This window comes from Micromonospora sp. NPDC050417 (assembly GCF_044458865.1).
GTDB lineage: Bacteria > Actinomycetota > Actinomycetes > Mycobacteriales > Micromonosporaceae > Micromonospora_G.
This window is the reverse complement of sequence record NZ_JBITIH010000012.1, coordinates 171,412-226,033: the sequence shown is the minus strand read 5'-3', so window position 1 is coordinate 226,033 and position 54,622 is coordinate 171,412. Positions and strand designations below refer to the sequence as shown.

General features: G+C 69.8%; 64 protein-coding genes and 1 pseudogene (2 of these 65 running past the window's edge). 30 read left to right on the top strand and 35 right to left on the bottom strand.

Translation table 11 applies throughout. The features are described 5' to 3' along the window. From ACIBF5_RS17895 to ACIBF5_RS17845, 11 genes are all read right to left on the bottom strand, one after another. Positions 1-240, bottom strand: the beginning of a protein-coding gene (locus ACIBF5_RS17895; RefSeq protein ID WP_396812844.1) for a vancomycin high temperature exclusion protein. The gene continues 318 nt to the left of window position 1, outside the view; 240 of the gene's 558 nt are visible here — the first part of the coding sequence; the start codon lies at positions 238-240; its stop codon lies beyond the left edge, outside the window. A 240-nt stretch (positions 241-480) separates the two neighbouring features. Next, on the bottom strand, positions 481-1,089 hold the full coding sequence (locus ACIBF5_RS17890; RefSeq protein ID WP_396812842.1) for a MerR family transcriptional regulator: 609 nt from the start codon (positions 1,087-1,089) through the stop codon (positions 481-483). Between the two features lie 185 nt (positions 1,090-1,274). Continuing rightward, on the bottom strand, positions 1,275-1,739 hold the full coding sequence (locus ACIBF5_RS17885) for a bifunctional nuclease family protein (protein WP_121161317.1): 465 nt from the start codon (positions 1,737-1,739) through the stop codon (positions 1,275-1,277). A gap of 217 nt (positions 1,740-1,956) precedes the next feature. Continuing rightward, the gene (locus tag ACIBF5_RS17880) at positions 1,957-2,664 is read right to left on the bottom strand and encodes a MerR family transcriptional regulator (RefSeq protein WP_396812868.1); all 708 of its coding nucleotides are present in this window, start codon (positions 2,662-2,664) and stop codon (positions 1,957-1,959) included. A 56-nt stretch (positions 2,665-2,720) separates the two neighbouring features. Then, positions 2,721-3,173 (bottom strand): FHA domain-containing protein, encoded by a 453-nt coding sequence (locus ACIBF5_RS17875; RefSeq protein ID WP_396812840.1) that lies wholly within the window; start codon positions 3,171-3,173, stop codon positions 2,721-2,723. 213 nt (positions 3,174-3,386) lie between these two features. After that, positions 3,387-3,767: a glycine cleavage system protein GcvH gene (gene gcvH / locus ACIBF5_RS17870; protein WP_121161323.1), complete on the bottom strand. Its 381-nt coding sequence runs from the start codon at positions 3,765-3,767 to the stop codon at positions 3,387-3,389. A 60-nt stretch (positions 3,768-3,827) separates the two neighbouring features. Next, the gene (locus ACIBF5_RS17865) at positions 3,828-4,781 is read right to left on the bottom strand and encodes a DUF881 domain-containing protein (protein WP_396812837.1); all 954 of its coding nucleotides are present in this window, start codon (positions 4,779-4,781) and stop codon (positions 3,828-3,830) included. 10 nt (positions 4,782-4,791) lie between these two features. After that, positions 4,792-5,124 (bottom strand): small basic family protein, encoded by a 333-nt coding sequence (locus tag ACIBF5_RS17860; RefSeq protein ID WP_121161327.1) that lies wholly within the window; start codon positions 5,122-5,124, stop codon positions 4,792-4,794. Beyond that, a complete protein-coding gene (locus ACIBF5_RS17855) occupies positions 5,121-6,065 on the bottom strand; it encodes a DUF881 domain-containing protein (protein ID WP_396812835.1) in 945 nt (314 codons plus the stop codon). The genes ACIBF5_RS17860 and ACIBF5_RS17855 overlap by 4 nt, the downstream gene beginning before the upstream one ends. Beyond that, positions 6,062-6,703 (bottom strand): CDP-alcohol phosphatidyltransferase family protein, encoded by a 642-nt coding sequence (locus tag ACIBF5_RS17850; protein WP_396812833.1) that lies wholly within the window; start codon positions 6,701-6,703, stop codon positions 6,062-6,064. Before ACIBF5_RS17850 ends, ACIBF5_RS17855 begins: the two co-directional genes overlap by 4 nt. Positions 6,704-7,102: 399 nt before the next feature. Further along, positions 7,103-8,266: an LLM class flavin-dependent oxidoreductase gene (locus tag ACIBF5_RS17845; protein ID WP_396812832.1), complete on the bottom strand. Its 1,164-nt coding sequence runs from the start codon at positions 8,264-8,266 to the stop codon at positions 7,103-7,105. 220 nt (positions 8,267-8,486) lie between these two features. Here ACIBF5_RS17845 and ACIBF5_RS17840 point away from each other — a divergent pair. Further along, positions 8,487-8,627: pseudogene (locus ACIBF5_RS17840) on the top strand (ATP-binding cassette domain-containing protein); the annotation flags it as partial. A 60-nt stretch (positions 8,628-8,687) separates the two neighbouring features. Here the strand turns inward: ACIBF5_RS17840 and ACIBF5_RS17835 are convergent. Continuing rightward, positions 8,688-9,428, bottom strand: coding sequence for an SAM-dependent methyltransferase (locus tag ACIBF5_RS17835; RefSeq protein ID WP_396812831.1), 741 nt, complete (start codon positions 9,426-9,428; stop codon positions 8,688-8,690). Between the two features lie 141 nt (positions 9,429-9,569). Between ACIBF5_RS17835 and ACIBF5_RS17830 the strand changes: the two genes are divergently transcribed. Continuing rightward, positions 9,570-10,082 carry a GNAT family N-acetyltransferase gene (locus tag ACIBF5_RS17830; RefSeq protein WP_396812829.1) on the top strand — a complete coding sequence of 171 codons (513 nt, stop codon included), beginning with the start codon at positions 9,570-9,572 and terminating at the stop codon, positions 10,080-10,082. A 23-nt stretch (positions 10,083-10,105) separates the two neighbouring features. On the opposite strand, the gene ACIBF5_RS17825 is transcribed toward ACIBF5_RS17830, so the two are convergent. Then, a complete protein-coding gene (locus ACIBF5_RS17825) occupies positions 10,106-10,405 on the bottom strand; it encodes an antibiotic biosynthesis monooxygenase (protein ID WP_396812828.1) in 300 nt (99 codons plus the stop codon). Positions 10,406-10,675: 270 nt separating this feature from the next. On the opposite strand from ACIBF5_RS17825, the gene ACIBF5_RS17820 reads away from it, so the two are divergent. The 3 genes from ACIBF5_RS17820 to ACIBF5_RS17810 all read left to right on the top strand — a co-directional run bounded on the left by ACIBF5_RS17820 (position 10,676) and on the right by ACIBF5_RS17810 (position 12,430). After that, positions 10,676-11,620, top strand: a complete 945-nt coding sequence (locus tag ACIBF5_RS17820; protein ID WP_396812826.1) for a universal stress protein — start codon at positions 10,676-10,678, stop codon at positions 11,618-11,620. A 97-nt stretch (positions 11,621-11,717) separates the two neighbouring features. Continuing rightward, positions 11,718-11,927, top strand: a complete 210-nt coding sequence (locus ACIBF5_RS17815; RefSeq protein WP_396812825.1) for a phosphatidylethanolamine-binding protein — start codon at positions 11,718-11,720, stop codon at positions 11,925-11,927. Beyond that, the gene (locus ACIBF5_RS17810) at positions 11,924-12,430 is read left to right on the top strand and encodes a hypothetical protein (RefSeq protein ID WP_396812823.1); all 507 of its coding nucleotides are present in this window, start codon (positions 11,924-11,926) and stop codon (positions 12,428-12,430) included. The genes ACIBF5_RS17815 and ACIBF5_RS17810 overlap by 4 nt, the downstream gene beginning before the upstream one ends. A 95-nt stretch (positions 12,431-12,525) precedes the next feature. Here the strand turns inward: ACIBF5_RS17810 and ACIBF5_RS17805 are convergent, their stop codons facing one another. Then, entirely contained in the window at positions 12,526-12,720 is a 195-nt protein-coding gene (locus ACIBF5_RS17805) for a hypothetical protein (protein WP_396812821.1), read from the bottom strand. 134 nt (positions 12,721-12,854) lie between these two features. Here ACIBF5_RS17805 and ACIBF5_RS17800 point away from each other — a divergent pair, with 134 nt between their 5' ends. Further along, entirely contained in the window at positions 12,855-13,526 is a 672-nt protein-coding gene (locus ACIBF5_RS17800) for a hypothetical protein (RefSeq protein WP_396812819.1), read from the top strand. Positions 13,527-13,555: 29 nt separating this feature from the next. On the opposite strand, the gene ACIBF5_RS17795 is transcribed toward ACIBF5_RS17800, so the two are convergent. Continuing rightward, on the bottom strand, positions 13,556-13,735 hold the full coding sequence (locus ACIBF5_RS17795; protein ID WP_396812874.1) for a hypothetical protein: 180 nt from the start codon (positions 13,733-13,735) through the stop codon (positions 13,556-13,558). Between the two features lie 156 nt (positions 13,736-13,891). Beyond that, positions 13,892-15,205 (bottom strand): hemolysin family protein, encoded by a 1,314-nt coding sequence (locus ACIBF5_RS17790; protein ID WP_396812817.1) that lies wholly within the window; start codon positions 15,203-15,205, stop codon positions 13,892-13,894. A 97-nt stretch (positions 15,206-15,302) separates the two neighbouring features. Here ACIBF5_RS17790 and ACIBF5_RS17785 point away from each other — a divergent pair, with 97 nt between their 5' ends. Continuing rightward, on the top strand, positions 15,303-16,451 hold the full coding sequence (locus ACIBF5_RS17785) for an SRPBCC domain-containing protein (protein WP_396812815.1): 1,149 nt from the start codon (positions 15,303-15,305) through the stop codon (positions 16,449-16,451). Between the two features lie 21 nt (positions 16,452-16,472). Here the strand turns inward: ACIBF5_RS17785 and ACIBF5_RS17780 are convergent, their stop codons facing one another. The 3 genes from ACIBF5_RS17780 to ACIBF5_RS17770 form a co-directional block, all read right to left on the bottom strand. Next, positions 16,473-16,670 carry a hypothetical protein gene (locus tag ACIBF5_RS17780; protein WP_396812813.1) on the bottom strand — a complete coding sequence of 66 codons (198 nt, stop codon included), beginning with the start codon at positions 16,668-16,670 and terminating at the stop codon, positions 16,473-16,475. Positions 16,671-16,676: 6 nt separating this feature from the next. Next, the gene (locus ACIBF5_RS17775; protein ID WP_396812811.1) at positions 16,677-17,303 is read right to left on the bottom strand and encodes a carbonic anhydrase; all 627 of its coding nucleotides are present in this window, start codon (positions 17,301-17,303) and stop codon (positions 16,677-16,679) included. Between the two features lie 164 nt (positions 17,304-17,467). After that, a complete protein-coding gene (locus ACIBF5_RS17770) occupies positions 17,468-18,853 on the bottom strand; it encodes a hypothetical protein (protein ID WP_396812809.1) in 1,386 nt (461 codons plus the stop codon). Between the two features lie 180 nt (positions 18,854-19,033). On the opposite strand from ACIBF5_RS17770, the gene ACIBF5_RS17765 reads away from it, so the two are divergent. Genes ACIBF5_RS17765 through ACIBF5_RS17745 form a run of 5 tightly spaced genes read left to right on the top strand, consistent with a single transcriptional unit; the run spans position 19,034 to position 22,940 of the window. Continuing rightward, a complete protein-coding gene (locus tag ACIBF5_RS17765; protein ID WP_396812807.1) occupies positions 19,034-19,696 on the top strand; it encodes a glycosyltransferase family 2 protein in 663 nt (220 codons plus the stop codon). Then, entirely contained in the window at positions 19,693-20,394 is a 702-nt protein-coding gene (locus ACIBF5_RS17760) for a DUF2064 domain-containing protein (RefSeq protein ID WP_396812805.1), read from the top strand. Before ACIBF5_RS17765 ends, ACIBF5_RS17760 begins: the two co-directional genes overlap by 4 nt. A 4-nt stretch (positions 20,395-20,398) precedes the next feature. Continuing rightward, positions 20,399-21,511 (top strand): molybdopterin-dependent oxidoreductase, encoded by a 1,113-nt coding sequence (locus tag ACIBF5_RS17755; RefSeq protein WP_396812803.1) that lies wholly within the window; start codon positions 20,399-20,401, stop codon positions 21,509-21,511. Further along, on the top strand, positions 21,511-21,966 hold the full coding sequence (locus ACIBF5_RS17750; RefSeq protein WP_396812801.1) for a hypothetical protein: 456 nt from the start codon (positions 21,511-21,513) through the stop codon (positions 21,964-21,966). The genes ACIBF5_RS17755 and ACIBF5_RS17750 overlap by 1 nt, the downstream gene beginning before the upstream one ends. Beyond that, the gene (locus ACIBF5_RS17745) at positions 21,963-22,940 is read left to right on the top strand and encodes a magnesium transporter CorA family protein (RefSeq protein WP_396812799.1); all 978 of its coding nucleotides are present in this window, start codon (positions 21,963-21,965) and stop codon (positions 22,938-22,940) included. The genes ACIBF5_RS17750 and ACIBF5_RS17745 overlap by 4 nt, the downstream gene beginning before the upstream one ends. A 76-nt stretch (positions 22,941-23,016) precedes the next feature. Here ACIBF5_RS17745 and ACIBF5_RS17740 read toward each other — a convergent pair whose 3' ends face one another. After that, positions 23,017-23,925 (bottom strand): hypothetical protein, encoded by a 909-nt coding sequence (locus ACIBF5_RS17740; RefSeq protein WP_396812797.1) that lies wholly within the window; start codon positions 23,923-23,925, stop codon positions 23,017-23,019. 273 nt (positions 23,926-24,198) lie between these two features. On the opposite strand from ACIBF5_RS17740, the gene ACIBF5_RS17735 reads away from it, so the two are divergent. Both ACIBF5_RS17735 and ACIBF5_RS17730 read left to right on the top strand, forming a co-directional pair. Further along, on the top strand, positions 24,199-24,543 hold the full coding sequence (locus ACIBF5_RS17735) for a hypothetical protein (protein ID WP_396812795.1): 345 nt from the start codon (positions 24,199-24,201) through the stop codon (positions 24,541-24,543). Beyond that, positions 24,540-25,199 (top strand): nucleotidyl transferase AbiEii/AbiGii toxin family protein, encoded by a 660-nt coding sequence (locus ACIBF5_RS17730; RefSeq protein ID WP_396812793.1) that lies wholly within the window; start codon positions 24,540-24,542, stop codon positions 25,197-25,199. Before ACIBF5_RS17735 ends, ACIBF5_RS17730 begins: the two co-directional genes overlap by 4 nt. A 91-nt stretch (positions 25,200-25,290) precedes the next feature. On the opposite strand, the gene ACIBF5_RS17725 is transcribed toward ACIBF5_RS17730, so the two are convergent. After that, a complete protein-coding gene (locus ACIBF5_RS17725) occupies positions 25,291-25,917 on the bottom strand; it encodes a hypothetical protein (protein WP_396812791.1) in 627 nt (208 codons plus the stop codon). Positions 25,918-26,215: 298 nt separating this feature from the next. Between ACIBF5_RS17725 and ACIBF5_RS17720 the strand changes: the two genes are divergently transcribed. Further along, the gene (locus ACIBF5_RS17720) at positions 26,216-26,731 is read left to right on the top strand and encodes an LURP-one-related/scramblase family protein (protein WP_396812789.1); all 516 of its coding nucleotides are present in this window, start codon (positions 26,216-26,218) and stop codon (positions 26,729-26,731) included. A gap of 44 nt (positions 26,732-26,775) precedes the next feature. Here ACIBF5_RS17720 and ACIBF5_RS17715 read toward each other — a convergent pair whose 3' ends face one another. Together ACIBF5_RS17715 and ACIBF5_RS17710 are read right to left on the bottom strand one after the other, a co-directional pair. Next, on the bottom strand, positions 26,776-27,477 hold the full coding sequence (locus ACIBF5_RS17715; protein WP_396812787.1) for a VOC family protein: 702 nt from the start codon (positions 27,475-27,477) through the stop codon (positions 26,776-26,778). A 200-nt stretch (positions 27,478-27,677) separates the two neighbouring features. Continuing rightward, positions 27,678-28,304, bottom strand: a complete 627-nt coding sequence (locus ACIBF5_RS17710; RefSeq protein ID WP_396812785.1) for a hypothetical protein — start codon at positions 28,302-28,304, stop codon at positions 27,678-27,680. A 353-nt stretch (positions 28,305-28,657) separates the two neighbouring features. Here ACIBF5_RS17710 and ACIBF5_RS17705 point away from each other — a divergent pair, with 353 nt between their 5' ends. The 3 genes from ACIBF5_RS17705 (at position 28,658) to ACIBF5_RS17695 (ending at position 31,791) form a co-directional block, all read left to right on the top strand. Further along, positions 28,658-28,930 carry a hypothetical protein gene (locus ACIBF5_RS17705; protein ID WP_396812783.1) on the top strand — a complete coding sequence of 91 codons (273 nt, stop codon included), beginning with the start codon at positions 28,658-28,660 and terminating at the stop codon, positions 28,928-28,930. Positions 28,931-29,111: 181 nt separating this feature from the next. Next, positions 29,112-30,914, top strand: a complete 1,803-nt coding sequence (locus ACIBF5_RS17700; RefSeq protein WP_396812781.1) for a bifunctional metallophosphatase/5'-nucleotidase — start codon at positions 29,112-29,114, stop codon at positions 30,912-30,914. Between the two features lie 121 nt (positions 30,915-31,035). Further along, positions 31,036-31,791, top strand: a complete 756-nt coding sequence (locus ACIBF5_RS17695; protein ID WP_396812779.1) for an alpha/beta fold hydrolase — start codon at positions 31,036-31,038, stop codon at positions 31,789-31,791. Positions 31,792-31,820: 29 nt separating this feature from the next. Here the strand turns inward: ACIBF5_RS17695 and ACIBF5_RS17690 are convergent, their stop codons facing one another. From ACIBF5_RS17690 to ACIBF5_RS17680, 3 genes are all read right to left on the bottom strand, one after another. Next, the gene (locus ACIBF5_RS17690) at positions 31,821-32,771 is read right to left on the bottom strand and encodes an endonuclease/exonuclease/phosphatase family protein (RefSeq protein WP_396812866.1); all 951 of its coding nucleotides are present in this window, start codon (positions 32,769-32,771) and stop codon (positions 31,821-31,823) included. Positions 32,772-32,884: 113 nt separating this feature from the next. Then, on the bottom strand, positions 32,885-33,325 hold the full coding sequence (locus ACIBF5_RS17685; RefSeq protein WP_396812777.1) for a hypothetical protein: 441 nt from the start codon (positions 33,323-33,325) through the stop codon (positions 32,885-32,887). Positions 33,326-33,512: 187 nt separating this feature from the next. After that, positions 33,513-34,628: a geranylgeranyl reductase family protein gene (locus tag ACIBF5_RS17680; RefSeq protein ID WP_396812775.1), complete on the bottom strand. Its 1,116-nt coding sequence runs from the start codon at positions 34,626-34,628 to the stop codon at positions 33,513-33,515. Between the two features lie 440 nt (positions 34,629-35,068). Between ACIBF5_RS17680 and ACIBF5_RS17675 the strand changes: the two genes are divergently transcribed. From ACIBF5_RS17675 to ACIBF5_RS17640, 8 genes are all read left to right on the top strand, one after another. Beyond that, on the top strand, positions 35,069-36,943 hold the full coding sequence (locus ACIBF5_RS17675; protein WP_396812773.1) for a S8 family peptidase: 1,875 nt from the start codon (positions 35,069-35,071) through the stop codon (positions 36,941-36,943). Positions 36,944-37,159: 216 nt separating this feature from the next. Then, positions 37,160-37,396 carry a hypothetical protein gene (locus ACIBF5_RS17670; protein WP_121153411.1) on the top strand — a complete coding sequence of 79 codons (237 nt, stop codon included), beginning with the start codon at positions 37,160-37,162 and terminating at the stop codon, positions 37,394-37,396. A 31-nt stretch (positions 37,397-37,427) separates the two neighbouring features. After that, positions 37,428-38,870 carry an MFS transporter gene (locus ACIBF5_RS17665; protein WP_396812771.1) on the top strand — a complete coding sequence of 481 codons (1,443 nt, stop codon included), beginning with the start codon at positions 37,428-37,430 and terminating at the stop codon, positions 38,868-38,870. Between the two features lie 132 nt (positions 38,871-39,002). After that, the gene (locus tag ACIBF5_RS17660) at positions 39,003-39,203 is read left to right on the top strand and encodes a hypothetical protein (RefSeq protein WP_396812769.1); all 201 of its coding nucleotides are present in this window, start codon (positions 39,003-39,005) and stop codon (positions 39,201-39,203) included. Between the two features lie 68 nt (positions 39,204-39,271). Then, positions 39,272-39,778, top strand: a complete 507-nt coding sequence (locus ACIBF5_RS17655; protein ID WP_396812767.1) for an Asp23/Gls24 family envelope stress response protein — start codon at positions 39,272-39,274, stop codon at positions 39,776-39,778. Continuing rightward, the gene (locus tag ACIBF5_RS17650) at positions 39,775-40,161 is read left to right on the top strand and encodes a hypothetical protein (protein ID WP_396812765.1); all 387 of its coding nucleotides are present in this window, start codon (positions 39,775-39,777) and stop codon (positions 40,159-40,161) included. Before ACIBF5_RS17655 ends, ACIBF5_RS17650 begins: the two co-directional genes overlap by 4 nt. Positions 40,162-40,165: 4 nt before the next feature. Further along, positions 40,166-40,690: a DUF6286 domain-containing protein gene (locus tag ACIBF5_RS17645; RefSeq protein WP_396812763.1), complete on the top strand. Its 525-nt coding sequence runs from the start codon at positions 40,166-40,168 to the stop codon at positions 40,688-40,690. Next, positions 40,687-41,289 carry a hypothetical protein gene (locus ACIBF5_RS17640; protein WP_396812761.1) on the top strand — a complete coding sequence of 201 codons (603 nt, stop codon included), beginning with the start codon at positions 40,687-40,689 and terminating at the stop codon, positions 41,287-41,289. The genes ACIBF5_RS17645 and ACIBF5_RS17640 overlap by 4 nt, the downstream gene beginning before the upstream one ends. A gap of 53 nt (positions 41,290-41,342) precedes the next feature. On the opposite strand, the gene ACIBF5_RS17635 is transcribed toward ACIBF5_RS17640, so the two are convergent. From ACIBF5_RS17635 to ACIBF5_RS17600, 8 genes are all read right to left on the bottom strand, one after another. Then, positions 41,343-42,026, bottom strand: coding sequence for a response regulator (locus ACIBF5_RS17635; RefSeq protein ID WP_396812759.1), 684 nt, complete (start codon positions 42,024-42,026; stop codon positions 41,343-41,345). A gap of 49 nt (positions 42,027-42,075) precedes the next feature. Continuing rightward, complete coding sequence (locus ACIBF5_RS17630) at positions 42,076-44,619, bottom strand: DUF4118 domain-containing protein (protein ID WP_396812757.1); 2,544 nt, start codon at positions 44,617-44,619, stop codon at positions 42,076-42,078. Between the two features lie 46 nt (positions 44,620-44,665). After that, positions 44,666-45,547 (bottom strand): potassium-transporting ATPase subunit C, encoded by an 882-nt coding sequence (locus tag ACIBF5_RS17625; RefSeq protein WP_396812755.1) that lies wholly within the window; start codon positions 45,545-45,547, stop codon positions 44,666-44,668. Next, positions 45,547-47,742, bottom strand: a complete 2,196-nt coding sequence (gene kdpB, locus ACIBF5_RS17620; RefSeq protein WP_396812754.1) for a potassium-transporting ATPase subunit KdpB — start codon at positions 47,740-47,742, stop codon at positions 45,547-45,549. The genes ACIBF5_RS17625 and kdpB overlap by 1 nt, the downstream gene beginning before the upstream one ends. 23 nt (positions 47,743-47,765) lie before the next feature. Beyond that, the gene (kdpA, locus tag ACIBF5_RS17615) at positions 47,766-49,421 is read right to left on the bottom strand and encodes a potassium-transporting ATPase subunit KdpA (protein WP_396812753.1); all 1,656 of its coding nucleotides are present in this window, start codon (positions 49,419-49,421) and stop codon (positions 47,766-47,768) included. Further along, complete coding sequence (gene kdpF / locus ACIBF5_RS17610; protein WP_121153428.1) at positions 49,422-49,511, bottom strand: K(+)-transporting ATPase subunit F; 90 nt, start codon at positions 49,509-49,511, stop codon at positions 49,422-49,424. Continuing rightward, positions 49,508-49,639 carry a hypothetical protein gene (locus ACIBF5_RS17605; protein ID WP_396812751.1) on the bottom strand — a complete coding sequence of 44 codons (132 nt, stop codon included), beginning with the start codon at positions 49,637-49,639 and terminating at the stop codon, positions 49,508-49,510. The genes kdpF and ACIBF5_RS17605 overlap by 4 nt, the downstream gene beginning before the upstream one ends. Before the next feature lie 238 nt (positions 49,640-49,877). After that, entirely contained in the window at positions 49,878-50,585 is a 708-nt protein-coding gene (locus tag ACIBF5_RS17600) for a copper resistance CopC family protein (protein WP_396812749.1), read from the bottom strand. A gap of 176 nt (positions 50,586-50,761) precedes the next feature. Between ACIBF5_RS17600 and ACIBF5_RS17595 the strand changes: the two genes are divergently transcribed. Further along, entirely contained in the window at positions 50,762-51,181 is a 420-nt protein-coding gene (locus ACIBF5_RS17595; RefSeq protein ID WP_396812747.1) for an OsmC family protein, read from the top strand. A gap of 40 nt (positions 51,182-51,221) precedes the next feature. On the opposite strand, the gene ACIBF5_RS17590 is transcribed toward ACIBF5_RS17595, so the two are convergent. After that, complete coding sequence (locus ACIBF5_RS17590) at positions 51,222-52,166, bottom strand: endonuclease/exonuclease/phosphatase family protein (protein ID WP_396812745.1); 945 nt, start codon at positions 52,164-52,166, stop codon at positions 51,222-51,224. Positions 52,167-52,269: 103 nt separating this feature from the next. Between ACIBF5_RS17590 and ACIBF5_RS17585 the strand changes: the two genes are divergently transcribed. The 3 genes from ACIBF5_RS17585 to ACIBF5_RS17575 form a co-directional block, all read left to right on the top strand. Then, positions 52,270-52,995: a Clp protease N-terminal domain-containing protein gene (locus ACIBF5_RS17585; protein ID WP_396812744.1), complete on the top strand. Its 726-nt coding sequence runs from the start codon at positions 52,270-52,272 to the stop codon at positions 52,993-52,995. After that, positions 52,992-54,308: an MFS transporter gene (locus tag ACIBF5_RS17580; RefSeq protein WP_396812742.1), complete on the top strand. Its 1,317-nt coding sequence runs from the start codon at positions 52,992-52,994 to the stop codon at positions 54,306-54,308. Before ACIBF5_RS17585 ends, ACIBF5_RS17580 begins: the two co-directional genes overlap by 4 nt. 281 nt (positions 54,309-54,589) lie before the next feature. Further along, positions 54,590-54,622: the 5' portion of a hypothetical protein gene (locus tag ACIBF5_RS17575; protein ID WP_396812740.1), read on the top strand. 888 nt of this gene lie beyond the right edge of the window; the window shows 33 of its 921 coding nt (coding positions 1-33); it begins with the start codon at positions 54,590-54,592; the stop codon falls past the right edge of the window.

Genomic DNA, 54,622 nt, shown 5'->3' with positions numbered 1-54,622 from the left:
CACACGCTCAGCAGGAACACCCCGGTCGACCAGCCACCGCCGCATCGCCCCCGGCTCGTCGTACTCCCACCGACGATGATCCCCCGACACCAGCACCACCCGGGCCTTGCCCGCGTCGTACAGCTCCTTCGCCAACCCCAACCGAGCCGCCAGAAACGGCGCCGGAGTGCCATCCGCGGACACCTGCGCCCCCAACACCAGCACCACCGGCGCCGCCGGAACCCCGGCCACGTCGTACACGTGCGCCCGCGCCGAACGCTTGACCCAGACCACACTGCCGAACACCACCAACGGCCCCAGCAACACGGCCACCAACCCCGCCACGAACAACCGACGCCGCCACACACGCCAACGACGCCGCCGGGTCACCGACCGCAACGGACCAACAGCCAGCGAATCAACAGCCAGCGAATCAACAGAACAGGAAGAATCCGGGACAGCCGACATCCTCACATTGTGACCGGCACACCCGACAAACGATCAGCCAGCCCGGCGCCGCGCCCGACGGGCCGCCAACTCGTCACCAGCGGACTCCGACGCCCCCGGCTCCACGGCCACACCGACCGGCTGCACACCCCCCGCCGGCTCCGCCGGCAGGTGCGACAACGACCCCTGGATCTCCTTGAACGCCCCACCGATCGCAATCCCGAAGACACCCTGCCCACCCTGGAGCAGATCCACGACCTCCTCCGGCGACCGGCACTCGTACACCGTCGTCCCGTCCGAGATCAACGTGATCCCCGCAAGATCCCCGACACCACGCGACCGCAGCGCCTCAATCGCCTTACGGATGTTCTGCAACGACACCCCGGCGTCAAGCAACCGCTTGACCACCTTCAGGACCACCAGATCCCGAAACGAGTACAACCGCTGCGTCCCCGACCCCGAAGCATCCCGGATACTCGGCACCACCAGCGTCGTACGCGCCCAATAGTCCAACTGCCGGTAACTGATACCCACCGCGTGGCACGCCGTCACCCCGCGATACCCCACCGCACCGTCCTCCTCCAAGGAAGGATCAACCGGCGCGACGCCGTCAGTGTGGCGATGATCTGATGTCCCCGGATCAGGGTCCTGTGGCTCGTGCATCCGGACAACCTCCCCGCCAGTGCGGTGACACGTCGTTTCCGGGACGTGCACCCCTCGACAAGGCAACCCTATAGCGACCCAGGAGCGATAAGCCGCAGGAATCATCGCGACACGCCGTGCGAAGACGACACGCGCCGCACCGGACACATCACGCTACGACCGCACCCCACCGGCACAGCCGACCCTCAACCGGCGAAATCCTCCGGCTGCACCTGCTCCAGGAACTCCCGGAACTTCTCGACCTCGTCCTCCTGCTCATCAGGAATAACGATCCCGGCCTCGGTCAGCACCTGCTCCGCACACCGAATCGGCGCACCAACCCGCAACGCCAACGCGATCGAGTCAGACGGCCGCGCAGACACCCGCAACCCATCCCCGATCAGCAGGTCAGCGTAGAAGACGTTCTCCTTCAGCTCGGTGATCTCCACCGCGCGCAACGGCGCCTCCAGCGCCGCCAGAATGTCCCGCAACAAATCATGGGTCAACGGCCGTGACGGCTTGACCCCCTGCTGCTCGTACGCGATCGCGGTCGCCTCCACCGCACCGATCCAAATCGGCAGGTAACGGTCGCCCTCGACCTCCCTGAGCAGGACGATCGGCTGGTTGCTGGGCAGCTCCACCCGAACCCCGACCACGCTCAGCTCGCGCACCGCCGCCTCCGTGTCGTTGTGTACTTCCCCAGCGCCGACGCGCCGCGACCAAACCCCTCAGCCACCGCGACACCGGCCCTTTCCCTGCACGGTACACGGGCCGCGAGACGGTCGTCCCACGCGCGCCGCCCGTACCAATTCCACCGGGACAGGGTTACCCCGCGAAGCCTACGGCACGCCCGCGACAGCAGATCTTTCCCACCGCGCCACCGCCACCTCAGCGCCCCAGGACCGACCGCAACCCCACCCGCACCAACGCCGCATGCAACCGCTGCGACAACCCCACCAACTCCCGCGCGACCTCCGCCGCCCGAGCCCGCGCCGCCGGATCGTTCTGCCGGGCCAACGGCGCGATCAACTGCTCGAACAAGCCCACCTCACGGTCCGCGGCCGTCCGGAACGCCCGCAGATGACGCGGCTCCAACCCGTACGCGGCCAACCCCGCCACCGCCTGCGCGATCACCACCGCGTCAAGGTCATACCAACCCGGCGGACGAGAAACGATCAACCCGAGCCGCTCCAACTCGGTCAACGTCACATCATCGATGCCCGTACGCGCAACCAGATCAGCCCGATTCAACCGCGAATCCGCCGACTCGACCGGCCCGGCCGAGCCACCGTCCCGCCCCGGAACCTCACCCGCCGGCCCCACCGCGACCAACGCCGGCCGCTGCCGCCCAGGACTCTCCGGCTCCTGCTCCAGACCCGCCAACTGCTCCCGGATCACACGCAACGGCAAATACTGATCCCGCTGCGCAGTCAGCACAAACCGCAGCCGGGCCACATCCTCCCAGCTGTACTTCCGGTAACCGGCCGGCGTACGTTGCGGCTCAACCAGACCCTCGGCCTCCAGAAACCGCAACTTCGAGATCGTGGTGTCCGGAAACTCGACCCGTAGTTGAGCCAGCACCTCACCGATGCTCATCAGCGGCTGGGCCCGACCGGCCGCAGCCGTGGGCGCAGCCGCTGCCGCACGCTCATTCACCCCCGGCCGGCCTCCTCCTCCGGGCGCGGACCGGCGATGAAGACCAACCGGAACTTACCGACCTGCACCTCGTCACCATTGCTCAAGGTGGCCGCCTCGACCCGCTCACGATTGACGTAGGTCCCGTTCAAACTCCCCACGTCCCGGACGGTGAACGTACCCCCGTCCCGGTGGAACTCGGCGTGCCGCCGAGACACGGTCACGTCGTCAAGGAAAATGTCACTGTCGGGGTGCCGGCCACTCGTCGTCACGTCGTGATCCAACAGGAACCGGGCACCGGCGTTCGGGCCACGCCGAACAACCAGCAACGCCATGCCCGGAGGCAACGAGCCCGACATGCGACTCGGAACGACATCGGCATCCGGCCCCTCCAGCACTTCGTCGAGCGCGCCGAGGTTGAGCGTCGATGTGACGTCGAGTGGGGGGAACTCGTCGTCTGGCCGCGTCATGGGACCACCTCACGGATCTGTTCGGTCGGCGTCGGGGTGTGGCGGGTCTGGCCGCCGGGCTGCTAAAAGCCCAGCGGCTGGCTCTCCCGTGCCTGGGAAGGCACATCCACAACGCGCAACTATTGATTCTCGGTCGACTGAGCGAGCCTAGCCAGCGCCGAAATACAGGGCAACCAGACGCGCGGGCCGAGATCCGCCCGCACGAAACCACACTCAGCTCTCGGTCAATTCCCGGTACGCCGCCGCAGAGAGCAGACCCTCGACCGCAGCCGGCCCACCAGGAGCGATCTCCACCAACCAACCCGCACCGTACGGATCAGTGTTGATCAACTCAGGGGTGTCCGTGAGCTCACCGTTACGCGCCACCACCGTGCCACTCACCGGGGCGTAGATCTCCGAAACACTCTTCGTCGACTCGATCTCACCCAGAGACTCGCCCGCCTCGACCACGGCACCCTCCTCCGGAAGCTGCACGTAGACGATGTCACCCAACGCGTCCTGCGCGAAATGGGTGATGCCCACCCGCACCGAACCGCTGCCGTCGCCCGCCACCCACTCGTGCTCGGCCGTGTAACGCAGGTCCTCAGGAATCACCAGCCGCGTCCTTCATCATCCTCGATCGGTACCGCACCCGAAAGGTACGGCCGCGCCCGGTCAGGAGACCGGGCGCGCGTGCTTCAGATCCAACGGAGCACTCAGGGTCGACACGTCGACCACCTCCCGCTCCTGGACCGTCACGTTACCGCCGTCCCCGGTGACCGACGCGACCACCCCGCCCGGAATGTTCAACGCGGTCCGCATCGTCGATGGATCACCAATCACCGTGATCGTGTACGGCCCGGTCAACCGCTTCCCACTGACCACAACCCCCGCACCGTCATCCAGGAAAAAAGTGCTCGCCACGATCCGTACCGCGCCTCCACCACCGGAAATCTGCAACGCCTCCGCACCCGCACCACGCAACTCCTGCACCGCGTCGAGCAACGTCGCCGCCTCGACCGGCTTCGCACCCGCCGAGAACGTCACCGTCAACCCCGGCCCCCGGGCCGGCAACCTCCCCGCCAGGATGCCCAACTCATCCGCCCGCCGCGTCGCCTCGTCCAACGCCGCCTGCCGCCCCTGCGCACCCGACGCGAGCTGCCGCTGACTCTCCTCCAACCCAGCAATGTCCTGACGCAACCGCTCCTCCTGCGACTCCAGATCCGACAGGATCCGCACCAGGTCCTCCTGCCGCGTCGCCGCCAGCTCCGGATCCGCCGAATTGCTCTTCAACTGGACCACCAGCGTGAACCCGAGCAGAGCCAACAACACCGCGATGATCACACTGGCACCGCTCCAGCGAGACCGCCCCGCCACCGGCTCCCCCACCGGACCAGCCGACTCGCCCACCCCCGCCACGTCAACGTCCGAATCGAGCCTCGCAGCCGGCAGATCATCCACCCCAGCAGCGTCCTTCGTCGGCCCGACCACGTCGGAATCACCCGGACCCGACCGCCCAACCCCCTCGGCCCCCGCACCCGAGCCCCCCGGTACGGAGTCGACCGGCAACGCACCACCCACCGGCGTCGCCTCGGCATCAGACCCGCTCTGTCGCTGCTCGTCGCTCATCGCCAGAAACCTACGCCCGGAACAGGTGCCGGCGGATCGCCGCCACGTTGCCGAAAATCCGGACACCGAGGACCACCACCACACCAGTGGACAACTGACCACCCACACCCAACTGGTCACCCAGATACACGATCACTCCCGCCACCAGCACGTTCGAGATGAACGAAATCACGAACTGCTTGTCGTCGAAGATGCCGTCGAGCTTCGCCCGGACCCCACCGAACACCGCGTCCAGCGCCGCGACCACGGCAATCGGCAGGTACGGCAGCAACGCCGCCGGCACCGTCGGGTCCAGCACCACGCCAAGCACAACGCCGGCGAGCAACGCGAGTACAGGGATCATCGGCCGCCTCCGGAGGGACTGAGGGATTCACCGGCACCAGGCGACACCGGACTGTGGGACGCACCCGTACTACCGGACGGCACCGGTGACCCGGAACCAGACGGCGACACCGACGGCACGGCATAACGCAACTGAGGCTCACTCGCCGCCGGAAGAGTCAGGTCATCAGCGCCCCGTACGTCGAACGACATACCGTGCTCGGCCGCCACCTGCCGCAACAACGCCGCCGCAGCACTGTTACGGAACTTCCGCTCCAACTGGTCCGGGCCGATCGCGGACACCTCGTACGGACCCGTCACCGGCCGGAAGTCGACCAGAATCGCCCCACCGGCAGCCCGGATCGTCGACGTCGCAGTGAGCCGCTGACCATTGATCGAAACCGCCTCAGCGCCCGCGCTCCACAAGGCATTCGCGATGTCCTGAAGATCCCGGTCCAACACCCTGCCGAGGTTAGTACCGGCCACCCCGGTCACCGCATCGGGCTCCGAGGGACCGTCGGCAACACGTACCACCACACCGTCGCCCCGTACCCGACCCAACCCGGTGGCCGCCTCCAGATCGCGCAACCGAGCCGCGTCACTACCGGACAGCGCCGCGTCCCGCTGCCGGTTCACGTCCGCCCGCAGCTCGTCGGCCCGACGAGCCAACTGGTCGGTCTCGCCCTCCCGCTGCTTGATCTGCGCCACCAACCCAGCCCGCGCCTGACTGCGGCCCGGCTCTCCCTCGATCGTCTGCCGATACGCCAACGCCAGCAGGAACCCCAGCCCGGCCAGGGTGACGAGGGTGACCACCCGGATCGACGACCGCCGCCACCCGGTCGGTCCACGGCCCGCGCGACGACTCGCCGCCGCATCCGAATAACCGGGATCAAGCGGATTCTGGAACAGCTCGGTAAGGAAATCCGGGGCGTACGTCCGCTCCGGGCCACGCCCGGCGCTCATCCAGCCTCCCGGCGGCGAGCCCCGATCAGACGCGCGGCCTGGATCAGATAGAACAGGCCCGCGGCCCAGTAGAGCACCAGACCCCACCACGCCAACCCCCAACCGATCGCACCGGCCACCGTCGCGGCACCGGATACGGCGTCCGCGAGCAGCAGCGTCGGGAAGGCGGCGAGCAGGATGAACGTGGCCGTCTTGCCGAGATAGTGCACCGGCGGTGGGCCGTATCCGTACCGACGTAGGACGAGCAGGGAGACGAAGAGCAGCAGCTCACGGGCGAGTAGCGCGGCGGTGAACTCCCACGGCACGATCTCACGGGCGGTGAAACCAACCAGGGTGGCCAGGATGTACAGCCGGTCGGCGGCCGGGTCGAGCAGCTCTCCGAGCCTGCTGACCTGGTGCAACCGGCGGGCCACGTAGCCGTCGACCCAGTCGCTGGTGCCACCGACCGCCAGCACCACCAGGGCCGCGACGTCCGCGTGCTGCCCCAGCAAGAGATAAAGGAAGAGGGGCACGCCCAGCAACCGGGCAAAACTGATCAGGTTGGGAATCGTGAGAATCCGAGTGCCGACAACCTCTGACCGGGCGTCGGTGCCCCCGGTTGGCTGGGCATCGTCTGCCCGCGCCGGCCGACGCGACACCGAACCTCCCTCTGCTGCGGACCCGACCTCCCGCTGGCACGGGTCGGTCCGGGACCGTGCGCGCTCCGGCCGGTCTCTGCGAACCCACTTCGGTGGCTTCGACTCGGTCCCGGCTCATGGCCCGACCCTGGCGGCCCGTTGTTGGCGGACGTACCGGGGCTGCTGATTTGCGGTGCCACTATATCCATCCCCTGCTGGTGGCCCGCGTGCGCCGAGGCGGATCGTTTCTACGTGACGCGCGCCACAACCCGTAATGCGTCCTAGGATGCTAGCTCAATACCTGCCCGAACGTCTTACCGATGAGGACGCCACGAGAGCACGGGATGACGCGCACACCGGTGGTGAAGGCCCTTCGCTTCGGACCGCTACACGCGGAGGGCCTTCACCACCGCACGGGGTTCAGTGTGGCGAACTCGACGCTGCGAACGGAACCGCGGCCGGTGCGCTCGCCGTCCGGGACTCCCCCGCCGGGTGCGACCACAGGCCACGCTCCCGCAGAATCGGCAGCACCCCCTCACCGAACCAGTACGCCTCCTCCACGTGCGGATGGCCGGAGAGAATGAACTCGGTGATGCCCAGGGCGTGGTACTCGGCGATCCGATCGGCGATCTCGGTGTGGCTCCCGACCAGGGCGGTGCCGGCACCCCCCCGGACCAACCCCACTCCGGCCCAGAGATTCGGTGCGATCTCCAGCCCGTCGCGGGAGCCGCCGTGGAGCGCGATCATCCGACGCTGACCCTCCGACTCACTACGTGCCAGACCAGCCTGCACGGCCCTGATGTCGGCCTCGGGAATGCCGTCGAGCAACCGCTGGGCCTGGGCCCATGCCTGCTCCGAGGTGTCCCGGGCAATCACGTGCAACCGGATCCCGAACCGGAGTTCCCGCCCGGCCTCGGCCGCCAGCGAGCGGATCCAGGCGAGTTTCTCGGCCACCTGGGCCGGCGGCTCGCCCCAGGTCAGGTAGACATCGGAGTGCGCCACCGCGACCGGCCCAGCCGCCTTGGACGAGCCGCCGAAGTAGATCTGCGGCACCGGGTCCGGCAACCGGCCCAGTTTCGCCTGCTCGACCCGGAGGTGGGGGCCGTCGTGGGTGACCGTCTCACCCCGCCACAAGGCTCGCACCACCTGCAGGAACTCATCGGTACGGGCGTACCGCGCGTCCTTGTCGAGGAAGTCGCCGTACGCCCGCTGTTCGTGGCTCTCGCCGCCGGTGACGACGTTGAGCAGCAGCCGCCCCTGGGACAGGCGCTGGTAGGTCGACGCCATCTGCGCGGCGAGCGTGGGCGACATCATGCCGGGGCGGAACGCCACGAGGAACTTCAGCCGTTCGGTGACCTCGGTCAGCATGGCGGTGGCCAGCCAGGCGTCCTCGCACCAGGCACCGGTCGGGGTCAGCGCCCCCTCGAAGCCGAGCTGTTCGGCGGTTCGGGCGATCTGGCCGAGGTAGGCCACGGTCGCCGGGCGGGCACCGCCGGCCGTGCCGGCGGTCAGTCCGTGTCCGCCGCCGACGATGTCGCGGCTGTCGCCGTAGGTGGGAAGGAACCAGTGGAAGGTGAGTGCCATGGTGTTCTCTCTCGGTCCGGGGAGCAAAGCTGGGGCGCGAGGTCGGTGCGGGGCTGGCTCAGGCCGCGATTCGGCAGCCCCGCCGGGCGGACGACCACGATCGGACCGGCGTTGCCGGTGACGGCGGGCGGCACGCGGGCAGCTTATCGACAATTCCTATCGGTTGAGTAGACCTTTCCGGGGCGACTTGATCCACACCGCCGGGGACCCCCCGGTCCCCGGCGGGCAGGCCCAGCGGGTCATGGTCGCCTACGCGCTGGTCCGAGAACCCGGGGTACTGCTGTGGGACGAGCCGTTCGGGGCGCTCGACGCGCTCACCCGGCTCCGAACGCAGCACGGCTTCGCCTCGCTGCTGGTGACGTTCGGCTAGCCTCGCGCCGCTGCCGGGACCGGCGCCCGCTGCGCCACTCCCGGGCGTCGCCTATTTCAGGGCGAGGCCGCCGTAGAACGCGTCGGGTACGTCGGCGGGCTCGCCGTCCGGACGCCACCGGGCTACCGGGACGGCGCCGTCGACGGTCAGCCGCCAGTTGCCGAGCAGGGCGGGAAAGCCGGCCGGGTCGCGCATGTGGAACCCCTCACCCATCATCGCCAGCGCGGCCGGATGGTCGGCGAGTTCCTGGCCGTCGAAATCGAACGCCAGCATGCTCCCCGCCGGCACGGCACGGTGGAGCTGATCGAGGGCGCGGGCCAGCGTCGGATCGTCGAGGAACGCGGCCAGGCCGAGGAAGACCACGCCGATCGGCTCCCTGCCCCATCCGGGCAGGAACGAAGCGATGGCGGCCGGATCGATGCCGTCCGGGGCGGTCGCGTCCCCGAAGGCGTACCCGGCGCGGTCGTGCCCGGCGAGGATCTCCTGGCCGAGAGCGATGGTGACCGGGTCGATGTCGGTATAGAGGACGTGGGCGCTGGCGGCGACCTCGTGCACGTTGCCCTGAGTGGGCACGCCCGCGCCGAAGACCAGGAAGTTCTCGATTCCCTGGGCCTCCAGGTGGGAGACCACGCGCCCGGAGAAGTCTCGTAGCGAGCGGAAGATCGCCGCGCAGGGGCCGTACGCCCCTTCGAATGCCGTCGCCGCGGCGATGTCCACGGGGAAATGGTGCCGACCACCGAGCCAGTAGTCGATCATTCGAGCGGTACTCGGTGCCAGGGGCGTCTCGGTCATCGACACACATCCTCCGGTCACGGCCGATCGGGGCACCACAGTACACACAGTGGAACCGGTGTCGATGGCGAACAGACCGACGATTGTCACCGTGTCGTGGTGTACTGCGCCGAGTTCGGGGAGCGAGGACGAGGAGAGGTCATGCGACTGCGCAATGTCGAGGCGGGCGACGTCGAGGCGTACGTCCGAATGCGCTGCGATCCGGTGATGATGGCCGAACTCGGCGGTCCGCTTCCCCGCGAGGGGATGGAGGAGAAGGTTACGCAGGACGCGCGCAGCGCGGCGGCAGATCTCGACTGGATCCGGATGATCGTGCCGGACGACGACGTCGTTCCGGAGGCGGTCGCCGGGTCGGTGACACTCTGGGCACACGAGACCGACGGCGAACTGATCTCCGAGATCGGTTGGATGGTGCTCCCCGAGTTCCAGGGGCGGGGGCTGGCCAAGCGAGCCGTTCGGCTGCTGCTGGAGCAGGCGCGCGACGACCGCCGCTGGGGCGAGGTGCACGCCTACCCGGCGACCACGAACGGCCCGTCGAACGGCATCTGCCGTTCGCTCGGCTTCCGCCTGGTCGGGGAACGCGACATATCCTTCGCCGGACGGCTCCTTCGGTCCAACGAGTGGGTCATCGACCCCGGCGTCGACCTGGCGTGAGCCGGTGCGTCGCAGGGGTCCGGTCAGGGGAGACGTCCGTCGAGCATCACCCCTTCCTCGGAGCTGACCAGCTCGTCGACCAACTCGAAGAACGCCTGGATGTACGGCAGGTTCCCGCCCTTCGCACGAGAGGCGGCAAGATCCTCCGGAGAACGCCAGAAGACGATGTCGATCCACTCGTTCTCTGGCAACTGGATCAGTCGGGCGTCGAGGAAGCCCTTCCGGTCGGCTTCGAAGTCGCGCAGCATCGCTGGTCGCGCCGCCAGCAGTTCCTCGGCCCGCTCGGATGACACGCGGAACCGGGTGAGTTCTACGGTTACCATCGTCGCCCCCATGGTGGTCGTGGCGGTCCGGTCGCGACCAGCGGTCGTACCAGACCCTGACGCCCGCTCCGTGCTCGCTCCCGAGACCGGCGCGGCGCAGACGGGCGCAGCGAGCAGACTATCGGCATCAACCCGAACGAAACGGGTGAATCGGCGGGCGGGCTGGCGCCGTTCGTCGCCGGCGGAGGGGGGTACCCACTTCTCCCCCGACCTTTGGCCCACCGCCACCGAGTCCGACCCCCAGCCGCATCCCAGCGCAGGAGGGGAAGCATGGAACCGACCAGCACCTCGCCGGTGGTCGTCGGCGTGGACGGTTCATCCACCGGCCTGACCGCCGTCCACCTGGCGGCCGACGCGGCCGTACGGCGCAACCGCCCGCTCCGCGTCGTACACGCCTTTGTCTGGCCGAAACTGCGTATATCCGGCAAACCGTCCCCCGCTGGGCCGGCCGAGGGCGGCCTGCGTCACCAGGCAGAGCGGGTGGTGACCGAGGCCGTCGCCGAAGCCCGCGCCGCCGCGCCCGGTCTACCGGTCCACGGCGAGGTCGTCGCCGGCTTCGCCACCGCCGTCCTGGTCGGGGAGTCGACCCGAGCCGCCCTCGTGGTGGTCGGCGACCACGGCCTCGGCGGTCTGACCAGCCTCGTCATCGGCTCCGTCGCGGTACAGGTCACCACACACGCCGCCGGCCCGGTGCTCGTCGCGCGGGGCCGCCCCCACCCGACCGGCCCGGTGGTCGTCGGCATCGACGGCTCGGGGCTCTCCGCGAAGGCGATCGAGTTCGCGGTCGAAGAAGCCTCCGTGCGACGGACGCACGTGGTCGCGGTGCACGCGTACCGGCATCCCGTCTCGACCCAGGCGGGAGACGTACTGCCGACCGTCCACGACCGTCAGGCGCTCCGCGACGACGAGGGACGGGTTCTGGCCGAATCGGTCGCCGGCTGGCGGGAGCGCTACCCGCAGGTGGAGATCAACCGACAGCTCATGCCGGGACGCCCCGCGCCGGCCCTGGTGGAACTCTCCCGCTATGCCCAACTCGTCGTGGTCGGCGGCCACGGTCGCGGCGCGCTCAGCGGGCTACTACTCGGCTCGGTCAGCCAGCATGTGCTGCACCACGCCGAGTGCCCGGTCGCGGTCGTCCCCCACCCGACCCCGATAAAGGAACCGCACCCCAGGACCATCACCGACGCGGGCGCGCGCACCCACCCCCAGCCGTAACCGCCGGAGAGTGTCTGTCCGGCCGGCGAATGGCCCCCACCAGGGCGGGTAGACAGCCCGGGTACGCCGTCGGACACAACGGAACGGGGGCAACCCAATGCCAGGACCACGACCGGGCAGTCACGCGTACGACGTCGAACGGGCCCGGCTGCGCAAACTCATCGAAGACTCCGGACGCGCGGCCGACAAGGGCGCGAACACCGTCGCGAACCAGGTCCTACAGGACGATCGTGGCCAGCGAGGCGTCCTGCGCAGCGAACGGGGGCGGGGCCCGAAGGGCGAACGCGGACGCGGCGAGCGGAAGTGACCACGGGACCGTACGGCGGCGCACGGACGGACCACGCACGGGCCGCAGTGGACGGGGCGATCGCCGGCACGGTGGGCACCATCGCACTGAACGCCGCCACATACCTGGACATGACGTTCCGGGGTCGGGGGGCGAGCAGCACCCCGGAGCAGACCGTCGGGCGTCTCGCCGACGCCGTACACCTGAATCTCGGTGCCGAGGACCGGGCGGCGAACCGCCGCTCGGCCCTCGGCACCCTGCTCGGGTACGGCACCGGGGTCGGCACCGCCGTGCTGATCTCGGTGCTGGGCGCCGGACGACGGTGGCCACTTCCGGTTGCCGCCGTGCTCCTCGGCGGCGCGGCGATGTTCTCCGCCGACGCCACGCTCGCCACCCTGAAGGTCAGTGACCCACGGACCTGGAGCCGCTCGGACTGGCTTTCCGACGCGATCCCGCACCTCGCCTACGGCTTCGCCGCCGCCGCCACGTGGTACCGGCTGGGCCGGTCGCGCCGGTCGGCTTGACCGTGCACGCCGAGTCGCGCCCAGCCGGACACCGCCGCGCCCGCTGTCCGTCTCACCAGCTCACGGGAGCGGGCGGATGGTGGAACTCGGTGCTACTACCGGTGGTCGTGCTCAGCGGTCTCGGCCACCGGCCGCGGCGACGGACCGTACGGCGAGACCTGGTCCCGCGGCACCGGTCGCGCCCCACCACCGGAACTCTGGCGCGCGTCGCCGGGACGGGGACCCTTACTGTCCTGCACGGTCGGGTTCTTCCCGTTGCGTCGCATCTCAGGCTGCTGCACGTTCGTCATCACTGTCTCCTTCCGCGCTGGGCACCGATGCGGGGACCGCACCGGCCCGCACCCCACCGGTTACCCGTGGGCCCGCCCGACATGCCGACGCTCCGACCGGGGTACCGGTGCTGCCTGGCGGGTACGCAGAGGGCATGAGCGACGATCGTGAGGTGGTCAGGGCGCTGCTCGACCGGTACGGCCAGACCTACGCCGAGCAGGCCGGGATCGACCTGGCCGACCGCCCGCAGCCGCTGTACCAGTTGCTGGTCCTGACCAACCTGCTGAGTACGCGAATCCGGGCGAACGTGGCGATCGCCGCCGCCCGGGAACTCTTCCGCGCCGGATACCGGTCACCGCAGCAGATGGCGGGAGCGAACCGGCGGAGTCTGCTGGCCGCACTGGGCCGGGGTCACTACCGCCGGTACGACGAGCGGACGGCGACGATGCTTGTCGAGGGAGCCCGGCTCTGCCAGGAGCGGTGGCACGGTGACCTGCGCCGGCTGCGCGAGGAGGCGAGCGGGGATCCACCGGCGTTGCGCCCATTGTTGACCGAGTTTCCCGGTATCGGGCCTACTGGCGCGGAGATCTTCCTCCGCGAGGTACAGGCGGTCTGGCCGGAGCTGCGCCCGTACACCGATCGACGGGTGGGGACCGGGGCGCAACGTCTCGGACTGCCCGCCTCGGCGGACAAACTCGGCGACCTGACCGGTGGCGCCGATTTCGCCCGGCTCGCCTCCGCCCTGGTGCGAGTCTCGCTGGGCGAACAACCGATCGACGACCGGGAGCTGTCCGGGGAGCTGGCACGGGCGGTCGCGGTCCGCTGACTCGTCGTCCCGCTGGCCGTCGCCGCAGCTCAACTTACGGAGCTGCTACTGGGCTTCGTGAGGTGCCAGACGATCAGGGCCGCCACCACCGCCAGCGCGAGGATGGCGTTGGTGACGCCACGACCGTCACTGGTGCCGAAGAAGATCACCGCCAGCCCCGCCAACACGGAGACAAAAGTACGTAATCCCTTATTTTTCACGCGATTCACCGTAATCGCCTTAGTGGGTCAGGTGCGCCGCTCCTTTGCACCATGACCCGAACGGGTGCGGCGAGTCGTCGCGTGACCCGCCGCGCCCGTGGTGGGCCAGCCCACGCCGGCTTCCGCGTGGCAACGGCACGCACACGAACACGGGGGTGCCGACGCTCAGCGCGGGCCCCGTGCGCGGTCGCCGGTATCCCGCCCCGCCGCGCCGCCTGAGGTCTCCCGCAGGCGTACGGTCGCAATGGCGTGCCCGGCGACCTCGACCACCTCCGCGGACCACCCGCTCAGCCGCAGTGTCTCCCCGGGCGCGGTCGGCACGTGCCCCAGCCGGGCCAGCATCAGACCGGCCAGGGTGGTGTATTCGCCGGTCAGCGGAACCCGCAGGTTGACGCCGAGGTCGGGCAGATCGTGCAGCGGAAAGGTGCCCGGGACCAGCAGTGCCCCGTCCGGTTCCCGGACCGCAGACTCCACGTCCCGGTCGGTCTCGTCGTACAGCTCACCGACCACCTCTGCCAGCAGGTCCTCCATCGTGACCAACCCGTCGGTGGCGCCGCGCTCGTCCACCACCAGGGCGATCTGGTGACGTTGCTGGCGGAGCTGTCGCATCGCGTCGGCCACACGGAGTGTCTCGGGCAGGAACACCGCCGGACGGGCCCGCTCGCCGACGCTCCGTCCACCGCCGACCAGGTCCCGGATGTGCACGACCCCGACCACGTCGTCCAGCCCTGACGGCCCGGTCACCGGCGCACGGGACCGACCGGTCTCGGCGAGCAGATGCAACCCTTCGTCGATCGACATCGTCGCGGACAGGCTGGTGACCTCACCCCGGGGCACCAGGATCTCCCGCAGGGTACGGTCCGCGATCTCGAACGCGCCGGTGAGGATCTCCCGCTGCTGCGGCGAAACCCCCCGCTGGCTCACCACCAGCTCGCGCAGTTCGTCGGGGTTGATGTCCTCCCTGGTCGCACGCGGGTCAGCTCGGAAGATCCGGACCACCAGGTCGGTCGCGACACTGAGCAACCAGACCACCGGTCGTACGACGGTCGCGAACAGGTCCAGCGGCCGGGCGACCAGCAGTCCCCACCGCTCGGCCCGCTGCATGGCGATTCGCTTGGGTGCCAGTTCGCCGAGGACCAGCGTGACAAAGGTCAGTACGGCGGTCACCAGCACCACCGCCACCGGTCGGGCGGCGCTGCCGAGGAAAGCCAGGGGTCCGATCAACGGCTGGGCGAGCGACACCGCCGCTGCCGCGCTGGCGAGGAAGCCAGCGAGGGTGATGCCGATCTGCGTGGTGGCCAGGAACCGGTTCGGGTCGCGGGCCAGCCGGGCCAGGGTACGCCCGCTCCGCGAGCCCCGGGCGAGCCCACGCAGCTGACCTTCGCGCAGCGAGACCAGTGCCATCTCACTGCCGGCGAAGGCCGCATTGATCAAGACCAGCAGCAGCACCAGGCCCAGCTCGGTGAGATGTCCCCCCACGACCCTGGCCTCCCCTCCATCCCTGAGGCCACCTAACCGCAGCCGTCCCACCCGCCGGGGCGGTTTGCCCGGACAAGTGGGTCGGTACAGTCACGCGGTGACCGATATCCGGACAGAGGCTGAACTACGCCATCCCGTGCCCCGGGTGTGGCGTGCGCTGACCGACGCGCAGCTCCTCGGACAGTGGCTCGGCGCCACCGACCTGCAGCCCGAAGCGGGCGCCCCGTTCGAACTCACGCCGATCGACCTGCCAGGAGTCGAAGGCGAGGTCAACGGCGCGGTGGTCGAGGTGATCGAACCGCAGCGGCTGGTACTGCGCTGGCGTGAGGACGGCGTACGTGTACTGGTGAGCTTCGACCTGATCGACACCGAACAGGGCTGCCTGATCACCGTACGGCAGTCGGGGACGGACGGGCACTGGACGCCTGAGCAGGAGGAGCAGCGCCAGCAGGCGTACGGCCAGTTGCTTTCCGGCCCGCTACCGGCCGTACTCGACTGGCTCGCCTTCCGCGAGGTGGACTTCACCTCGGAAACCGCCGAGGCCGACGGGTTGGCCGCCGCCGGTGCCGCCGACGGGGGCGTCGCGGCGAACCGTGATCCGGAGCAACGGCGGCGACGCCTGGTCGGCGGCCTGATCGGCACGGCGATCGTGGTCGGCGCGGCCATGGTCGTCGGCGCACTCGTCCAGCCGAGCGACGACGCGACGACAACCGCGGCCGTCCCACCGGGCGCCCCGGCGAGCGACGGCAGCGCCGCCAGCGGATCGCCGTCGCCGGCCGTGAGTGGTCGCGGGTCGTCGTCCCCGATTGGTACGTCGACGCCAGCGGCAGCCACGACGGCGTCAGCGACCCCGTCCACCACACCGTCGGCCCCAACGCCCTCGACGCCTCCAGCCACCGCCAACCCTCCGGCCGGTGCACCCGCCCCGCCCCCGCAGCCGAACCTCGACGCCCGATACAACCGGGCCTCCAGCGAACTGCTCGGCTACACCGGCGAGATCGTGGTGACGAACTCTGGCAACGCCAAGGCGACGCAGTGGGTCGTCACCGTCGTGCTGGACGGCGGGGCCACGGTCGCGGACGTCTCCGGCGCCAGGCACGAGCAGAAGGGGCGGACCGTGACGTTCACCGGTGACTCCGTCGCCGCTGGAGCGACCACCCGGTTCACGTTCCAGGTCAACGCGGCGCTGAGCGAGCGGCAGCCGGAGAGCTGCCGGGTCGGTGATCGCCCGTGTAGCGGGCTGTGACGCGGCTGCCGTACCCGGTGGTCACATCTCCTCCAGGTCGTCGAGCGCGATCCCCTGGATCATCAGCCAGCGGGCCAGCCCCGTCATGCCGAGCAGCCACAGCGGGGCGGACTCGGTGGTGCCGTTGGTGGCGTAGACGGCGAAGCGAAGATCCGGTGCGCGGATCACCTCGATCCGCCACCGGTGATTCTGGTCCCGCCAGGTCGCCACCGGGTCCATCGGCCGTTACACTCCGAAACCGCCCACACGCCGTACGCTACCCTCGGCCAGCCGGTAGGAGAGGCCGACCACGCCACACCGGCCGTCGGCCAACCGCTCGGCGATCACCGCGGAACGGTGCGTCAGCATGTCGACGGTGTGACGGACGTGCTCCTCGACGGCCAGGTCGGGGTCGTCCGCGGCCTGATCCCGTACCGGGAGCACGCTGATCATCACCCGTTCCACCACGTCCCGCATGAACCCGGGCGGCGTGGTGCCCTGATCGATCGCGGCCAGGGTGGCGGCGATCGCCCCACAGGAGTCGTGGCCCAGGACGGCGATCAGCGGGGTGTCCAGCACGGCGATGCCGTACTCGATGCTGCCCAGCACCTCCGGTCCGACCACGTGTCCGGCGGTCCGGACGACAAACAGGTCACCGAGGCCCCGGTCGAAGATGATCTCGGCGGCCAGGCGGGAGTCGGAACAGCCGAACAGGACCGCGAACGGCCGCTGCGCCGGGGCGAGTGCGGTACGCCGATCGGCGTCCTGGTGCGGGTGGAGCCGGTTGCCGCTGATGAAACGCTTGTTCCCCTCCAGCAGCAACTCCAGTGCCGCGGCCGGGGTCGGGGGCCACTTCAGACTCGTCTCCAACATCCGTCTCTCCTACCGTCAGCCGGGTTGCTGGCAACCGGCACCTGCCGCGGCTGACCGGCCGGGAGTCGCCCCGCACACCGTACTCGTGAGCAGGACCGAACCGGCGTAGGCGAGCAGCCATCGTGGCGGTCGTAACACCTCCGGCGTGTCGGAGACGTCACCGTTCACCACACCGTCCAGACCAGGTGGTTGACCGCGAGCGCGGTCACCGCCTGGAGGGCGAGCCAGCAGCGACGGTGACCCGATGGCAGCAGCGCGGCGGCCGTGGGCAACCAGACCGCGAACGGCAACCAGATCCGTTCCACCTCGGCCTTGCTCATCCCGGACAGGTCGGCCACCACGATCGCAAGCGCGGCGGCCAGGGCCAGCGCGACCGGCGCGGTCGACAACCGGGCGACGACCGCACGGACCCAACCGTGTTCCGTGCCCCCGGGCGCCCGGAGCGCCCGTCGCAACGCGGGGGCGCAGGCTGGTCCGGCGGCCAGCACCAGAGCCGCGAGGTTGGCCCAGACCCAGTACGCGTACGGCCGCTCCCGGGCGATGCCCTGGTAGTACCGCTCGACCACCAGCCGGTACCCGTCGTACCACCAGAACCCGGCCTCGGCGAACCCGACGACCACGGCCGCGATCCCGAGCAGCAGCGGAACCGTCGGCCAGATCCGACGGCTCACCAGCAGCACGGCGCCCACCAGCGGGGCGACCAGCACCAGACCGTACGAGAGGAAGAGCCCGAACCCGAGCAGCAGCCCAGCAGCGAAAGCCACCGGTACGCCGACCGGTTGGCCTCGGACGGACCGGGTGGCGACGGCGAGCAGGGCGATCCCGGTCGCGGTCACCCCGGCGAAGATCGCGTCGGCCGAGGCGCCCCACCAGACCGCACCCGGAAAGAGCACCACGAACGGCAGCACCGCTCGCGCCGTCCGCTCGTCTCCGAGGGCGCGGACGGTGACCGGCACCGCGACCGCCGTGGCCGCGCCGACCACGACACAGAGCAGCGCCGCCCAGCCACCGCCGGCCAGCCCACCACGGTCGAGCCAGACGAAGACCAGCAGCGCGCCGGGTGGGTGCCCGGACACGTGGGTGGCCCAGGAGTCGGGTTGGAAGTCGAGGATCCGGCCGGCGAAGTCACGCACCATCGCGGGGGCGTCGGTCACCCCGGGCACCTCGGCGAGGTACTCGGCATCCAGGGTGAGCCGGGTGGTCAGGCCGACTCGCACCCCGTCGACCAGGGCCAGTGAGAGGGTCCAGGCGACCGCGGTCGCGTACCCGGCGCCCAGCAGGACCGGCCACCGCAGCCGGACGGAGAGCCGGGGCCCGTACCCGACGGCGAGCGTCGCGACCAGCAACGCCAGTGGCGTACCGGGGCCCAGGTGTGGCCCCCAGGTGGCGAAGAGCGGTGCGGCGCCGGCATGGATCGGCACCCCGGCCCGGCGGAGCCACCAGCCGACCGCCGCGGCGCAGCCGACCAGGAGCAGCGCGACCAGTGCGGCCAGGGCGTCGGCGCCGACGTGTCGGCGCCCGGCGCGGGTCCTCTCCGGCGCCTGCTGCACGCGGCCACGCTACCGGCGCGGAACGGACGAGCGGGGCGGAACGGACGAGCGGGGCGGAACGGACGAGCGGGGCGGGCACGGCGAGCCGCCGCGCCGGTCGGATCCCAACCCACGCCGACAGCGTTTAAACCTGCCGGCAATGGCTAACTGCGGCTCACCTACGCAGTACGAGGAGTCGCCGTGACCCAATCACATCGGGTGGACGTGGTGCTGCCCTGCCTCGACGAGGCGGCGGCACTACCGGATCTGCTGCGCCGGCTGCCCGACGGCTACCGGGCGATCGTGGTGGACAACGGGTCGCGGGACGGGTCGCCGGAGGTGGCGGCCCGGCACGGCGCGTACGTGGTGACCGAGGCGCGGCGCGGTTACGGAGCGGCCGTCGACACCGGTCTGCGGGCGGCGACCGCCGAGATCGTCTGTGTGATCGACGCCGACGGCTCACTCGACCCGGGCGCGTTGCCGCTCCTGGTCGCGCTGGTTGCGCAGGGCGCCGCCGACCTCGCCGTAGGACGTCGGGTTCCGGTGGGACGGGGCGCCTGGCCGTGGCACGCGCGTGCCGGCAACGTGGCCCTGGCGGCGCTGATCCGGCGACGCGGCGCACCCGTACACGACATCGCCCCGGTCCGCGCGGTACGCCGTACCGACCTGCTGGACCTCGACGTACGCGACCGGGCGTTCGGTTACCCACTGGAGTTGCTGACCCGGGCGGCCGCGGCCGGCTGGCGGATCGTGGAGCGGCCGGTGCTCTACCGGCCCCGCGCCGCCGGCACCTCCTCGAAGGTCTCCGGCTCCGTACGCGGCAGCCTGCGGGCAGCCCGCGACATGGCCAGGGTGCTGGCGTGAGCGCCGCCGACCCGGTGCTCCTGGTGCTCGCGAAAGCACCAGTGCCCGGGGCCGTCAAGACCCGGCTCTCTCCTCCGGCGACCCCGGAACAGGCCGCCGAGATCGCCGCCGCCTCGCTGCTCGACACACTCGACACAGTCGCCGCGACCCCGGCGGTGACCCCGGTCATCGCCCTCGCCGGCGACCTCTCGACGGCCCGCCGAAGTGCGGAGATCCACCGGGCGTTGTCCGGCTGGACGGTACTGGAGCAACGCGGTTCGACCTTCGCCGAACGACTCGTCGCCGCGTACGCCGACGTCGGCGTACGGTTTCCCGGCCGGCCGTTGCTCCAGATCGGGATGGACACCCCACACCTGCACTGGAGCCTGCTGGACGCCGCCGCCCGGCGGCTCGACGCCGGGGCACGGGCGCTACTCGGCACCGCACTCGACGGCGGCTGGTGGGCCCTGGGGCTGGGTGACCCGGATGACGCGCGGGTGCTGCGCACCGTACCGACCTCCCGGCCGGATACCGGCGCCCTCACCCGACGGGCGTTGAGCGAGCACGGTCTGCGGGTCGAGCCGCTTCCCCCGATGTCCGACGTCGACACCATGGCCGACGCGGTCGCGGTTGCCGCCACGGTGCCCGGTGGGCGGTTCGCCGCCGCCGTGTTCGACCTACGCGAGTCGTGGCTGGTGCCGCTGCGGGACCAGGCGTGACCTGGTGAGGATTCGGTTACCGCGCGAGACGGACTTCACCGCCCCGGCGCATGACGTACGCGTCGCCGCGCGGCTCGGGCTGGCACTCGGGGTGACGTTCGGGCTCTGCTTCGCCACCGGGCTGCTCTCCCATGCCGGCCAGCACGGTTCGTGGTGGCCGACCCGACCGGTCGACTTCTACCGGATCACCCAGGGGGTGCACGTACTCTCCGGGATCGTCGCCGTACCCCTGCTGCTGGCGAAGCTCTGGAGCGTGTACCCGCTGCTCTTCGCCCGACCGGTGGTCCGTTCGGTGCGGCACGCGCTGGAGCGGGGGGCGCTGTTCGTACTGCTCGCCGCCGCGTTCTTCCAACTGGCGACCGGCCTGTTCAACAGCGCCCAGTCGTACCCGTGGCTGTTCCCGTTCGTGCCGACGCACTACGCCGTCGCCTGGGTGGCGATCGGCGCGATCGGTATCCACGTCGCCGTCAAGCTTCCGAAGATCCGCGACGGTCTGGGCCGGCCGGTGGGGCGGTCGGCACCGGGAGCGGGCGGCCTGAGCCGGCGCGGGTTTCTGGCCACCACCGGGTTCGCCGCCGTGGCCGCGCTGGTCGCCACTGCCGGGGCGACGGTGCCCTGGCTCTACCGTGTCTCACCGTTGAGCTGGCGTGCCGCCCGGGGACCGCAGGGGTTGCCGATCAACCGGACCGCGACCGCCGCCGGTGTGGCGCGGGTCGGACCGGAGTGGCGGTTGACGGTCACCTGGCCGGGCGGGACCAGGCAGCTCGACCGGGCGCAACTCGTCGCGCTGCCACAGCGGACCGCCACGTTGCCGATCGCCTGCGTCGAGGGGTGGAGCGCGACCGCCACCTGGACCGGCGTCGTGGTCGCTGACCTACTCGGTGCGGTTGGGGCGCCGACCGGCCGGATCGAGGTCGAGTCACTGGAACGGTCCGGGGCGTACCGGACGAGTGTGCTGCTGCCGGGGCACGTGCGGGACCCGCTCACCCTGCTCGCGCTCCAGATCAACGGCACGGACCTGAGCCTGGACCACGGCTACCCGTGTCGGATCATCGCGGCGACCAGACCGGGTGTCACACAGACCAAGTGGGTCACCGGGTTGCGGGTGCGGCCGTGATGCCGGCACGGGTGCTGTTGGCGGTGGTCGGCGCCGGAGTGCTCGGCTACGGCGGCTGGCTGCTCTGGGCGCAGATCGTGTGGCAGCCGGACTTCGTACTCTCGTTGGCCGGATGGTTGGTGGTCGGGCCGGTGGCGCACGACTGGCTGCTCGTCCCGGTGACCGCCCTCGGCGCGGCGCTGCTCGCCCGTGTCCTGCCTTCGCCGTGGCGGAGCGCGGTCGTCGCCGGCCTGGTTGCCAGCGGGGTTCTGCTGCTGGTCGGAATTCCGCTGCTCACCCGACCGATGGCGGCACCGCCGAACCCCGGCTTGGACGACCGGAACTACTGGCCTGGGCTGCTGCTGTTCCTGGCGGTGCTCTGGGCACTGTTGCTGGGGGTGACCGCCGCATACGCCGGGGCGCACGGCGCACGGCGCCGACGCCGCCCGGTGGTCTCCGACGGTGACGAGCGATGAGCAGCCGCAGCCGGCTCTACCTCGACGGCAAGTTGGTCGCGGAGAACTTTCCGTCGACCGAGGTCGCCTCCCGCCTGGACAAAACCGAGCGCTCCTTCGCGTGGCTCGACCTGTGCCGCCCGAATCCGCAGGAGATCGCCCTGCTGACCGAGGAGTTCGGGATGCACCCGTTGGCGGTGGAGGACGCGGTACAGCAGGCGCAGCGGGCCAAGCTGGACCGGTACGACTCACACCTGTTCCTCAACACGTACATGGCGGAACTGCACCCGGACGGCGGGTTGGACACCGCCGAGGTCGCCGCGTTCATCAACCAGCGGGTGCTGATCACGGTCCGGTACGACGAGCGGTTCGACGTCGACCAGCTACTGATTCGGTGGGACGAGAACGTCGAACTGGCCCGACACGGGGTCGCGTTCCTGATCTACGGCCTGGTGGACGCCCTCGTCGACGGCCACTTCGAGTCGGTGCAGCAGCTCGACCAGTCGCTGGTGACGCTACAGAGCGCCATGTTCGGCCCGCACCGGGAGTCGTACGCCCAGTTGCAGGAGCGTACGTTCGTCGGCCGGCGCAACCTGGTCCGGCTGCGCCAGGTGGCGCTGCCGATGCGGGAGGTGGTCAACTCGATGATGCGGCCGACCATGCACCTGGTCAGCTCGCCGATGCTGCCTTACTTCCAGGACGTCTACGACCATGTGTTGCGGGTGATCGAGTGGACCGAATCGCTGCGTGACCTGAACAACGCGATGCTAGAGACGAACCTGATGTTGCAGAACAACACCATGAATCTGATCGTGAAGCAGGTCACCAGCTGGGCGGCGATCATCGCGGTGCCGACCGCGATCACCGGATTCTTCGGCCAGAACGTGGCCTTCCCCTGGCCACACACGCTGCCAGAGTTCGTCGTGTCGACAGCCATAACAATTGGCGTCGCGGTCGGCCTGTTCCTGGTCTTCAAACGCCGCAGGTGGCTTTGAGCAGCGGGCCGACTCCGGACAGACCGCTGGCCGGGTCCCCGTTCGGGGCCCGGCCAGCGTGGTGCTCGTTACCGACTTACTTGTTGCTCCAGAGGTCCTGCACGATGTGCGCGGCCTGGTTCTCCCACTGTGCGTACGCGAACGGGAAGGCTGAGACCTGCACGGTCTGCGCCGCCTCGGTCAACGGCATGTTCTGCCACCCGTTCACCCGCTTGAGGCCGTTGAAGAAGGCCGAGGCGGCGTAGTCCGGGTCGGTGACCTGTGCCGGCGTACCCCAACCCGACGACGGACGCTGCTGGAACAGGCCCAGCGAGTCGTGGTCGTTGGAGGCGCCCAGGTGACCCAGGTTCTCCAGCTTCGACTCCTGCAGTGAGGTGGCGACACCGATGACGGCGCCACGCTCACCGACACCCTCTCGCTTGGCGGTCTGCACGATCGCCCTGGCGTTGTCCCACTGGTCGGCGGAGAGCGGCGTGGAGACCTGCTGGCCCTGCGTGCCGTACGGGATCAGCTCGCCCAGGCTCGGCTTGTCGGCCGGCTTCTCCGCGACCTTACGCACCGGCGAGTCACCCGTCTTGGGGGCGGCCGCCTGGACCTGCCCAGCGGCGTCCGGGGTCGGCTGCCCGACCAACGGCTTCACGTCGGTCTTCTCTGCCACGACCGCCTGCCGCAGTTGTGCCGCGGCGGCCGGGTTGACGTTCGGCGAGGTCGAGTCGCCCGAGGCGAGCGCGGGACCGGCGGCCAGACCGCCGACAGCCGCGACACCGGCAACGGTGAGAACCACCTTGCGACGGTTGCCCTCGACGAGCCGACCCAGGTCGAGCCGGCGGATCTGGTACTGCGTCAGACCGCGCAGGTCGGCCTGTAGCGCCTTGGCCCGTTCCAGCCGGCGACCGAGGTCGGCCTGCTCGATCTTGGTCTGGGCGTACTGGCGGAAATCGGTCTGCGCGATGGCCGGGAGCCATCGAGTGAAGCGGGTCTTCACGATGGGAGCCCTTCCGTTGGGGGTGAACGCTCCGCAGGGAGCGAACCCGGGGGGGTGACTCACTCCGCGAGGAGGAGTCCGGGGCAAAACAACACGCCCGGGCAGGTGCTGCTCGGGCGTACGCAATGTGTAACGGGCCCGCCCCATCCGACATTCCGGATATGAGCGATTGGCCAGAATCCAGCTCGGCCGCCACCGGCAGCGAATCCGGCATAACGGACATGGCGGACGGGCTTGGCCCTGATCGGACCGGGTACGGGCTACGCTCTCCCCATGCTCGGCACCCACACGACCATGGCCGGCGGCGCCTTCCTGGCCCGCCCGGGACGTCCCACCGTGGTGACGCGCACCGTCGCCGAGCTGAACGGTCCCGTCAGCGGCCGGATCGAACTGCCGTTGCGCCTCATGTGGTGCCCGGACCGGACCTTCGACCTGGCCGACCCGGACCAACTGCTCTGGATGTACGAGAACGTGCTGCGTGAGGCCACCCGGACCGAGGACCTGCGGCGGCTCATCAACGGCGTCCTCCTGCGACGAGTGTGGCCGGAGCTGAACCTGCCGCACGGCGTCCGGCGGGCCTGGGAGACCCGGCACCGCTCGCTGCACCGCGCCGCGTGAGCACCGCCCACCTGGGCGACTTCTACCGCGAGGTGGCCCGCGTCGCCCTCTCCGTCGCCGACCGCTACGGGTTCGTACTGGGTGGCGGGGTGGCCTGGGCGGCACACGGCCTGGTCAGTCGCCCCACCGAGGACGTGGACCTGTTCGCCGACGTCGACGGCGCGGCGGGCGCGGCGGCGGCCGAGGTACGCAACGCGCTCCGGGCAGCCGGCTTCGACGTACGCGACGAGGATCCGGCAAGCGACCTGGCCAGCCTCTTCGACGGATTCGACCAGGACATGAAGGACTTTGTCGTGAGCCGGGGCGGCCGGCAACTCAGGCTGACCCTGGGTCGACTCGACCGTCACCAGAGCCCGGTGGTGATGGACCTGGGGCCGGTCATGCACGTCCAGGATCTCGTCGCGAGCAAGACCGTCGCCCTGATCACCCGTCGCGAGGTACGCGACTACATCGACATCGCCGCCGCGCTCGACGTGTACCGCATCGACGAGCTGCTCACACTGGCGCACGGCTACGATCCGGCGCTCGACCCGGACGACGTACGGGCCGCCGGTCGCTACCTGGATCGGCTGCCCGACCAACGGTTCGCGCGCTACGGACTCACGACAGACGAGGTACGGGTCGTGCACCAACGCCTGGCCGACTGGCCACGCTGACCGCACCCAGGTCAAGACGGCCGTTGGCCGGGTCCCCGTGACGGAGGCCCGGCCAACGAAGTTGTGCTGTCCACTGCCGTGTTACCTGGTCTTACTTGGTCCAGACGTCCTGGACGATGTGGGCGGCCTGGTTCTCCCACTGCGCGTACGCGTCCGGGAACGCCGACACCTGAACCTTCTGCGCCGCCACCGTCAACGGCAGATCCTGCCAACCATCCACCTGCTTCAGATTGCTCAGGAACGCCGTCGCCGCGTACGCCGGATCCGTGATCTGCGCCGGAGTACCCCAACCAGACGACGGGCGCTGCTGGAACAGACCCAGGGAGTCGTGGTCGTTCATGTCACCCAGATGACCCAGGTTCTCCAACTTCGACTCCTGCATCGACGTAGCGACCGCGATCACCGCACCACGCTCACCCATACCCAACTTCTTAGCGGTATCAGTGATCGCCTTGGCGTTGGCAAGCTGCTCCTTCGACAGGCTGATCTGCGACTGCGCACCCTGCGTGCCGTGCGGCACCAGCTTGTCCATGGCCGGCTTGTCACTGGTCACCGCGGCAACCGTGGTCATCGCCGGGGCAGTGTGCCCGGCCGGGGCCGCGAACGCGTGGCCCACTGGGCCGGCGACAGCGCCACCAACGAAGGCGAGGCTCGCGACACCCAGAGCGGTCTTACGAACGAACGAAGTCTTGGTAACAGCGGTGAAAGTCGTCTTCACGATGGTTCACCTTCCAATCGGGGGTACCGAGCCGCACACACGTAACAGGGGGAAACAGGTGCGTCACTCGGGAAGAAGTACGAGGCCACAGGCCCTATGAGGCGGGAAAGAACACTGCCCCGGCGCTGCTCCGGTCGTACGCGATGTATAACGACCCCACCCCCGCCAACATTCCACCGATCATGGCCCCAGGCGAGTTGATCAAGCCCAGAAACCTCGCACCACCGGACAACCGGAACGGTCGGGCGGCATTTGTTCCCGAGGTGACGCCGGGGAAATCCGGTGGGAAGATGCATGGATGTACCTCATCCGTGAGCGGCTCTTCGACATCGGCGACGACTTCGACATCACCGACGATGCGGGTCGCAAAGTCTTCCGCGTCGACGGCAAGGTCCTGACCCTCCGCGACAAGCTCGTCATCGAAGACGCGGCCGGCACAGAGGTCGCCTCGGTACACCGGCAACTGATCACACTGCGTCGGACGTACACCATCAAGATCGGTGGCGAGAAGGCCGCCGAGGTACGTAAGAACCTCTTCACACCCTTCAGGGACAAATACACGATCGACATCCCTGGGCCACACGACCTGGAGATGCGCGGCGACCTCCTCGACCACGAGTACACGGTGGAGCGGGACGGACGGGAGGTTGCCTCGGTGTCGAAGAAGTGGTTCACGATCCGTGACACGTACGCGGTCAACATCGTGGACGACGAGAATCACCTACTGATCCTCGCGGGCGTGCTGGCCCTCGACCTCGCGCAGTCCCGGGCTGAGAAGGAGCGCGAGGAGAAGGAACGGAAGAAGAGCGACTGACCGCAGCGGCGCGTCGTAACCCCCTGCTCCAGAGGTGCCTGGGATCAGTGCCCTCTCACGCAGAATTCGTTGCCGTCGGGATCAGCAAGCACGACGGCGCCGTCCGCACCGACCTCTAGCCGGGTGGCTCCGAGGGCGACCAGCCGATCGACCTGCGCTTGCTGATCGCCCTCGGCTGTGAGGTCGAAACGCTGCCGATTCTTCAGCTCTTTCGGGGCCAGGGGCGGCCCTCCCCACGCAACCTTCGTGCCGCCTTGTGGTGACTGAATCGCGGTTTCCTGATTCTGGTCCCAGACAAGCGGCCAACCCAGGGCCTCGCTCCAGAAGATGCCGACCTCCCTGGTGCCGTCGCAGGCAATTTCCCCGAGCAGACCGCACCCGGCGAGGAAGGTGTTGCCCGGTTCGATCACGCAGAACTCGTTGCCCTCCGGGTCGGCCAGGACGACGTGGCCCTCCTCGGGACGCTGCCCGACGTCAAGGTGGTTGGCACCGAGCTTCAGCGCCGTCGCCACCGTGTGCTGCTGGTCGGCGAGGCTGGCACTGGTTAGGTGAAGGTGCACGCGGTTCGGCCCCACCTTCTCCGTACGGTTCGGGATGAACCGAAGGCCCGGCTGGGTGCCGTCACCGGGCAGGAGGGCACCACCGACAGCCTCGACGACCTCCCTGCCGAGCATGCCGGCCCAGAACTGCGCCAGATGAGCCGCGTCCTGCGCATCGAAGGTTACCGTCAGCAGTCCCGAGAGCATGACGGCACAGTAGACACTGCCCCGCAACGGAACAAGGGCATTTAGCGGTCGGATGCAGCGCCACTACTGTCGACGGGCGACGCATGTGTACGCGCCTCACGTCACTGACGTCCTCAGTTTACGATCACGAAAAGGGTCGTGACCGGGTCCCGTACTTGGGACCCGGTCACGACCGGAGATACCTTTGTCCTGCTGGTGTCTTACTTGGTCCAGACGTCCTGGACGATGTGAGCGGCCTGGTTCTCCCACTGCGCGTACGCGTCCGGGAACGCCGACACCTGAACCTTCTGCGCCGCCACCGTCAACGGCAGATCCTGCCAACCATCCACCTGCTTCAGATTGCTCAGGAACGCCGTCGCCGCGTACGTCGGATCCGTGATCTGCGCCGGAGTACCCCAACCAGACGACGGGCGCTGCTGGAACAGACCCAGGGAGTCGTGGTCGTTCATGTCACCCAGATGACCCAGGTTCTCCAACTTCGACTCCTGCATCGACGTAGCGACCGCGATCACCGCACCACGCTCACCCATACCAAGCTTCTTAGCGGTATCAGTGATCGCCTTGGCGTTGTCGGTCTGCTCCTTCGACAGACTGATCCGCGACTGCGCACCCTGCGTGCCGTGCGGCACAAGCTTGTCCATGGCCGGCTTGGCGGCAGTCTCCTGCGCGACGGTGGTCATCGCCGGGGCCGTGTGCTCGGCCGGGGCCGCGAACGCGTGGCCCACCGGGCCGGCGACAGCGCCACCGACGAAGGCGAGGCTGGCGACACCCAGAGCGGTCCTACGAACGAACGAAGTCTTGGTAACAGCGGTGAAAGTCGTCTTCACGATGGTTCACCTTCCAATCGGGGGCTCTCCCAGCACGCACACACAAAGGGGGAAAGGTGCCGTGCTCGAAGGAAGAAGAAGTACGAGGCCACAGGCCCTCTATGAGGCAGGGAAGAACACTGCCCCGGCGCTGCTCCGGTCGTACGCGATGTATAACGACCCCACCCCCGCCAACATTCCGCCGATCATGGCCCCCCAGCATGTTGATCAAGCCCAAAAACCTCGCATCCGGGGACAGGGCGGATGAGGTGACACCTGTAGGCATCGCGTCAAGGATTCTTCGGGCATGTTGACCCGGCTACGCGGCGACTGAAAACTTGTCCGGTTCGGTCCAGAAAACGAGTGGAGGACTCATGCGCGGCGGCATGGGCACGGTCCTGCTCATGGTGCTCTTGAGCGGGGCGTTGTTCGGATTGGGAGGTGCCCTGTTGGTGGTACCGGGACGCACCACGCGGCTACTCAATGACGCCTTCTTCGTCGTCCCCCGGGTGGGCGGGCGTTACCAACCAGTCAAGAGGGTTGTCGCGATGCTGGTCGGTCTCGCGTTGATCGGCTACGCGGCGTTCCTCGTCTACGACTTCGTTCTGGCGACTGTATTGGTCTACGACCCCGTACCACGGGCCTGACCCACGCTGACCGCGCGTACGTGGGGCCCCTCCCGATGGCGGCTCACACCGGTTTCGCCCAGGTATGCGGTAGGTGACCGCTGGCTGTCACTTCCGTTCCGCACTGGCGCGGTTCCGACCGGATGGTTATCGTGCCGACGACGCCCACGAGGCCCACCCCACCGTCAGGGAAAGGCGTGTAATGACCTCTCCGTCCGGCCCGTCCCGCCGCCAACTTCTGGTCGCCGCCGCGACAGCTGCCGCCGCAGCACCGCTGGTCGCCGCCGCTCCAGCCCAGGCGCACGGGGCCGCGAAGCCGAAAAGCTGGGACCTCACCGTCCTGGGCACTTCGGACACTCACGGTAACGTCTACAACTGGGACTACTACAAGGATGCCGAGTACGACGACAGCGCGCACAACGATATCGGCGTAGCGAAGCTGACCACGCTCGTCAACCAGATCCGCAACGAGCGCCGAGGCAAGGCGACCCTGGTGTTGGACGCCGGGGACACGATCCAGGGCACCTCCCTGGCGACGTACTACGCCAAGCAGGAGCCGATCACCTCGACTGGCGAGAAGCACCCGATGGCTCGGGCGATGAACGTCCTCGACTACGACGCCGTCACCCTCGGCAACCACGAGTTCAACTACGGTCTCCCCCTGCTCGACCTGTGGATCCGGCAGCTCGGTTTCCCCGCGCTGGCCGCCAACGCGGTCAACGCCCGTACCGGCAAGCCGGCCTACACGCCGTACATCATCAAGAAGGTCGACCTCGGTCGGGGCGCGCCGACTCTGCGGGTCGGCATCCTCGGCCTGACCAACCCGGGCGTGGCCATCTGGGACAAGGGCAACGTCGAGGGCAAGCTACGGTTCGAGGACATGATCGCCACTGCCGCCAGGTGGGTCCCGGTGATGCGCCAACGCGGTGCCGACATCGTGCTGATCTCCGCGCACGGTGGTGACAACGGTACGTCCAGCTACGGCCCCGAGTTACCGAACGAGAACCCGGTCGCGCTGATCGCGCAGCAGGTGCCCGGCATCGACGCGATCCTCTTCGGGCACGCCCACAACGAGGTCGTGGAGCGCTTCGTCGTCAACGCCGCCACCGGCGTACAGGTGTTGACATCGGAACCGTCGCGGTGGGGCCAGCGACTCACCCGGATGGACTTCACGTTGACCCGGGAACGCAACTGCTGGAAGATCACCAGCAAGCGGGCCACCATGCTGAACACCAACACCGTGGCCGAGGACCCGAAGGTGCTGGCGGCCGTACGCGCCCAGCACAACAAGACGGTCGCGTACGTGAACCAGGTGGTGGCGACCTCCGCGGTCGAACTGCCGGCGACCGAGTCCCGCTACAAGGACACCCCGATCCTCGACTACATCAACAAGGTGCAGACCGACGTCGTCACCGCCGCCCTGGCGGGTACGACGTACGCGAGCCTGCCGGTGCTGTCGATCGCCGCCCCGTTCAGCCGTACCGCGGTCTTCCCCGCCGGCGACGTGAAGATCAAGGATGTGGCGGGGCTCTACATCTACGACAACACCCTCGAAGCCGTCGTGATCAGCGGCGCCGAGGTGAAGGCGTACCTGGAGTACTCGGCCAAGTACTTCCGCACCCTCGGCCCGGGTGCCCCGGTGGACCCGGCAACCCTCAACGACCCGTCGGTGCCGGACTACAACTACGACACCATCTCCGGTGTCGACTACGACATCGACATCAGCCGCCCGGTCGGCCAACGGATCACCCGCCTGGTGCACCCGGGTACGGAAACGCCGGTGGCCGACGGCGATCAGTTCGTGATCGCGGTGAACAACTACCGGCGCAGCGGGGGCGGCAACTTCCCCGGCATCGTGAAGACCCAGATCTACAACCAGCAGCAGGAGATCCGCCAACTGCTGATCGACTGGGCACAGGAGAGGGGCACGATCGACCCGGCCGACTTCTTCGTGCCGAACTGGCGGCTGGTACGCGAGGGCGTACCCGTGGAGTTCCCCGCCTGACCCGCAACGCGATGCGACGACGTGGAGGGGCGCCCGCTCGGGTGTTCCTCCACGTCCCGGGTCGCTGGTAGCGTGCGTACCCATCATTGATCTCTATGCTCCGGACCGCACCCGGCTGGCGTTGCACAACCTCGGCGGCGCCGGCTCACCGGTACTTCTGCTGCCCGGGCTCTGCGGCTACGCCGGGGAGTGGTCGGCCACGGCCTCCTGGCTCGCCGACACGCACCAGGTTTACGCGCTCGACCCGCGCGGGCACGGCGACAGCGAACGTCGGCCGAAGGACGTCTCCCGGGCCGCCCACGTCACCGACGCGGCAGCGGCTCTCGGGCTCCTCGGCCCAGCCGTCCTGGTCGGGCAGTCACTCGGCGGGCACACCGCCCTGCTCACCGCCGCCAGCCATCCCCTGCTGGTGAATCGGCTGGTCCTGGTGGAGGCGGGTCCGGCGGGGGACGGACCGGAAGACGACACCGCCGACGGCATCGACCGCTGGCTCGCCGACTGGCCAGTCCCGTTTTCGGACCAGGCCACCGCCGCCGAGTATCTCGGCGGTGGCCTGGTCGGGACGGCCTGGGCCGGCGGGCTACGGGAACACGCGGACGGCTGGTATCCGGCGTTCGACCGGGACATCATGGTCGCCACCATCGCTGGTGTCGCAGAGCCCCGCTGGGACGAGTTCGAGCAGGTCGCCTGCCCGACCCTGCTGGTGAAGGGCGAGCAGGGCTTCATGGGTGCCGACGAGTACACGAGGATGCGACGGCACCCGATGCTCACCGCCGTGGAGGTACCGGGGGCCGGGCATGACGTACACCTGGACAGCCCGGTCGCCTGGCGGGCCGCACTCACCGCGTTCCTGGGTGGCTCCGCCGAGGTGTCCTGACCCCGTCGAGGCCGGCATCGTCGCGGCGGTCAGAACCGCAACCGGGCGCCGATCGGTAGATGGTCACTTCCGGTCGCGGGCAGGGACCAGATTTCGGTGATGGTAGCCGCGCGGGCCATGACCTGGTCGATCCGGGCAACCGGCAGAGCCGCCGGCCAACTGAACGCGAAACCCGACCCGACCGAGGGTAACTGTGCACGTACCGGCTCCAGTCCGCGGTCGTCCACCGTGCTGTTCAGGTCGCCCAGCAGGACGACCCGCTCCGACCGTTCGGCGCGCAGCGCGCGGCCGAGCAGGACAGCGCTCTGGTCCCGTCGTACGGTACCGAAACCGTCCGGCAGCCCGAGACGTACCGAGGGCAGGTGGGCCACGTACACCGCCACGTCGCCCCAGGGCGTACGCGCGGTCGCCCGCAGTCCCCGATCCCAGTCTGCCCCGAACCCGTCTGGTCTGATGTCGACCAGCCGGGCGTCGGTGAGCGGATACCTCGACCAGAGTCCGACGGTGCCGTGAACCGTGTGATGGGGGTACTCCGGGGCCAGGGTCGCCCTGTAGGCGGGCAGCGCGGCCGGCGTCACCTCCGCCAGGCCGATGAGATCGGGCCGGACCGCCATGAGTGTCGTCGCCGTACCCGCCGGGTCCGGGTTCTCGTCACTGACGTTGTGCGCGACCGCGGTGAGGTCGTACTCCGACCCGGTGCCGGGCAGCAGCAGGCCACCGAAGAGGCCGAGCCAGGCGGTGACCGGCACCAGCACCGCCAGCAGCGCGACCACCGAACGGCGCAGCAGGCTCAACACGACCAGTGCCGGAATGCCGAGCCCGAGCCAGGGAAGAAAGGTCTCCAGGAGGCTGCCGAGGTGGCCGACTCCGTTCGGCACCAGACGATGGAGGACCAGGAGGCAGGCGACGAACACGGCGCACGACGCGAGCACCTGGCCGCGCTGCCAGCGGGACCAGCCGCGGACCTCGCCACCCAGGATCCAACGGACCCACCGCGCTGGCCACCACCGTCGTTTGGGCCGGAGCGGACCATGGTCGCGCGGCGTCTGCACCCTGCAACTCCCCCGTGTCGTGAGTGGTCGCGGCGACCAGACTAGACGGGGATGGAACCGGTGCGGGGCGAAGCGGTTCGGTCGCGGGACGCCAGTACGGCACCGATTCCCGCCACGATCCCCAGCAGGGCGGCCACCGGACCCGGCCCGGGCATCGGCAACACCATGGGTACGACGCCGGGGAACAGCGCGCTCGCGTCGTCGTACCGGAACGCCAGGACCATCGCGGAGCCGGCGGCAACGAACGCGCTGGCCGCACCGACCACGAGCGGCACGACAGACCGACGGCCGGCCGGGACGAACAGCGCCCAGGCGACGCAGCCGTGCAGCGCCAGCACGCTCACCACGTAGAACTGCCAGCCCGGGAACCGGGTGAGGTGGATGTCGAACCTGCCGTACACCGCCCAGGGCAGGACGGCGACGGAAAGTGCGCTGCCGGCGACACCGGTCGCCGCGCCGAGCGGTGGCAGGATCCGTGGCATTAGGCCAGTTCCTCGTCCGGGAAGTGTTCGACGGATTCGTCACCTGTCGCCATGGCGGCCTCCTCGTTCCGCCCCATTGTCACCCGGTTCCGCGCGGCGCGACCACCCCGTCACCCGGATGGAGGAACGCCGGCCACGGGCCCGGGTGTGGTCCTCGGCGGCGTTCGCGGGCGCCGACCCGGTGCGGTCAGGAGCCGAGCAGGGCGAGTGCCGCGCGGACCGGGGTGCGGGTCAGGGTTCGTTGGAAGGACGCCTCGCCCTGGCAGAACCGGGCGAACATCCGCCAGCCGGGCGGGGTCGCGACCACGGCGTGGAAGATTCCCGGGTGCCGGGTGAACGCGCCGAGCAGGCGCCGCCCGGCCGCCATCGACGGGCCGAGCTGTTGGTGCACCGCCGTGACGTAACCGTCGAGGTCGCCGCTGGCGGCCGCGACGCCGGCGAGCGTGCCGGAGCGGAGCGCGAAGCTGATCCCCTCACGGGTCCACGGTTCGAGCAGACCGGCGGCGTCACCCGCGACCACCACCCGTCCCCGCCGCAGTGGCGAACGGTCGGTACGGCAACGGGTCAGGTGACCCGAGTCGTGGATCGGGTCGATCCCGGCGAGACCGTGGCGTTCGACGAAGTCCCGCAGGTAGCGTCGGGTCGCCTCGGGCTGACCACGCTCGGCAATGACACCGACGGTGAGCACGTCGCCCTTGGGGAAGATCCAGGCATACGAACCCGGGATCGGTCCCCAGTCGAGCAGCAGTCGGCCCCGCCACCGCTCCTGCAATGCCGACGGGACCGGCAGTTCCAGCTCCAGTCCGAGGTCGACCTGGTCGTATTCGACACCGACGTGGCGGGCGGTGACGCCGGAGGAACCGTCGGCGCCGACGACCACGCCGGCGGTCACCTCGGTGCCGTCGGCGAGGCGGATTCGTACCCCGTCCGGGTCCTGTTCGATGGCGCGTACGGTGACCCGCTCGCGGATCTCGGCGCCCGCGGCGGCTGCGGCCCGGCGTAGCCGGTCGTCGAACTCGGGGCGGCGCACCATCAGCACGAGTGGCGACCCGTGGTCACGGCTGAAACCACGCCGACCGTCGTGAGTGAACGTCACGCGCCGCACCTGGTCGTCGGCGGGGACCTCGATCCGCCCGTCGAGCGCGGCGAGCGAGGTGCCGATGAGCCCGCCGCCGCAAGTTTTGTAACGGGGGTGTTCGGCCCGCTCCAGCACCAAGGTGCGGGCTCCGGCCCGGGCGGCGGCGTAGGCGGCGGAGAGTCCGGCCGGCCCGGCGCCGACGACGGCGACGTCACATGCGGTCACGGGAGCAGCCTAGAGGAACACTGTCCGTGGAGGATGGTCGTGCTGACCGTGAGGTCGGAATACCGCCTCCCATGACCCGCCCGAGGCACGTATTTGTTTCACCATGATTGCCGGTGGCCTATGTTTGCACCGATCCCCGTTTCGGATCCTGCGCCCGTTGTGTCGCGGAATGCATTCACCGACAGTCAAACGTGAACCATTTCCCGGCTCTACTCAGGTTCACCCGAGGGCAAGCGACAGGCGCCCTGGCCTCGCCAGGTGCCTTGAGCGTCCCACGATCAGAAAAGCCGGAACAGCACAGAATACGCGACCCGGCCACCAAATCATACATCTCTACATTTCAATGGATTGCCCCTAGCATTTCCTCCAGTCAGTTACCCGGAACCATCGATCGGTGGATCACAAGCCCACCGGCCGACCATCGAAGGGGAGCACAAGGGATGACACACACAGGGTCACCCGGGCGCCGCTGGCGCATCGGAGCAGCCGTCACCGCCGTGGCGACGGCCGCAGTCGCGTTCGCCAGTCCCGTCGCCGCCGCACCCGCCGAAGGACAGATCCTGCGGGCCGGTGGCGCCACCGCGGTCGCCGGCTCGTACGTCGTGGTGTTCAAGGACGCCTCGGTGGCCCAGTCCACGGTCACCGACAACGCGAAGAGCCTGGCCAAACGGCACGGTGGCAGCGTCGCCCGTACCTACCAGCACGCGCTGCGCGGCTTCGAGGTACGGCTCTCCGAATCCGCCGCCAAGCGACTCGCCGCCGACCCGTCGGTGAAGTACGTGCAGCAGAACCACACCGTCCACATGGCGGCGACCCAAACCCCGACCCCCTCCTGGGGCCTGGACCGCATCGACCAGCGCAACCTGCCGCTGAACAACTCCTACACCTACCCGAACAACGGCGCCGGCGTCCGGGCGTACATCATCGACACCGGCATCCGCTTCGCCCACAGCGACTTCGGCGGACGGGCGGTCACCGGCTTCGACGCGGTCGACGGCGGCAGCGCCGACGACGGCAACGGACACGGCACGCACGTCGCCGGCACCGTCGGCGGCACCGCCTACGGGGTCGCCAAGGGCGTCACCCTGGTCGGCGTACGGGTGCTGGACAACGGCGGCAGCGGCTCGTACGCGGGCGTCATCGCCGGCATCGACTGGGTCACCGGCGACCACGACCCGGGTGAGCGGGCGGTCGCCAACATGAGCCTCGGCGGCCCGTTCGACCAGGGCGTCAACGACGCCGTCACCCGGTCGATCGCCGACGGTGTGGTGTACGGCATCGCGGCCGGCAACGAGTACAGCTCCAACGCCTGCAACGTCTCGCCGGCCAGCACCCCGAACGCGATCACGGTCGGCGCGACCGAGTCGAACGACGCCCGTGCGACGTACTCCAACATCGGCACCTGCCTGGACATCTTCGCCCCCGGCAGCGGCATCACCTCGGCCTGGTACACCAGCAACACCGCGACCAACACCATCAGCGGCACCTCGATGGCCACCCCGCACGTGGTCGGCGCCGCCGCCCTGGTGCTGTCGGCCAGCCCCACGTACACACCGCAGCAGGTACGGGACAAGCTGGTCAACGACGCCACCAACGGCGTGGTGACCAACCCGGGTACCGGTTCCCCGAACAAGCTGCTCTACATCGGAAACGTCGTCCCGCCGACCCAGGACTTCTCGATCGCCGTGGCCCCGGCCGCCGGTACGGTCAACCCGGGCCAGTCGGCGACCGCCACGGTCAGCACCACCACCACCGTCGGCAGCCCGCAGTCGGTGGCGCTGAGCGCGAGCGGCCTGCCCGCCGGGGCGACCGCCAGCTTCAGCCCGGCCACGGTCACCTCGGGCGGATCCTCCGCGCTGACCATCAGCACCACCGCCGCCACCCCGCCCGGCACCTACCCGGTCACCATCACCGGCACGGGACCGGTCACCACCCAGGCGACCACGTACTCGCTGACCGTGAACGGGGCGCCGGGCTGCACCCAGACCAACGGCAACGACCTCACCATCCCGGACAACAGCACGGTGGAGAGCTCGATCACCATCTCCGGCTGCGCCCGTAACGGCCGCACCAACGCCACCGTGGCGGTCAACATCGTGCACACCTACAAGGGCGACCTCGTCGTCAGCCTGATCGCCCCGGACGGCAGCGCCTACGTGCTGCACAACCGCGCCGGCGGCAGCACCGACAACATCAACCAGACCTTCACCGTGAACCTCTCCAGCGAGCCTGCCAACGGCACCTGGAAGCTCCGGGTGCAGGACGCGGCCACCCTCGACACCGGTTACCTGAACAGTTGGACCCTCGCCCTCTGACGGCACGGTCCGTCGTACCCTCCGCACCGGAGCCCCGGCACTTCGCCGGGGCTCCGGCCCGTACCGCAGGTGTGGAGGCGGGTCCGGAGAAGCCGACGACGGCAAGGACGGCAAACCCCTCATATACCTCTCGCCGGTCGGGAATCATCGGCTTGTGGCGGGGTATCCGCCCGGCCGTGAGGTGCCCGACAGTGTGGTCGAGCGGAGGAGCTTTCCATGCGACAAGTACAGCTATCGGACCTTGAGGAACGTGTGTACGCCGCGGTGACCGCGCTCGAGGCGAAGGGACAGGTTCCCTACCCGGGGGCGATCGCCGACGAGTCCGGGCTCGCCGAGGAGCAGTTGACCGCGCCGTTGCACAACCTGTCGGCCAAGAACCTGCTGCACCGCGAGGATTCGCCGCTGGCCGGTCTCGACTTCGGACCGCGGTGGTGCGCACATCAAGCCGCCTAGCGGCCAGGGCACCCGCAAGGACCCGCCCGGGGTGAACCGCCAGCGCAACCTGGCGCTGGCGGTGGGCCTGATCGCGGCGTTCATGACCCTGCTGGACGTGAGCATCGTCAACGTCGCGGTGCCGTCGATCGAACGGGCGCTCAAAGCGTCCCCGAGCGAACTGCAGTGGGTGCTCTCCGGGTACGCACTGACCTTCGGCCTGGTCCTCGTCGCGGCCGGCCGGTTCGGCGACATCCGTGGCCGGCGCAACGTGTTCATCGCCGGGCTCGCCCTCTTCACGGTGACCAGCGCCGCCGCCGGGCTGGCCACCTCACCGGAGTGGCTGATCATCGCTCGACTGGTCCAGGGCGCCGCGGCGGGGATTGTCAATCCCCAGGTCGTCGGCATGATCGAGCAGATGTTCCAGGGCCCGGAGCGGGGACGGCCGTTCGGCCTGCTCGGCTCGGTCATCGGCATCTCGACCGCGATCGGCCCGCTGCTCGGCGGTCTGCTGATCGCGTTGGTAGGGACCCACGACGGCTGGCGTCTGGTCTTCTTCGTCAACGTGCCGGTCGGCATCGCCGCGATCATCTTCGGCCGGCGGGTGCTGCCCGTGCACCACCCGGGACCACGAAAGAGCCTCGACCCGGTCGCGGTGCTACTGCTCGGGATCGGCGTCACCCTGTTGCTGCTGCCGCTGATCGAGGAACGGCAATGGCAGGGCTGGCTCAAGTGGCTGCTGATCCCGGCGGCGGCACTGGTGCTGACCGGATTCGCCCGCTGGGAACGGCGCTACCGGCGGCACGGCGAACCGCTGTTCGACCTCGCACTCTTCCGGCGCAGGTCGTACAGCCTGGGCAGCCTCATCGCCCTGCTCTACTTCGCCGGCTTCACCGCGCTCTTCTTCATCTTCACCCTGTTCCTGCAGAACGGACTCCACTACAGCGCGCTCGCCGCCGGCATCTCGGTGACCCCGTTCGCGCTCGGTTCCGCGGTCTCCGCCATCCTCGGCGGCCGGATCGTCAACCGGTTCGGCCGGCCGCTCGTCGCGATCGGCCTGGTCCTGGTCGCGATCGCGCTGGTCGGCATCATGGTGGCCCTGCACTTCGTGCCGGGCCGGGGCGCACCGTACGCGACCGCCGCGCCGCTGCTGCTCGCCGGGATCGGTAGCGGACTGGTGATCACACCGAACCAGACCCTGGCCCTCGCCGAGGTGCCGGTGGAACGGGGCGGGGCGGCGGCCGGGATGTTGCAGACCGGACAACGGATCGGGTCGGCGGCCGGAATCGCCGGTGTCGGCACGGTCTTCTTCTCCGCACTCGCCGCGACCCACAACGGATGGTCGAGGGCGTTCCGGGACGCCCTGCTCATCGCGCTCGGCTTCGTCCTGATCGCGTTCGTCGCCGCACTCGTGGACATCCTCGCCGGACGGCGAGACCAGCGCCACGAACGGGACGCACGCGCCCACGGCGAGCCGTCCGGCCAGGGCGGATGACGGATAAACCCGTACGTCGCCACCACACACTGTGACCTGGCTCACTCAAATGACGTGGTGAACCGGGTTCGTATCCGCCCCACCGGTGTATGCAACCGACGATCCGTGCGTCCGTCACCGGGGAGGTAACCAATGTCCCGCCAGCAGTTCGGCTTCGTGATCGGCTTACTCATCGCGGCGGTGTGGGCCGTCGCCGGCTTCGGTGCGGCGGCAGGCGCGGTCCTCGCCGGCCTGGTCGGCTGGCTCGCGGTCAGGGTGATCGACGGCGACCTCTCGGTGGCCGGGCTCGCCGACCGGGCCAGCGCGAACCGGCGCCGCTCGCCCTCCTCATAACCACCCGAACGGTCATGGCGTCGACGACGTCATGACACCGGACCAGGAACGAGTTCAGGAGGCGGCAGATGGCAGACACCGACACCCGGACCGACGGCCGGGAAAAGCTCAAGTCCCCGAACCAGCTTGTCCCCGGCGGCGGACAACCGGCGCGGGCCCAGCTCGTCACCGATTCGGGAAAGACCCTGATCGCCGAGGGGGTGGTCGCGAAAATCTCCGGCTTCGCCGCGAAGGAGATTCCCGGGGTTCACTCGATGGGAACCGGCATGGCCCGCCGCGTCGGCCAACTGCGCAACCTCGTACCGGGCGGTAACGAGGCGTCGACCCAGGGGGTGTCGGTGGAGGTCGGCGAACGGGAGGCCGCCGTCGACCTGGACATCGTCACCTGGTACGGCCAGAGCATCGTCGACATCTCCGACGCGGTACGCCGCAACGTGATCGACCGGGTGCAGGCGATGACCGGTCTCAGGGTGATCGAGGTGAACATCAACGTCGACGATGTTTTCGTGGACGGAGAACAGAACAGTGGCATGAGCGGCTCCGGCGGCAACAACGCGGGCATGCGGTCACGATGACCACGCAGAAGTCACGGGCCACCGGAAAGGCACCCGCCGACGCGAAGTCCCGGTCGGCCGAGCCGGAGCACCGGGCCGACCGGGTCGCACTCGCCACGGCGGTACGCGACGCCGTACTCGCGGTCGACGGGGTCCGGGAGCTGACCACCGGCGGCCCCGTCGAGGTGGCCACCCAGTACGCCGGCGGCAAGGTCTCCGGCATTCGGTTGGGTGACGAGGTCGAGGTGCACGTGACGGTCGAGGCGGTGCCGATCGGGCCGCTCGGAGAACGGATCCAGGCCGCCGTACGGGCGGTGCTGGCCGGGGCTGGTGTGGATAGCCCGGTGGAGGTCGTGGTCGACGACATCGACCTGGCGGCATTGGCCGCGCAACCGCGGAGGTGAACCCATGCGGGTGGTCAACCGGCTGGCCTCGCTGCTGCTGGCCGTCATCCTGCTCGGCGGTGGCCTGCTGCTCGCCGCCGAGGCCGCGGCGGTCGCGCTCGACCTGCCGTCGCTGCTGATCGACCGGGCGAGTTGGTTCAACACACTGACCAGCACCACCGTGGGCGATCCGATCATCTTCGCGATCGCGATCGCGGTGGGTGTGGTCGGCCTGCTGATCCTGCTCACCCAGTTGCGCCCGTGGACCCCACAACGGCTTGAGGTGCCGCTCGCCGACGGATGGCACCTGCACCGCCGGTCGGTCGAGAAACGGCTGGCCGGTGCGGCCGACCGGGTGCCCGGCGTCCGGGACGCGCGAGCCCGGGTACGTCGGCACGGCAGCTCCTGGTCGTCGCGCATCCGGGCGGTCGGCGACCCGGCGACCCGGCCGCAGGTGGAACGTGCGATCCGGCAGGAACTCGACCGGCTGGCCGCCCCACCGGCGGCCCGCCTCGACATCCAGTTGGCACGGCAACGGAGGACCACATGAGCCATGCTGGCAACCGCATCCTCTGGACCGTGGTCGGTCTACTGCTCACCGCACTCGGCGCGGCCGGCGTGGTGGCGAACCTGGGTCACCTGCCCGGCATCGACGAACGGGCGCCGCTGGTCTGGACCGGGTTGCGCGGCCTGTACCGGGACATCTCGCCGTGGGGGCCGATCGTCACCATCGCCCTGGGGTTGATCCTCGCCTTCCTCGGCGGGCTCCTGCTGCGCGGACAGCTCCGCCCGGCGTCCCGTCCCGGGGTGGACGCGTACGACCTGAACGCCGTCACCGGAAAACGGGCCGAACGCGACGACACCGGCCCGGGGATCACGATCGTGCAGGGCTCCGCCGTCACGGACGGGCTGGAACGGGACCTCACCCGGGACCCGCAGATCCGTCGGGCCTCGGTCTGGCTGACCGGCGACCCGCCCACCCCGGAGGTCCGGATCAAGCTCTATGTCAGCCCGCAGGCCCCGCTCGGTGCCCTGCGTGAATACGTGCAGTCGGCGGTGGACCGGTTCGCCGCGACCTCCGGTCTGCGCCCACGGCATCTGGACATCACCGCCCGGGTGGACACCGGCGGTGCGGCCCGGGTGCACTGAGCCCGGTAGCGCTCAGGAGCGGGAGCCAGCCACGGACGCGCGGGCCCCGACCGCTACTCGGGCTGGAACCGGTAGCCCATCCCCGGTTCGGTCAGCAGGTGACGCGGGCGTGCCGGGTCGTCCTCGAGCTTGCGCCGCAACTGGGCCATGTACTGGCGCAGGTAGTTCGTCTCGGACTGGTACTGCGGTCCCCAGACGTCGTGCAGCAGCTGGCGTTGGCTGACCAACCGGCCAGGGTTGCGGATCAGGATCTCCAGCAGGTGCCATTCGGTCGGGGTGAGGCGCACCTCCCGCCCGTCGTCGGCACGAACCGTCCGGGCGGCCAGGTCGACGGTGTACTGGCCGACCAGTACCGCCGCCACCGTATCCCCCGCGCCGGCGGTCCGCCGGGTCACTGCCCGTACCCGGGCCAACAGTTCCTCGACCCCGAACGGCTTGGTGACGTAGTCGTCCGCGCCCGCGTCGAGGGCGAGCACCTTGTCCTGGCTGCCGGCCCGCCCGGAGAGCACGATGATCGGTACGTTGGTCCAGCCACGCAGCCCACGAATCACCTCCACCCCGTCCATGTCCGGCAGGCCCAGGTCGAGTACGACCAGGTCCGGGTGCTGGCTGGCGGCCAACCGCAGCGCGTCCGCCCCGTCGGCGGCGACCGCCACCTCGTAGCGCCGGGCCCGCAGGTTGATCCGGAGCGCACGGAGAATCTGCGGCTCGTCATCGACCACCAGGACCCGGGTCACGACTGACCGCCGAGGCGACGTGGGGCGGGTCGGCCGCCGGTTGGCTCGGTCATTCGTGTTCTCCTTCGGCCGCCGGCAGGCTGAGCACCATGGTCAGCCCTCCACCGGGGGTGTCCTCGGGGACAAGTGTGCCGCCCATCGCCTCGGCCAGGCCACGGGAGAGAGCAAGCCCGAGGCCGACGCCGTTGTGGTTGTCCCGATCACCGGTCCGCTGGAACGGCATGAACGCCTGCTCCCACTGATCCTTCGGCAGCCCGGGGCCGTAGTCGGCGACACGCAGCTCAACCAGCCCGCCGTGCTCGCTGGCCGAGATCGCGGGCGGCCGGTCGGGCGGGCTGAACCGCAGCGCGTTGGCGACCAGGTTGACCAGCACCCGCTCCAGCAGCCCCGGGTCGGCCGAGACCGCCCGCAGGTGCGCGGGGAGGCTGACCTGTACCTGTCGGGCCGGCTCGCCCATCTCGTCGAGCACCGGTGGGACCGCGTCCTCCAGCCCGATCGGGGTCAGCGACAGCCCGAGCACGCCCGCCTGGAGTCGGCTCATGTCCAGCAGGTTCGCCACCAACCGGGTCAACCGGTCGAGCGACTCTTCCGCGGTGGCGAGCAACTCCTCCCGGTCGGACTGGTCGAACTCGACCTCATGGCTGCGCAGGCTGGTGACCGCCGCCTTCGCCGAGGCCAACGGCGTACGCAGGTCGTGGCTGACCGCGGCGAGCAACGCCGTACGCATCCGATCGGCCTCGGCCAGCGGTCGGGCCGTCGCCGCCTCCTCGGCGAGGCGTTCCTGACGCAGGGCGAGCGCGGCCTGCGCGGCGAACGCCTCCACCACCCGTCGGTCGGCGGCGTCGAGCACCCGGCCGCAGAGCACCAGGGAGAGGTTCTCCGCCGCGCGCACCTCGACGTCCCCGCCGGACGGGGTGAGGCAGGGCGTCGCACCGACGGTGGCGGCCACCCGCCAGGCTCGGGGATCGCGCTGCCGGTCCGGTCCGGATGCCGTTTCGGGTGCGCGTTCGAGCAGGGTGACCGAGGTGAGGCCGAACGTCTCCTGGAGTCGTTCCAGAAGCGCGGTCAACGGCCGGGCGCCCCGCAGCACGCTGCCGGCGACGACGGCGAGTGTCTGGGCGTCGGCGCTGGCCCGGGCCGCCTCCCGGGTACGCCGCGCGGCCAGGTCGACCACCGTGCTCACCGCCGCGGCGACCAGGAGGAACACCACCAGGGCGAGCAGGTTCTCCCGTTGCGAGATGGTGAACGCGTGCAGCGGTGGGGTGAAGAAGTAATTGATCACAAGTGAGGCGGCCACCGCCGCCAGCATGGCCGGCCAGAGTCCGCCGACCAGCGCCACCGCGATCACCATGCCGAGGAAGAGCAGGATGTCGCTGGCCAGGGAGAGGTCGTTGGCGAGCAGCCGGAGCAGCACGGTCAGCACCGGGATGCCGATCGCGGCCAACCCGAAGCCGCTCAGTCGCCGCTGCCGGGACAGCGCGCTGCTGACCGACGGTGGGCGGCGGCCGTGGCCGATCTGCTCGTGCGTCACCAGGTGTACGTCGATCGACCCGGAGAGCGCCACCGTGGTCACCCCGACGCCACGGGAGAATACCTGCGCCAGCCGACCGCGACGGCTCGCGCCGAGCACGATCTGGCTGGCGTTCACCCCACGGGCGAAGTCGAGCAGCGCGGTGGCGATGTCGGCGCCCACCACCTGGTGGTAGGTGCCGCCGAGACTCTCCACCAGCACCCGTTGCTTGGCGAGCTGGGTGGGGTCGACGCCGGTCAGGCCGTCGCTGCGGCTGACGTGTACGGCGAGCAGCTCGGCGCCCTTGGGCGTCCGGGCCGCGACCCGGGCGGCGCGGCGGATCAGGGTCTCGCCCTCGGGGCCGCCGGTGAGCGCCACGACCACCCGCTCGCGCGCCTCCCAGGTGGCACCGATGTCGTGCTCGCTGCGGTAGCGGTCGAGCTGGTCGTCGACCTTGTCCGCCAGCCAGAGCAGCGCCAGCTCGCGCAGCGCGGTCAGGTTGCCGACCCGGAAGTAGTTGCCAAGCGCCGCGTCGATCTTGTCGGCGCGGTAGATGTTGCCGTGCGCCATCCGCCGACGCAGCGCCTCCGGGGTCATGTCGACCAGTTCGACCTGCTCGGCCTGGCGCACCACGTCGTCCGGGAGGGTTTCCCGCTGGGTGATGCCGGTGATCTGCTCGACGACGTCGTTGAGCGACTCCAGGTGCTGGATGTTCACCGTGGAGAGCACGTCGATACCGGCGTCGAGCAGTTCCTGTACGTCCTGCCAGCGCTTCTCGTTACGTGAGCCCGGCACGTTGGTGTGGGCGAGTTCGTCCACCACCGCGATCTCCGGCCGGCGGGCGAGCACCGCGTCGACGTCCATCTCGGTGAACTCGACACCCCGGTAGGTCATCGTCCGCCGGGGCACGATCTCCAGGTCACCGAGCATCGCAGCGGTGTGCTTGCGGCCGTGGGTCTCGGCGAATCCGACCACCACGTCGGTGCCCCGCTCGGCGCGGCGGTGCGCCTCCTCCAACATCGCGTACGTCTTGCCCACGCCGGGGGCGGCCCCGAGATGAATGCGCAGTTGTCCACGTGCCACCAGTCGATCCTGCCGCATCTGTGTTCGGAGCCGCCCCGGGACGGGGTCAGCGGTTGCTGGGGAACTGTCGGTCAAGGGCGAGGTTGAGTTCGAGTACGTTCACCGCCGGCTCGCCCATGAAGCCCAGGGCCCGCTCGGTGGTGTACTTGTCGATCAACTTCTGTACCGTGCCGACGTCGGTGCCACGCTCCCGCGCGACCCGCGGTGCCTGCAGCCGGGCGTACGCCTGGCTGATGTCCGGGTCGAGCCCGCTGGCGCTGGCGGTGACGGCGTCAGCCGGCACCACCGGGTCGGCCGGCGCGGTGCCACGGATCGGGGTGACGATCCCGCCGCTGTAGTCCCCGTCGATCTGCGCGCACTCCACGGTCACCCCCTCGTAGGTGGTGACGAACGGGGTGGCCGGGCAGGCCTGGTTGACGCTGACCGCCCGGGTGACCGGACCGGTCAGTCCGTCCCGGTGGAAGACGACCAGCACCGCGCCGACCCCGTCGGTGGTGCAGAACGGCCGTGCGCCGCTCACCCCTTCGAGTTCGCCGATCGCCTTGCTCCGCTCGCAGACCTGGGTCAGCAGGCTCTGCGAGGCGTCGTCCGGGTTGGCGGCGAGGGTGTCCACGACGCTCTCCGGGCCGAGGTTGCTCGCGCTGGTGGAGGTCGGGTCGTAGCCGTCACCGGCGGCCGACGGGCGGCTCTGGAAGTAGCGCGCCACCGGGTTGCCGTCGGCGTCGGTGAAGAGCTGACCGATCAACCGGCTGCCGACCGTCTTGCCGTCGGCGGTCTGCACCAGGGAGCCCTCGGCCCGGCTGTGCAGTCCGGGAATCTGCGCGACCGCGACCATGGCGAGTGGATAGGCGAGGCCGAGCAGGACGGTGAAGACCAGCACCGCGCGGAACGCGGCCAAATGCTGGGCGATCCAGGAAGGTAGACGCATCACGAAATCCCCGGGATGAACTGGATGATAAGATCGATGATCTTGATACCGATGAACGGGGCCACGATCCCACCGAGCCCGTACAACCAGAGGTTGCGGGCGAGTAGCGCGGAGGCGCTGCTCGGCCGGTAACGCACGCCCCGCAGGGCCAGCGGTACCAGGGCGATGATGACGATCGCGTTGAAGATGACCGCGGAGAGGATCGCCGAGGTCGGGCTGGACAACCGCATGATGTTGAGGGTGTCCAGGGACGGGTAGATTCCGGCGAACATGGCCGGGATGATCGCGAAGTACTTCGCGATGTCGTTGGCGATGGAGAAGGTGGTCAACGCGCCCCGGGTGATCAGCAACTGCTTGCCGATCTCCACGATCTCGATCAGCTTCGTCGGGTCCGAGTCGAGGTCGACCATGTTGCCGGCCTCCTTCGCGGCCGACGTACCGGTGTTCATCGCCACGCCGACGTCCGCCTGGGCCAGGGCCGGGGCGTCGTTGGTGCCGTCACCGGTCATCGCGACCAGTCGGCCACCCTCCTGCTCCCGCTTGATCAGCGCGAGCTTGTCCTCCGGCGTCGCCTCGGCCAGGAAGTCGTCCACCCCGGCCTCGTCCGCGATCGCCTTGGCCGTACGCGGGTTGTCACCGGTGATCATCACCGTACGGATGCCCATCCGGCGCATCTCGTCGAAGCGCTCCCGCATACCGCTCTTGACCACGTCCTTGAGGTGGATCACCCCGAGGGCACGGGCGGGCTGGCCGTCGACACGTTCGGCCACCACCAGCGGGGTTCCACCGCTGCCGCTGATCCCGTCGACGATGTCGCCGACCTGCTCGGTCGAGTGACCGCCGTTCTCGCGTACCCACTTCATGACGGCCGCGGCGGCGCCCTTACGAATCTGCCGGACGCCGTCGGCACCGCCCTCGATGCCGAGGTCGACACCGCTCATCCGGGTCTGCGCGGTGAACGGCACGAAGGTGGCGTGGGGCATCACTCCGGCCTCCCGCTCCCGCAGGCCGTACTCGTTCTTCGCCAGGATGACCACCGAGCGCCCCTCCGGCGTCTCGTCGGCCAGGCTGGACAACTGCGCGGCGTCCGCGACCTCCGCCGACGACACCCCCTCGACCGGCAGGAACTCGGATGCCTGCCGGTTGCCCAGGGTGATGGTGCCGGTCTTGTCCAGCAGCAGGGTGTCCACGTCACCGGCCGCCTCGACCGCACGACCGCTCATCGCCAGCACGTTGCGCTGGACCAGACGGTCCATGCCGGCGATGCCGATCGCGGAGAGCAGGGCGCCGATCGTGGTCGGGATGAGGCAGACCAGCAGCGACACCAGGACGATGCCGGTGACGCCGTGGGCGTCGACCGCCGCGGTGTCCGGGGCTGCGCCCTGGAACGCCTTGGAGAAGATCGCCAGCGGCTGGAGCGTGACCACCGAGAGCAGGAAGATGATGGTCAGCGCGGAGAGCAGGATGTTGAGCGCGATCTCGTTCGGCGTCTTCTGCCGGTTCGCACCCTCGACCAGGGCGATCATCCGGTCGATGAAGCTCTCCCCCGGCTTCTGGGTGATCTTCACGATGATCCGGTCGGAGAGCACCTTGGTGCCACCGGTGACCGCGCTGCGGTCACCACCGGACTCCCGGATCACCGGCGCGGACTCACCGGTGATGGCCGACTCGTCGACGCTCGCGATTCCCTCGACCACATCGCCGTCACCCGGGATGATCTGGCCGGCGTCAACCAGCACGATGTCACCCAGGCGCAGTTCGGTGGCGGCGACCGCCTCGTCCTTGAACCGGCTGGCCGGCGTGTTCGGCGACCAGCCGACCAGCCGGGTGGCGACGGTGTCCTTCTTCGCCTGCCGCAGCGTGGCGGCCTGTGCCTTGCCTCGTCCCTCGGCGACCGCCTCGGCCACGTTGGCGAAGAGCACGGTCAGCCAGAGCCAGACCGTGATGAGCCAGGCGAAGACGGTCGGGTCGGCGATCGCCAGCACCGTGGTGAACACGGCGCCGACCTCGACGATCAGCATGACCGGGTTACGCCAGAGAGTGCCCGGGTTCAGCTTGCGAACGGCGTCCGGCAGGGAACGGAGCATCTGCTTCGGGTCCAGCAGGCCACCGCCGATCCGACTGCTCGGATCGCCGGACCCGCCCGACGGGGGGCGCCCACCCGACGAGGCGGGGGCCAGCGGAGTGGTAGTCATGTTCTCTTTCCTCAGCATGTCTGTCACAGGCCCTCGGCCAGCGGGCCGAGCGCAAGCGCGGGCAGGAACGTCAGCGCCACGAGGATCACCGTCACGCCGACGACCATGCCGACGAAGAGCGGGCGGTGGGTCGGCAGCGTCCCCTCGGAAGCGGGTACGGGTTTCTGCCGGGCGAGCGACCCGGCCAGGCCGAGCACGAAGATGATCGGCAGGAAGCGACCGAACAGCATCGCCAGCCCCAGCATCGTGTCCCACCAGCCGGTGTTGACGGTGATACCGCCGAACGCCGACCCGTTGTTGTTCGCCGCCGAGGTGAACGCGTAGAGGACCTCGGAGAGGCCGTGTGGACCGACGTTGAGCGCGGTGGCGTTGTTGCCCGTACCGAACGCCAGCGCCGTACCCACCAGCACCAGTGTTGGTGTGATCAGGAAGTAGAGCGAGGCGAACTTGATCTCCCGGGCGCCGATCTTCTTGCCCAGGTACTCCGGGGTCCGGCCGACCATCAGGCCGGCGACGAAGACCGTGATCACGGCGAGGATCAGCAGGCCGTACAGGCCGGCGCCGACACCACCGGGAGCTACCTCACCGAGCATCATGTTGAACATCGGCATCATGCCGCCGAGTGCGGTGTACGAGTCGTGGAACGAGTTCACCGCACCGGTCGAGGTGAGCGTGGTCGCCGCGCCGAAGGTGGCCGAGTTCGGGATGCCGAACCGGACGTCCTTACCCTCCATAGCCGCGCCGACAGCGTGCGGCACCGTGCCGTCACCCATCAACTCGAAGGCGTTGGTCAGCGCGATGCTCGCGATGGCCAGGATCGCCATGACCGCGACGATCGCGTAGCCCTGCCGGTTCTGGCCGACCAGACGGCCGAAGACCCGGGGCAGGCTGAACGGGATCACGAAGATCAGGAACAGCTGGAGCCAGTTGGTCCAGGTGGTCGGGTTCTCGAACGGGTGCGCACTGTTGGTGTTGTAGAAGCCGCCGCCGTTGGTGCCGAGTTCCTTGATGATCTCCTGGCTGGCGACCGGACCACCGGTGAGCGTCTGCGTGCCGCCGGTCAGCGTGGTGACGTCGGTGCCGCCGTGCAGGTTCTGCACCATGCCGGCCGCGATGAAGACGATCGTTCCGACCACCGAGATCGGGAGCAGGATCCGCAGTGTGATCCGGGTCAGGTCGACCCAGAAGTTGCCGAGCTTGTCGGTCCGGCTGCGGGCGAAGCCGCGTACCAACGCGACCGCCACCGCGATGCCGACCGAGGCGGAGACGAAGTTCTGCACCGCCAGACCGGCCATCTGCACCAGGTGACCCATGGTCGACTCACCGGAGTACGCCTGCCAGTTCGTGTTGGTGACGAACGAGACGGCGGTGTTCCAGGCGACGTGGTTGGTCACCGGGTCGAGGCCGAGCGAGAGCCAGAGCTTGTCCTGCAGGCGCAGGAACGCGTACAGGAAGAGGATCGAGATCGCCGAGAAGGCGAGCAGGCTGCGCGCGTACACGCCCCAGGACTGCTCGGCCCGCTTGTCGGCACCGATCAGTCGGTAGATGCCGCGCTCGACCCGTGAGTGCCGGGTGCCGGCCACCACGTTGTACATGTAGTCGCCGAACGGGCGGTAGGCCGCGACCAGTGCGGCGGCGAGCACGACGATGAAGATCACGCCCGCGGTTGTCGTACTCATCTAGAAACGCTCCGGGAACAGGAGGGCTACCACCAGGAAGACAGCCAGCGCGGCCGACAGGATCAGACCGACGAGGTTGACAGCGTTCACAGCCGCTCCACCGCCCGGACCACCAGGGCAAGGGCCGCGAACAGTCCCACTGTCAGCAGCACGAACACGACGTCGATCACCGAACGTCTCCTCAATCGCGGGTTCATCGCGGCCATGAGTGACCGCACCGAACCATGGAAACGCACCGCATCCCGAGGGGTGCCGGGTTATGACGATCCCGCTACGCCACGCCGGTCCTTCTTGACGTTCCCTTGACAGTCGCGCCTGTTTTGACGCGAGAACAAGCGAATTGGTGGTAATGTGCGGCGGCGAAACCAGCCATACGCCAGGGCGAATCAGACAGCCGGCGATGCTGCGGGAACTGCCCGCATGGGGCCTTTCGCCCCGGCCGGTGCCGCCGAGGGGTCAGGCGGTGCCGCGACCCGTCCGCGACCGCAGGACCAGCACCACGCTGGCGGCGGCAGCCACGCCGAGCAGAACCAGGATGACCACCGCGAGCGTGGACGTCCCGCCACCGTCGCGGGCCGCGCGGGCCGACGGCGCGGACGTGCCGGCGGCCGGGGAGGTCGCACCGGGAGCGGGTGCGATGCCGGCGGAGGTGCTCGCCGCTGCGGCTGTGGTGGTGGCGCCGACCGACGGAGCGGGCAGGGCTGTGGGCGGGGCCGCACCGGTGGGTGCGGGCGCCGGGCCCGCCTGGCTGACCGTGAAGTCGAAACTACCCACGGCGGGTGGGCCGGTCACCGGGGACATCTCGTAGCGGACCGTGTACCGCCCGGCGGCGCCCGGCCGGACCGGCTGGCGGACCCCGACGCCCCTGATGTTCGGTGGCGAGGAGACCACGTCCGTCCCGTCCGGCCCGGTCACGGTGATCTTCACCGCCGCCGGGGACTCGTCGAAGACCAGCGTGACCAGCTCGGGCAGCCGATCGACGGTCTGGTTCGCGCCCGGGGTGCTCTCCCGCAGGGTCGCCCGCGCCATCTCCACCGGTGCCGCCTCCACCCGCGCCGCGTTCGCCGAGGCCGCGTTCGCCGAGGCCCCGACGACCAGCGGCGGGACCGCCACGAACACGGCCACGGCGAGGAGGGTGACAACACGACCCACGGCGCTACGCATGCGCCACACCATAGTCATCCGCCGATGCCGGTGCCAGCGCCGGCGGACGAGCGGTATCGACGAGCGACGACGCGCGGGCACCGACGGTTCCCCGGCCGACGGGCCACCCGGCTGACGACCGGTGTTTCACAGCGGGTCGGCCGGGTAGCCCGGCCAGGAGCGACAGGGGGTACGCGATGCCGGAATCGTGGGTCCGCGAGGCCACGGCCACCGCAGCAGGTGGGCAGCTGCGTACCGGTGACGGGGAATTCTCGACGACCTTGGCCTCTCCGCTCGCGCCGCACTGCAACGGGCTGAGTCCGGAGCAGCTGCTGGCCGCCGCGTTCGCCGCCTGTCTGCACCACGCGGCGGTCGAGGCGGCGACGACGGTCAGCGACGAGGCCCACACGGTGCAGGTACGGGCGCAGGCGCGACTCGGCCGCGATCCCGACGGGTGCTACCACGCCGACGTACGGGCGAGCATCGCCGCGGTGGGGCTGACCCGCCAGCAGTTGGCCAGGCTGGCGGACTCCGCCGACCGGCTCTGGCCCTTCTCCAGCAACGGCGGTGGCCGGCACACCCTCACGGTGACCCCGGCGAACGGCAGCGACCGCTGACCGGCACCCGGCCGAACCGTCCCGGGACGGTCAGGGTGCGTTACCGGAAACCGGCGGTGACCGCACGGTGGTCGCTGGCCGGGGTACGGACCACACCCGCCGACGCCGCGGTGAGGCCCCGGTAGAGCACGTGATCGGGACGGGTGACCGGCATCGCCGCCGGCCAGGTGAAGCCCAACCCGCGTCCGGCGTCGGCTTGCGCGTCGGCGAGCAGGTCGGTCAGCGGGGTGATGGCCCGGTCGGTGCTGGCGGTGTTGAAGTCACCGAGCACGATCAGCCGTTCGGCGGACTCCCGGCGCAGGGTCGCGGCGAGCATGCCGACCGTACGGTCCCGGGTGGCGGTGTCGCCGGCCCGCGCCGAGCCGAGGTGGACGACGTACACCACCACGTCGCCCTGCGGGGTCTCCACCACCGCGCGTAGGGCTCGGTTCCAGCCGAGCCCGGTGTCGACGCCGACATGCTCCCGCACCGGGAAACGGCTCCAGAGAGCGATCGTGGACTCGGTCGCCCGGTACGGATACCGCTCCCGCAGTGCGGCCGACCCCCGGATGTCGCCGCCCACCTCCTGAAGCCCGATCAGGTCGGGATCGGTGGTGGCGAGCGCGCTCACCGTGGCGACCGGGTCCGGATTGCCGATGCGGAGATTCTGGCTGGCCACCCGGAGCGCGACCGTGCCACCACCACCGGAGGGCAGCCAGGCCGTGCCGAACAGGCCGGCCCAGAGCAGCGCCGGCGCCAACACGGTGAGCAGCGCCAGCCGCGACCGGCGCAGCAGGGCGGCGAGGGCCAACACCGGGATACCGAGGCCGAGGAACGGGGCGCCGCTGTCGACCAAACTGCCCAGTCCGGCCACGTTGGGGATCAGTCGGTGTCCGACGATCACCGCGGCCAGCACCACGGCGGCGACCGCGACGAACAGGCCACGGCGACCGCGCGACGGCTGCGCCGGTCCCGGATCGACAGGGTTGGTTTCGCTCGCGGCCACTGTCCGTATCGTATCGCCGCCCTGGCGCCGCGTATCCGGTACCCATCCCATGAGCGTCAACCAGTGGTTGATTTTCGCCACATCGTCAACCTATGGTTGACCCATGGCCGGACCACCTGCCCGACTGGACGAGCTGATCACGTACGTCGTCGGCCGCGAACCTGACGGACCCGCACTGGAACGCCTCTCGGACGCGAACCTGGTCGCCGAATACCTCGGCGACGTGGCCGACCACCTGGTCGGGCACTTCGTGGAGTTGGCGCGTCAGGACGGAGCCTCCTGGGCGGAGATCGGCCGACGCCTCGGGGTCAGCAAACAGGCGGCACAGAAACGGTTCGTCGCGAAACGGGCGGAAGCTGCCGACCTGCTGCCTCCCGGCGTACTCGCCCGGTTCACCGACCGAGCCAGGAACGTGATGGAACGGGCGGAGGAAGAGGCACGGCAGGCCGGGCACGACGAGGTCAACGGCGGACACCTGCTGCTCGGACTGATGCACGAGCCGGACGGCCTGGCCGTACGGGCGTTGCTAGGGCTCGGCGCGCCAACCGAGACCGTACGGGCCGCCACCCGGGCCACCCTCGACCCGCCCGGGGCGCCCCGGCCCGGACCACTCACCCTCTCCCCCGGCGCCCAGCGGGTGCGCGACCTGACCTTCCAGGAGGCGTTGCGTCTGGGACACAACTACGTCGGCACGGAACACCTGCTACTCGGCCTGCTCCGCCGACCAACGGAGCCCGGTGCGCGGGTGCTGGTCGCACTGGGCGTCACCCGCGAGGCGGTGGAGGCATGGGTGGTGGAGGCGTACGCCCGGGCCGGGTCAGCCGGATGAGCAGCACGCTGGCCGGACCGGAGCGACCGCTGTCGCGCGACCGCGACTTCCTCGTCTTCTGGCTGGTGCAGACCCTCTCGGTGGGCGGGGCCTCGTTCTCGTACGTCGCCATCCCGCTGCTGGTCCTCGACGCGACCGGCTCGGTCAGCCGGATGGGCCTGCTCACCGGCGTCTCCGGTGTGGCCGGCATCGTCGCCGGGATCTTCGCCGGCGGGCTGGTCGACCGGATCGACCGGCGTCGGCTACTGATCTGGTGCGACGCCGTACGCGTCCCGCTCTACGCCCTGGTTCCGCTGGTCTGGTGGGGCTCCCCACAGCTCTGGCTGCTGTACGTGATCATGCCTCTGGGCAGCGCCGTGGCAATGGTCTTCCAGGTCGGGTACGTCAGCGCGGTGCCGAGCCTGGTGCCGGCCGCCCGGATAACCGAGGCTAACGGGCGCCTCTTCGCCAGCTACGCCTGCGCCGGGGTGGTCGGACCGATGCTCGCCGGCGGCCTCTGTGCCCTGCTCGGCCCGGCTGCCGCGATCGGGGTGGACGCCGGCACCTTCGCCGTCTCCGCACTCGGGCTGTGCCTGATCCGTCTCCGCCGGCCCGGCTCGCCGCCAACGGCACCTTCCGCCGCCTCGGAGCGGGAGGATCCGGCCGACTCGGCACGAGCGGACGCGGGCGACGACCGCCCGACGGCCGGGCGGCGACCCGTCACCGGCGATCTGCTGGTCGGGGTGGCCTTCCTCTGGCGGCAGCCCGTCCTGCGGGCACTGACCGGCCGGTTGGCGGCGCTCACGTTCCTGACCTTCGGCCTGACCGACCTCTACGTCTACCACCTCAAACAGGGGCTCGGGCGGTCCGACGCGACGGTCGGCTACGTACTCGCCACCGCCGCGCTCGGCACCATCGTGGCCTCGCTCCTGGTCGCCCCGGCCCGTCGCCGTCTCGGCTTCGGCGTCTGCTGGATCGGCTCGTACGCGCTCGCCGGTACGGGAATCGCCCTGCTCGCCGGCGCCGCGGACGCCCGTACCGTTGCGGCGCTCGTCGCCGTGGTGGTGTTCGGCACGAGCCTGGCGGGCATCTGCTCGCTCTCGCTGCGCCAGGAGATCACGCCGGACCCGCTGCTCGGTCGGGTCACCTCGGCGTTCTGGACCATCCACACCGCCCCCGGCCCGCTGGGCGCGGCGTTGTTCACGGCGGCGGCCGGACAGTGGGGGTCGGCCCGGGTCTTTCTCCTCATCGGGGCCGGCTGCCTGCTGGTCGCAGGCAGCGCGGTCGGCACCCCGATCGGCCGGTCGAGGATACGGATACACTGCCGGGCATGATCCGTCGCTTCGTCCGACCGAGCCTCCGTCGACGGCCGAACGGGTGCGCGAATCTCGGCCGATCATCCGAGTCTCACGCCTGGAGCTGATGGCAACGGGAGACGGAGATCGGTGCGTGCAGCGTGTTGATAAGGACAGACATAACCGGCATTCCCGTCTTGCGACGATGCCGCCCGGCCGCCCTGGGCTGCCGCCCGATGACCGGCTGACCAGGGGAAACTGTGGCGGACGCCACCGCTGCGGTCGACCCACGACCGGCTGGCATTGCCTAGCCTCGGCGAGTGCATCCCAACGACGAGACGAAGCGTGAGCCG

Bases quoted from the DNA above. Each gene is read 5' to 3' on its own strand.
- ACIBF5_RS17625 (WP_396812755.1), bottom strand. From the start codon at position 45,547: ATGCGTCTACCTTCCTGGATCGCCCAGCATTTGGCCGCGTTCCGCGCG.
- ACIBF5_RS17585 (WP_396812744.1), top strand. From the start codon at position 52,270: ATGGCCGGACCACCTGCCCGACTGGACGAGCTGATCACGTACGTCGTC.
- ACIBF5_RS17820 (WP_396812826.1), top strand. From the start codon at position 10,676: ATGGAACCGACCAGCACCTCGCCGGTGGTCGTCGGCGTGGACGGTTCA.
- ACIBF5_RS17800 (WP_396812819.1), top strand. From the start codon at position 12,855: ATGAGCGACGATCGTGAGGTGGTCAGGGCGCTGCTCGACCGGTACGGC.
- ACIBF5_RS17835 (WP_396812831.1), bottom strand. From the start codon at position 9,428: ATGACCGAGACGCCCCTGGCACCGAGTACCGCTCGAATGATCGACTAC.
- ACIBF5_RS17855 (WP_396812835.1), bottom strand. From the start codon at position 6,065: ATGAGCGCCGGGCGTGGCCCGGAGCGGACGTACGCCCCGGATTTCCTT.
- ACIBF5_RS17780 (WP_396812813.1), bottom strand. From the start codon at position 16,670: ATGGACCCGGTGGCGACCTGGCGGGACCAGAATCACCGGTGGCGGATC.
- ACIBF5_RS17650 (WP_396812765.1), top strand. From the start codon at position 39,775: ATGACCACGCAGAAGTCACGGGCCACCGGAAAGGCACCCGCCGACGCG.
- ACIBF5_RS17670 (WP_121153411.1), top strand. From the start codon at position 37,160: ATGCGACAAGTACAGCTATCGGACCTTGAGGAACGTGTGTACGCCGCG.
- ACIBF5_RS17805 (WP_396812821.1), bottom strand. From the start codon at position 12,720: ATGACGAACGTGCAGCAGCCTGAGATGCGACGCAACGGGAAGAACCCG.
- ACIBF5_RS17825 (WP_396812828.1), bottom strand. From the start codon at position 10,405: ATGGTAACCGTAGAACTCACCCGGTTCCGCGTGTCATCCGAGCGGGCC.
- ACIBF5_RS17815 (WP_396812825.1), top strand. From the start codon at position 11,718: ATGCCAGGACCACGACCGGGCAGTCACGCGTACGACGTCGAACGGGCC.
- ACIBF5_RS17880 (WP_396812868.1), bottom strand. From the start codon at position 2,664: ATGAGCATCGGTGAGGTGCTGGCTCAACTACGGGTCGAGTTTCCGGAC.
- ACIBF5_RS17745 (WP_396812799.1), top strand. From the start codon at position 21,963: ATGAGCAGCCGCAGCCGGCTCTACCTCGACGGCAAGTTGGTCGCGGAG.
- ACIBF5_RS17645 (WP_396812763.1), top strand. From the start codon at position 40,166: ATGCGGGTGGTCAACCGGCTGGCCTCGCTGCTGCTGGCCGTCATCCTG.
- ACIBF5_RS17700 (WP_396812781.1), top strand. From the start codon at position 29,112: ATGACCTCTCCGTCCGGCCCGTCCCGCCGCCAACTTCTGGTCGCCGCC.
- kdpA (WP_396812753.1), bottom strand. From the start codon at position 49,421: ATGAGTACGACAACCGCGGGCGTGATCTTCATCGTCGTGCTCGCCGCC.
- ACIBF5_RS17750 (WP_396812801.1), top strand. From the start codon at position 21,511: ATGCCGGCACGGGTGCTGTTGGCGGTGGTCGGCGCCGGAGTGCTCGGC.
- ACIBF5_RS17830 (WP_396812829.1), top strand. From the start codon at position 9,570: ATGCGACTGCGCAATGTCGAGGCGGGCGACGTCGAGGCGTACGTCCGA.
- ACIBF5_RS17860 (WP_121161327.1), bottom strand. From the start codon at position 5,124: ATGATCCCTGTACTCGCGTTGCTCGCCGGCGTTGTGCTTGGCGTGGTG.
- ACIBF5_RS17720 (WP_396812789.1), top strand. From the start codon at position 26,216: ATGTACCTCATCCGTGAGCGGCTCTTCGACATCGGCGACGACTTCGAC.
- ACIBF5_RS17845 (WP_396812832.1), bottom strand. From the start codon at position 8,266: ATGGCACTCACCTTCCACTGGTTCCTTCCCACCTACGGCGACAGCCGC.
- ACIBF5_RS17595 (WP_396812747.1), top strand. From the start codon at position 50,762: ATGCCGGAATCGTGGGTCCGCGAGGCCACGGCCACCGCAGCAGGTGGG.
- ACIBF5_RS17875 (WP_396812840.1), bottom strand. From the start codon at position 3,173: ATGACGCGGCCAGACGACGAGTTCCCCCCACTCGACGTCACATCGACG.
- ACIBF5_RS17655 (WP_396812767.1), top strand. From the start codon at position 39,272: ATGGCAGACACCGACACCCGGACCGACGGCCGGGAAAAGCTCAAGTCC.
- kdpB (WP_396812754.1), bottom strand. From the start codon at position 47,742: ATGACTACCACTCCGCTGGCCCCCGCCTCGTCGGGTGGGCGCCCCCCG.
- ACIBF5_RS17580 (WP_396812742.1), top strand. From the start codon at position 52,992: ATGAGCAGCACGCTGGCCGGACCGGAGCGACCGCTGTCGCGCGACCGC.
- ACIBF5_RS17640 (WP_396812761.1), top strand. From the start codon at position 40,687: ATGAGCCATGCTGGCAACCGCATCCTCTGGACCGTGGTCGGTCTACTG.
- ACIBF5_RS17705 (WP_396812783.1), top strand. From the start codon at position 28,658: ATGCGCGGCGGCATGGGCACGGTCCTGCTCATGGTGCTCTTGAGCGGG.
- ACIBF5_RS17715 (WP_396812787.1), bottom strand. From the start codon at position 27,477: ATGCTCTCGGGACTGCTGACGGTAACCTTCGATGCGCAGGACGCGGCT.
- ACIBF5_RS17890 (WP_396812842.1), bottom strand. From the start codon at position 1,089: ATGCACGAGCCACAGGACCCTGATCCGGGGACATCAGATCATCGCCAC.
- ACIBF5_RS17775 (WP_396812811.1), bottom strand. From the start codon at position 17,303: ATGTTGGAGACGAGTCTGAAGTGGCCCCCGACCCCGGCCGCGGCACTG.
- ACIBF5_RS17685 (WP_396812777.1), bottom strand. From the start codon at position 33,325: ATGCCACGGATCCTGCCACCGCTCGGCGCGGCGACCGGTGTCGCCGGC.
- ACIBF5_RS17660 (WP_396812769.1), top strand. From the start codon at position 39,003: ATGTCCCGCCAGCAGTTCGGCTTCGTGATCGGCTTACTCATCGCGGCG.
- ACIBF5_RS17675 (WP_396812773.1), top strand. From the start codon at position 35,069: ATGACACACACAGGGTCACCCGGGCGCCGCTGGCGCATCGGAGCAGCC.
- ACIBF5_RS17865 (WP_396812837.1), bottom strand. From the start codon at position 4,781: ATGAGCGACGAGCAGCGACAGAGCGGGTCTGATGCCGAGGCGACGCCG.
- ACIBF5_RS17735 (WP_396812795.1), top strand. From the start codon at position 24,199: ATGCTCGGCACCCACACGACCATGGCCGGCGGCGCCTTCCTGGCCCGC.
- ACIBF5_RS17600 (WP_396812749.1), bottom strand. From the start codon at position 50,585: ATGCGTAGCGCCGTGGGTCGTGTTGTCACCCTCCTCGCCGTGGCCGTG.